The sequence below is a fragment of the Sphingomonas rustica genome, from assembly GCF_039652585.1.
Lineage (GTDB): Bacteria > Pseudomonadota > Alphaproteobacteria > Sphingomonadales > Sphingomonadaceae > Sphingomonas > Sphingomonas rustica.
Map to the genome: position 1 here is coordinate 284,482 of NZ_JBDIZK010000002.1, position 57,671 is coordinate 342,152.

The following is a 57,671-nucleotide window of genomic DNA, read 5'->3' on the forward strand; positions in this document are numbered from 1 at the left end:
CCTGGACGAACTTCACCGCCGCCGGCCAGCGCTGCTCGATCTTCTCGACCTCGTGCAGGAAATTGGCGGGAGGCAGGACGATGCGGTCGGTGTCGCGGCGCGGCGTCTCGGCGGCCTCGGAGACGGTCAGCGGCGGGTGGCGATTGTCGCGCGTGACGAAGCTGCCCGTGACGTGGCAGGCACGCACGCGCAGTTCGAGCATGACCGGCGTGTTCGACGCCTCGGACAGCTCGAAGCCCTTCTCGACCATGTCGACGATCATCGGCAGGCTGGGCCGCGGGTCGAGCAGCCACATCTGCGACTTCATCGCGAACGCGTGCGTGCGCTCCTGCATGATCGACGAGCCCTCGCCATAATCCTCGCCGAGGATGATGAGCGCGCCACCGGTCACGCCGCCCGAGGCGACGTTGGACAAAGCGTCCGAGGCGACGTTGGTGCCGACGACCGACTTCCACGCGACCGCGCCGCGCAGGGGGTAGTTGACCGAGGCGGCAAGCATCGCGGCCGCGGTCGCTTCGCTGGCCGAGCTTTCGAAATGGACGCCGAGTTCGCCCATCAGCGTGTTGGCGTCGGCGAACACGTCCATCAGGTGGCTGATCGGCGACCCCTGATAGCCGCCGACATAGGCGACGCCCGCCTGGAGCAGCGCCTTGGTGACGGCAAGGATGCCTTCGCCGTGGAAGACCTCGCCCTCGCCGAGCCGCAGCTGCTCGACTTCCGCCTTGAACGAACGCTCGGCCATGCGATCAGTCCGCGACCAGCGCGAGCACGCGCAGCGGGCTGCCCGATCCGCCCTTGATCTTGAGCGGGCTGGCCAGGATCACGATACCGGTCGCCGGCAGCTGGTCGAGATTTTCCAGGCATTGCAGGCCGTAGCGGCCGGCGGCGTGGAACAGGGTGTGCGCCGGATAGGTGGGGTCGAGCAGATGCGCCTGGCCCGCATCGGTGCCGATCGTCTCGACGCCCAGGCCGTGCGCGTCCCGCTGCTCGATCAGGAACTTGACCGCCTCGGCGGAGGGACCGGGCGTATGCGCGCCGTCCTCGCGGCGATTGGTATAGGCTTCGACGTCGCGCTTCGACCAGTCGGTGCGCAGCAGGATCCAGCTGCGCGGCGGAATCGCGCCATGCTCGGCCTCCCACGCCTCGATATCGGCGACGGTCAGCAGATAGTCGGGGTTCTCCGCGGACTTGGCGGAGATGTCGATCACCACCGCCGGCGCGATGAAGTCGGCCGGGGGGACGGTATCGACCGCGTTGTTGTCCAGATCCCGCCCGGTGATCCAGTGGACCGGCGCGTCGAAATGTGTGCCGGTATGCTCGCTGACGGTGAAGTTGTTCCAGTACCAGGCGACGCCGCGCTCGTCGTAGCGCGAAATCTCTTCCTGGCTGAAGCCGGCGCACTGGCCGAATTCAGGGGGCAGGACCAGGGTCGGCGTGTCCGGCGACAGCGTCTGGGTGAGGTCGATCGTACGGATCGCGCCCGAGGCGATTCCGGCGGCGAAATCCTGCAGCGTCTGACGGGTCATCCTTGTCCTCCCATGGGTTTTGTGGCTGGATTTAGTTGCATATGCAAGTAATTCGATGCGGCTTCAGGTTCATGCGGGCACGACATCGAAGGCGATTGTCGTGCGGTGGCGCGCATCGTCGAACGGCACGGTGCCGTGGTAGAAATAGGACGGGAACAGCACGAGCTTGCCGACCTCGGGCCGGACCATGTGCGCGATCCGCTCGCGCGTGCCGAGCCGCAGCCCGCTCTCGCCGAACTTCAGCCAGCCCTGTTCGTCCTGTGTCACCGCGTCGGGCAGGGCGACGTAATAGACGGCGCTGATCCAGCCTTCGGGATGGATGTGGTTCTCGTGAAAGCCGGCGCTGCGCAGCCGTACCGACCAGGAGCCGGAAAAGGCGAAACCGGCAGTTTTCCGGCGCAGAAACGGATGGTTACCATCCTCGGGAAGCTCGGCAATCCACGCCCGGACGCGCGCCTCGATCATCGCGCGAACCGCCGCGACCTCGGGCAGGGGGAGGGCGAACAGGTCGTCGCTGGTCTGGGTCCCGCCGCGCAGCGTCTGATCGAGCGGAGACTGCGTCGCGCGGTGCAGCGGGGTGAGCGCGGCATCGAGCCGGGCGTTGAACCCGGCCACGTCGCCATCGGCGAGTGTCAGCACGGCCTCCGAAACGAACCGCGAGACGTCGTTCAGCCAGGCCTCTTTCGGATCTTCGGTGGAGCGCCACGCGAGCCCCTGGAGCGCGAGCGCCTGCTGGTCCGCCGGATCCGCGGCGAGCAGGTCGTCGAGCAGCGGCAGGGCGTCGGTCGGGCGATCCAGGATAATTCCTATGCGGGCAGCCTCGCGCGCCGCCGGCGCGAACGGCAGTGCGGAGCGGAGGGCGGCAAGTGCGGCATCGGCCTTGCCGAGCGACCACAGCGCGCGGCCATGCTGGTAGCGAAGCTCGGCGCCTGCGCCATCGACATGCGGGGCGAGCAGCGCCGCTGCCTGATCGGCATGGCTGGCGAGGAGAAGGCTGGCGCCATAATCGGCGAGCAGACCCTGGTCGCCGGGATGGCGGGGCAGCGCGGCGCGGTAGCTGGCAAGCCAGACATGGGTCCGGCCATGCTGCCACAACAGGCGGTTGAGCGACGCGTGCGCGGCACGATCGGTCGGGCGCAGCGCGATCGTCGCGCCATAGGCGGTGACCGCATCGTCGATCCTCCCGAGATCCTGGAGGCAATGGCCGTGATTATAGGCGATCTCGGGCGTCGTCGGATCGGCGGCGCGGCAGCGTTCGAACAGCGGCAACGCCTCGGCTGCCCGCCCCGCGAGGCGCAGCGCCACGGCGAGATTGTGGCGCGTTGGGACATGATCCGGGCGCAGCGCCAGCGACTGGCGCAGGGCGCCGATCGCTTCATCGCCGTCGAGCGCCTGGCCCAGGGACGCCCAAGCACGGGCGTTGCGAGAGTCCCGATGCAGCAGCGGGCCGAGGACCGCGGCTGCGCCCGGACGATCGCCAGAGGCGATCAACGCGAGGCCGAGATTGACCGCGGCGTCGGCATAGCCCGGCTGGAGCCGCACCGCATCGCGATAGGCCGCCACCGCTTCGTCGTGGCGGCCGAGATCGGACAGGCTGTTGCCGAGATTGTTCAGCACATGCGGCTGGGCGGGGTTGGCGGCGAGCGAGCGGCGGAACAGGGCGACCGCGTCCTGCTGCCGGCCCGACTGGCGAGCGATCATGCCGAGCAGCTGCAGCGCGTCGGGCTGGCCCGGCAGGCGGTCGAGGATGCGGTTCAACAGTGCCTCGGCAGCGTCCGACCGGCCGCTGCGGGCGAGCGTCATCGCCTGTTGCAGCGCCTGACCGAGCTCGGCCGCGGCGAGGCCGGCCTGAGCGCTCGGCATGGGTCCGGAAGCTGCGTTTCGCACTGGCTGCTCCACCTGCGGCATCTTGCGGTCGCAGCCTGCTGATGGCGCGTCCTGCGACCGAAAGTTGCAAATGACCCTTGCCTCGTCAAGCGAATCACGCTCTAAATCATGTGTAATTGGAAATAATATCGGGGATCGCGAGATGAGCGAGGCGGGGACGCAGCTGCGCATGATGCAGGCGATGGCGGTGCATTCGGTGCCGGAAGCCACGGCAAATTCGCGGCGCCCGGGCGTGCGCATGACCCTTGTGTCGCTGGCTGTGCTCCTTGCCGGCACGGCCTTCGTTGCGCCCGCAGCCGCGCAGAACCAGTCGCGGCCGATCCCCGAGACGAGCGACGATGTCCGCCGGCTGCCCATCCCGCCGGTCGACCGCAGCAAGGCGCCGCTGGTCGTGCTGACCGGCGGCACGCTGATCGACGGTCGCGGCGGCGCGGCGATCCCGAATGCGGTGGTGGTGCTGCAGGGCGATCGCATCGTTGCGGCGGGCCCGGCGCGCTCGACCCCGGTTCCGGCGGGCGCGGCGCGGAAGATCGACGCCACCGGCCTGTATGTCCTGCCCGGGCTGATCGACCTGCACATCCACTTCACCCAGCAGCGCGGGCCCAATATGGGGCTGTATTCGGATAGCCCGGCGGCGGCGGCGATCCGCGGCTCCGCGCTGGCGGACCAGCTGGTCACGGCGGGCATCACTGCGGTGCGCGACGTAGGCACCAGCGACGATGTCGCGCTGCGCATCAAGGAAGCGGTCGATCGCGGCATCATCCGCGGCCCGCGCGTGTTCTGGAGCGGGCGGATCATCTCGAGCACCGGCGGCCATGGCGACGAGGTCACCTCGACCGCGACCGGCAAGCAGAAGCCGGCGCTGGGCGGCGAGACGCGCGGCTATAACGGGCCATGGGAGTGGCGCACCGCGGTGCGCAGCCAGGTGAGGGTGCTGGTGGACTGGATCAAGCTGGGCGCGCCGGCCGACCGCGAGGAACTGGTCGCGGCGATCGACGAGGCGCATTCGCTCGGCGTGCCGGTCGCGATCGACAGCTATGGCAAATATACCGACTGGGCGATCGAGGCGGGCGTCGACACGCTGGAGCATCCGCTGCTGATGAGCGACCAGGCGGTGCCGCTGATGAAGAAGCACGGCACCGCGTTCGTGCCGACGATCGGCGCGTTCGACAATCTGCTGGAAGGCGGATACCCGACCGCGGGCATTCCGACCGGCGGCTTCTACCACACCCATTCGCGCCGCTTCGTCATCGACCAGGGCGATCACCTGAAGCGCGTGACCGAAGCCCATCGTGCCGGCGTGCCGATCGGCGTGGGCACCGACATCCCGTTCGAGAATGAGTGGCGCTACCCCGACGCCTATTTCCGCGAGCTCGACTATCTGCACCAGGCGGGGATGAGCAATGCCGACGTGCTGGCGTCGGCGACGCGGGTCGGCGCGCGGATCATGAAGATGGGCGACAAGCTGGGTACGATCGAGCCGGGTAAGATCGCGGACCTGCTGGTGGTGGGCGCGAACCCGCTGGAGTCGCTGAAGAATCTGCGCGAGGTGCGCTATGTGATCGCGGACGGGAAGGTTGTCGTGGACGGGCGGGAGTAGGAGAAAAGCCCGTTCGGGCTGAGCTTGTCGAAGCCCGGATTTCTACCGCTACGTGGCGTGCGGTTGAGGGCGGGCTATTTGCTCGCACAAAGACACAAAGGCACAAAGAAGTAATTTTGCGCTGGCGCCGACCTACTCCCCTCCCGCTTGCGGGAGGGGCTGGGCGCCCGGCTTCCTGGTGCGCTGGCGATCGTGGAGATCGGGAGCCCACCCCCCGGGCCCCCTCCCGCGTGCGGGATGGGCAGTCACTTAGTGGTCGCGCAGCGCCCTTCGACGCGCTCAGGGCGAACCGGGTTGGGGGCTTGGTGCCCCCTTCTTCGTGCCTTCGTGCGAGAATTTTCTTACGACACCGCGGACACGTCCAGCGCACTCACTCGATCGGCAGCTTGCTCAAATTCGCGCTGATCTTCTGCAGGGTGCGCAGCAGGTGGGCAATGTCGCGGTCGCTGACGCCGTCCATGGCGCGGATGAACTGGCGGCCGACGATCGGGGTCAGCTTGCGCAGCGTCTGCTGGCCGGCGGGGGTCAGCGTCACCTCGGTGATGCGATTGTCCTCGGGGTTGGGCTCGGTCGTGACCAGGCCCTGTTCGACCATCCGGTCGATGATCCGGCTGATGGTCGAGCGCTTGGTCAGCGCCGCTTCGGCGATCGCGCCGATGCTGGCGGGCTGGCGTTCGCGCAGCACGGTCATCACGCGGTAGATCGGCTTGGACACGCCATGCTTGTGCAGCACGACGTCCATGTCCTCGTGATATTTGAAGTCTGCGTGCGCCATCAGGTAGAAAGGCGAATTCTCCAGGCGGAAACCGGGACTGCTGGGGTCGTAGACACTGCGGTTGTCCATCAGATCCTCTACCGTCCTTGCCGATTTCTTTGCCGCGGTTGTCGCCATGTTTCCCTCAATCGTTCCGCAGGATCAAGACCTTGCGCCGGGCCGCTCGGCTCGGGCAGGCGACTTAGCCGAAAACATATGCATTTGCACCTATCAAGTTGATCCGATGCGGTGAGTTGACGGGTTCGGGTACGGAAACGGGCGTCGGGCGATGGCTGCAGATCCGTTGAAGCTCGGCGGGATTTGCGGCCCCGTCCGCGCATTCCCGTCATTTCCTCTGGTCATTCGAGCCACGGCAGGTGGCGATATCGGCGATCGTGCGATCGGCACAATAATGCGTGATTATTGTTCCATTATGGACGTAACCCTGTCACGATCCGGTCGAGATCGGAGTCGGTCCGGAGGAAGGTCCATGTCGTCCAAGCGTCGTAGCAATCATATCCTGTGGCTCGCCCTGCTGCCGTTGATGGCGGCCGCGCTGCCTGGTCAGGCGCAGGAGGCTAAGCGGCGCTGGGACGAGATGTGCCAGATCCGCAAGGACAAGCTCGACCTGATCCTGCCCGAGGCGATGCGCGAGAACGGCATCGACATGTGGATCGTCGCGTCGCGCGAGGGACATGACGATCCCAATGCCGCGCTGCTGGGCGGCGGCTATGTCGGCGATGTCGGCTATTATTTGTTCACCGACCGCAGCGGCAGCGGGCGGATCGAGCGGGCGGCGATGGGCATTGGCGGCGCTGCGTTCGACCAGTGCCCGCTCTATGACCTGAAGCTCTCGCCGGCCGAACTGCGCAAGTTCGTCGAGGCGCGCGATCCGAAGCGGATCGGGATCAACATCGCCAGTGAGATCGGCACCGCCGACGGGCTCAGCCAGTCGCTCCATGCGCGGCTGGTCGAAACGCTCGGGCCCGATCTGGCGGCGCGACTGGTCCCCGCGGAGAAGCTGGTGTCCGATTTCCGCGCGCGCCACACCGCCACCGGCATCGCCGCCTTCGCCCGCGCCGGCGAATATTCGCGGACCATCGTCGAGCGGGCGCTGTCGAGCGAGGTGATCCGGCCCGGTCATACCACCACCGGCGAAGTGGCCTGGTGGATGATGGAGCGGCTGCACGAGCAGGGGCTGGGCAACAGCTTCGGCCTGCCGAGCATCTATATCCTGGGGCCCGGCGAGCGCGGGCAGGTGTCGGGGGATCGCATCATCCAGCCGGGCGACCTGATCACGGTCGACTGGGGCGTGAACTATCTGTTCTACTATACCGACATGAAGCGCATGGCCTATGTGCTGAAGCCGGGCGAAACCGCGCCGCCGGCCGGCGTGCAGCGGGCGTTCGACCGGGCGCTGGGCATCCGCCGGATGATCCTCGACGTGATCCGCCCGGGGGTGACCGCCGGCGACGCGCTGGCCGCGGTGAACAAGCGGGTTGCGGAGACGCCGGGGCTGGTGCTTGGTCGCTATGACGATCCCAGCAAGGACCCCAAGGTCTCCGACGTGGTCATCGGCAGCCATTCGGTCGGCGACCTGGGGCACGGATCGGGCCCGTCGATGGCCGACTTCAACCCGCTGCGCATGACCTATCGGCTGCGTCCGGGCACGATGCTGTCGATCGAGCTGTTCCTCTACACCCCGGTCCCCGAATGGGGCGGCCGCAAGATCAAGATCCCGCTGGAGGATAATGGCGTGGTGACCGATCGCGGGCTGGAATGGGCCTATCCGCCGAACAGCAGGATCCTGCTGGTGCGGTAATGTGCGAGCTTGCAGTTAGGCGTCGTGGACAAAGATTGACCTGAGACTCGCGGGTTGATTTAAGCCTGTCTTTTGGAGGCGGCGTTGGGCGAACGGATCGGGGTATCGGATGAAGAGTGGGCATTATTTTCCACCCTCGCTGAACGAAATGATGATGTTGTAAATTCCCGAATCCGTGACGAGCTCAAGATAGGAAACCGCCCCCGGCACCCGGGCGTGGTCGTCGTCGAAAGACGGCGAATTTATAAGCGGATCGAATAACCCGAACGGAATCGGCACGTCTTCGATCGCATCGCTGTCATCGGTGACCAGGAAAAGATCAACCAGGACCAGGGACTGACCGTTCTTCTTAGTCAATCGATACTGTCTGGAATAGCATTCAGCGATATGCCAATTGCTTACCCGTTGGATGGCTTCGAGATGCTGGTCGCACAGGCTGGATACGTCGATAAACTCCAAGGTGCCGTGCGCCTGCTTCTGCGTCACCGACTGCGACCGCGTTTTCGGTTCCTGGTAAGGTGCGGTCTTGCGCGGATCTGCCTCGAGCCCCGCGAGCGCCGCCCTCGCTTCGGGCAGCCCCGGAACCAGCGCGCCCGAATTGACCGGCACCGTCGATACCGAGCCGTTGCGCTGGGGCACCAACATCATTCGCGTTCCGCCGCTGTCTGCTGCGGCGGCAGTATACAGAATGCGAGCCCGCGACGGGCTCCGCGGAATGCCGTCGCCCACGTCGTATCGTAAACCGAGTTCGTACTGCGCGCGCTTGTCACCACCCTGCGCTCGGCGTGCGAGATCCTGCAGATCAGCGGCAGCCGCCCCTGGCTTCAGCGAAATAGCTGCATATTCCGCAGATACGAATCCCCCAGCCAGTACAAAACATGTGCCAAGGATCGCAGCAAGCGCCGCGCGCACAAATCGGCTGTGCAGAATAGCCTTCCCCACTACGTCCCATCCCCCGCAGCGCATCCGTCCGAACCGCGCCGGAAGGAATCATATAGGATCAGAATATTTTGGGATTTGGTTTTAGAGGATCGAGAGGCCGACGTCGAGATTTCCGACGGTCCGGCCAGGCCGATCCGCTTTGGCGATGGAAGCCCGGCTGTCTCGGCATGTATGACAGCACCGCGGCGGTCACATCGATCGGGTCGCTTGCCAGAGCGGTGCGCTGACCCGCAGGACCGGGCCGACCGCTTTCGGTGATATGCAGCCGTCCGGAAGCTGCCGTTTCCGACTTCAGGAATCTATATCTCGCCGACCAGCCAGTGGCGCAGCGCCAGGCCGACGATCAGCATGGTCGCGCCGAATGCCAGGATGGCGAAGAACCCGCTATGGTCGAGAAACGTCACGCCGGCGCCAACGCCCGCGATCAAGCCGCCTTGCTGGGCCAGGGCAATGCCGCCAGCATGCTGCGCGCGCAGGCGAAGGCGTTCTATCTCTGCGGCATCCGGTACCGGACGCGCTGTTGTTTCAGCCCAGCTTCGAAGGCGCTCCGCGAAGCCGACCGGATCGCGCCAGATGCGAGGATCGCGCCGGGCGATCAGCCAGAGGAAGGACCAGTAGACGAGAAGACCGCCCAGTGCGGTCAGGGGCGCGAGAATTGGGCGGAGCAGTTCGTGGGGCTGGCCGGTGTCGATCCCGAATAGCAGCAGGCCATAGCCCGCGGTCACGGCGAACGCGATCGGCCAGGCAGGCGCCGACGGGGGCGGGAGCTGATCGGCAAGTTGAGTGTCCGTCATCGACTCATCCGAAACGCCTCCACCGCTGATTGTCCTCGACCCGCGCCGACCCTCAATAATAACCCGCCTGGCGGCACAGCGCGAAGAGGCGCTTCACCTGGGGATGATCGCGTCCGAGTTGGCTGCGGATCGTCCACTTGCGTGCGCAGTTGCGGCGGGCCTGGGCTTCTTTCGGGCTCATCCGCGCTCGGGCGCGGTTGGTGCCGGCGCGGCGTTCGTTGGTGTAGCGGGCGGCCTCGCCGCCGGTCCATCCGACCATCGCGCCGGGGTCGAGCGCGGGGCCGACATCCTGGGCATTTGCGTGGGTCGTAAACAATGCTGCAACCAGTGCGAGGGGGATCAGATAGTTCACGACGCACCTCCAAGCACCCCCGTTCTCGACATAATAAACAATCGGATTGGATTATAGTTGACGTAGATCGAACCGTGCCATCTTCAGGTTGAACCGTTTGATCCGGCGAATATTTGGTGAAGCCGATCTATATTTGGACAATGCCAAAACAGCGCGCTGCCGTGACGACTGCCGGACCACCGATCAGCCCGCTTTGTGCTTGGATCGCGAATGAAGCCTATGGCGAGGCTTGCCCGATCCGCCATTGACGACGCGGCCTGAAAACGGGCTATGGTGCGTCGCCAAGGGGGGCGAAATGAACTCGAACAACGTGCTCGACAGTCTGTGTGCGGCGATTGCGGCGAGCGGAGACGCGCGGCTTCTGGGGCCCGCGCTCGATCAGTGTCGCGACGCATCCGACCTGGCGCGTGTGCTCGACCAGGGTCGTGACCTGGACCTGACGGTGCTGGACGATGATGAGCGATCACGGGTCGGTGCGCTGGCGCTGGAGGCTGGTGCCTGGGCGCTGGCGCTGAAGGCTGCGCAAGGTGTCGATCGCGCATTGGCCAGCGAAGTGACAGCGCTGTTTCGCCTCGATCGGGCCGGCGACGCCATGGCGCGCTATCATGCGGCGGTCGCTTCCAATCCGGCGCTGGAGCAGCCCGACCTTGTCGCCATGATCGAGCGTGAGAAGGGCGAGAGTACCAATGTGGTGACGCTGAACGCCAGGCGGCGGGAAAGCGAGTCACCCGAGGATGACGAACTGATCGAGGCGCGGCTGAGCTTCGTGCGGACCGAAAGCAGCATCGGGTTCGACGATGTCGCAGGCCACGATGACGTGAAGCGTCAAATCTCGCGGCGGATCATCGCGCCGTTTCAGAAGCCGATGTTGTTCGCGCGGTTCCGCCGGGCGGCCGGTGGCGGTGTCTTGCTGTATGGCCCGCCCGGCTGCGGAAAGACGTTGATCGCGCGGGCCACGGCGGGGGAGTGCGGCGCGCGGTTCATCAACGTGCCGGCCACCGACATCGTCGACAAATATGTCGGCGAACCCGAGCGCAAACTCGCGGCGATTTTCGAAGAGGCGCGACGCGAGACGCCGACGGTTCTGTTCTTCGACGAGATCGAGGCACTTGCGGGAAAACGCGGCAGCCAGTCGACGCGTCACGAGATGGGCCTGGTGTCGACGTTTCTTGCGGAACTCGACGGGTTCGAAAAAGCGAACAAGGGCGTGCTGATCCTGGCGGCCACCAATATGCCATGGGCGGTGGATGCTGCTTTTCGCCGATCCGGCCGGTTCGACCGGTTGCTGTTCGTGCCGCCGCCCGATCGGACTGCGAGGCGCGCCATCCTCGAGCTCCAGCTTGCCGGCCGTCCGGTGCAGGCGGGGCTGGACCTGGAAGCGGTTGCGGCGCGGGCGACCGGATTCTCCGGAGCCGACATCGAAAATCTGGTCGACACCGCGGCGGACCTGGCGATCGAGGAGTCGATCGATGCGGGCACCGAGCAGCCGATCGGGCAGCGGCATCTGATCGAGAGTTTTTCCGAGGTGAAGCCGACGACGGCCGAATGGCTGACGACTGCCCGCAATTTCGCTCGATATGGCAACAGCGGCGGCCAATATGACGAGATCGCGGAGTTCCTGAAGCGCCACGCCAAATGAGGCGGGGACATGGCGGCGCATTGCGGTATCGGATCGTGGATGAACCGAGCGATCCGATCTATTCGCGGTTCGCGCTCCCTCCGATCTGGTTTCTAATGCCGGTGACCATATTGGGCGCGTTCAGCTGGTCGATGTTCTTCTGGCTGCTGCCCGGGCTCAATGGCCTTGTCCTGGCCGGGCGCCATCGGTGGCGAGACGTCGGCCTCAGTGTCCTCGCGCTCGTCATCCATCTGGCAGGAATGATCGCTGTGTTCGCATTGCGCGAACAGGGCATGCTTACGGGAATCTGGCGCCAATATGCTTACGATCTGGTGCTGGTGCTCACGGTGACGCCCTTGGTCAAGGTGATGATGGATCAACAGGCAACGGTCGAGATGCGACGGATATTGAGAAGGTAACGTCGGTGGAGTTCATATCGGCGGCCGCGGAAGCGCGCAGACTGGAGCGGCTTGGCAATTTGCAGGCAGCGATCGAAATCTGGCGGGATGTTCTTACGGAGGATCCGGGCAGTGCCGACGCGCATGCATCGCTGTCGCGCGTGCTTTTCTGGGCGAATCGGATCCGGGGCGCCGAAGCGGAAGCGGAAGCTGCCTTGCAACTCGATCCCGAACAGAGCCAGGCATTGCTGACGCTGGCCCGGATCGAATTCATCCGCAACCGGGACAAACGCGGCTTTGCGCATCTCGATGCCGCTCTCGAAATAAATCCGCAACTGATCGATGCGCATGTGCTGAGAGCGCGCGCGCATCGGATCAATGGCAACCTGACCCGGGCCGATCACGCGATCAGCGCCGCATTGACGTTGGAACCCTCGAACGAGTGGGCGCTGCTCGAACTGGGGTCACTCTCGCGGACCCGAGGCGATCATGAGATGGCCCGTCAGATTGCGAGTACGATTCTGGCGCGCGATCCGGACGATGCCTCGGCCCTGGTGCTGGTCGGCTATGTCCTGCTCGATCAGGGAAAGCGCAGCGAGGCATTGGACGCGGCACTCTCGGCGTTGAACAGCGATCCCTCCAGCGAAGAGGCGCTGGCACTGATCGCCGCGATCAATGTGGTTCGAAATCCGTTGATCGGCGGCTATTGGCTCATCCTGCACCTGCTCGCGCGTTTGAGCGCCAATAAGCGCTGGCTCTTGTCGTGCGTCATCAGTCTCGCTTATTTGATGATATTGACCACGATGTACTGGTTTGGCGTGCCCGGCCCCGTGCGGTGGGTGTTCATGTCGCTCTATCTGGTCATGAACCTGGGTTTGATGGCAACGCGGCAGGTTATCGAGTGGCAGGTGGCGCGGGAAATGCGCAAGGTTCGGCTGCGTCCCTTCTGACGTCTCGCACGGCGCCGGACGCGGTGGCCGAAGATCGATTTCTCCCAGCAAGCCGATTTCCGGAAGGCGGCAGGCCGACCGCCTCCCGTAAGCGGGATCAGAACGCCGCGATGCCGGTGATCGCGCGGCCCAGGATCAGGGCGTGGACGTCGTGCGTGCCCTCATAGGTGTTGACCGTCTCGAGGTTCAGCGCGTGGCGCATGACCTGATAGTCGCCCGAGATGCCGTTGCCGCCGTGCATGTCGCGGGCGGTGCGGGCGATGTCGAGTGCCTTGCCGACATTGTTGCGCTTCACGATCGAGATCATCTCGGGCGCGAAGCTGCCGGCGTCGAGCAGGCGGCCCACGCGCAGCGATGCCTGGAGGCCCAGTGCGATCTCGGTTTCCATGTCGGCCAGCTTCTTCTGGAACAGCTGGGTCGCGGCGAGCGGGCGGCCGAACTGATGGCGGTCGAGACCATATTGGCGCGCGGCGTGGAAGCAGAATTCGGCGGCGCCCAGCGCGCCCCAGCTGATGCCGTAGCGGGCGCGGTTGAGGCAGGAGAAGGGACCCTTGAGACCCTGAACCTCGGGCAGCAGCGCGTCCTCGCCGACCTCGACGCCGTCCATCATGATCATGCCGGTGATCGAGGCGCGCAGCGACAGCTTGTTCTCGATCTTCGGCGCGGAGAGGCCGGGCGTGCCCTTGTCGACGACGAAGCCGCGGATCGCGCCGTCATGGGCGTCCGACTTGGCCCAGATCACGAAGACGTCGGCGATGGGCGAATTGGAGATCCAGGTCTTGGCGCCGTCGAGGCGGTAGCCGCCGTCGATTTTCGTCGCGCGGGTGCGCATGCCGCCGGGGTCGGAGCCGGCATCGGGCTCGGTCAGGCCGAAACAGCCGATCCACTCGCCGCTGGCCAGCTTGGGCAGGCAGCGCAGCTTCTGTTCCTCGGACCCGAAGGCGAGGATCGGGTACATGACCAGGCTCGACTGGACGCTCATCATCGAGCGGTAGCCGGAGTCGATCCGCTCCACCTCGCGCGCAACCAGGCCATAGGCGACATAGGAGGCACCGACGCCGCCATAGGCCTCGGGCACGGTAGGACCAAGCAGGCCGAGCGCGCCCATCTCGCGGAAGATCTCGGGATCGGTCGTCTCGTTGGCGTAGGCGTCGATCACGCGCGGGGCGAGGCGATCCTGCGCATAGTCGCGGGCGGTGTCGCGGATCATCCGCTCCTCGTCCTCGAGCTGTGAGTCGAGGAGGAAGGGGTCGGCCCAGTCGAAAGCGTGCATGGCGGGTCCTTGGGTGGGTGTTGCGGTGAGCGGCTCCCCTCCCTGAAAGGGAGGGGAATCGGTTGCGCTCGGGGTTTAAGTCGTGGGCACCACCGCGATCGTCTCGATCTCGACCTTGGCTTCGGCCTCGACCAGCGCGGCGACTTCGACGACGGCCATGGCGGGATAGTTGCGGCCGACCAGTTCGCGATAGGCTGCGCCGATCTCGGCGATCCGGGAGAGATATTCGTCGCGGCTGGTGATGTACCAGGTCATGCGGACGATGTGCTCGGGACCGGCGCCGTCCTCCGCCAGGATGGCCAGCGTGTTGAGCAGGACCTGGCGGAACTGGCCCGCCAGATCGGGGGCGGCGAAGCGTTCCTCGGCATCCCAGCCGACCACGCCGGCAGTGAACACCATGCGGCCGGTGGCGGAGATGCCGTTGGCGTAGCCGCGGGGCCGCTTCCAGCCGGGCGGGAGCAAGCTGCGATGGACGGTCATGGGCACTCCAGTTCGAGACGGTCGCGGTAATCGGCAGGCCAGGAGATGGACGTGCCGGTCTTGAGTTCGATCAGCACCTGGGTCAGGCGGACGGCGAAGCGCGGCGCGCCGGCGCAGGTGATGGTGACGGTGAGGTCGATCGAGCTTCGGCCGATGCGGGTCAGCGCGACCGCGAAGTCGAGCCGGTCGCCGAGGCGGCTGGGCGCGGTGAAGTCGGCCGACAGGCTGACGGTCGGCAGGCCCAGCCCGCGGCCGAGATGCATCGCGCTGCGATCGTCGCCGAGGATGGCGGGCGTCCAGTCCTCGACCGCGGCGTCGCACAGTTCCAGGCAGCGTGGGTAAAAGGCGATGCCCGCGGGATCGCAGTGCGCGAAGCGCAGCGGGTAGGTGACGGTGAACATCAGCCCGCGCTCTGCGCCAGATGCTGGCGGGCGATGACGATCTTCTGCACCTCCGACGCGCCTTCATAGATGCGCAGCGCGCGAACCTCGCGGTACAGCGCCTCGACCGGTGCGCCGACGGTGACGCCGAGGCCACCGAAGAGCTGGACCGCCTTGTCGATCACCTGTTGCGCACTGTCGGTCGCATGGAGCTTGGCGAGTGCTGCCTCGCGCGTGTTGCGCTGGCCCTTCACGTCGCGCAGCCAGCCGGCGCGGTAGATCAGCAAAGCCGAGGTATCGATGTCGAGCACCATCTCGGCCAGCTTCGACTGGGTCACCGGATTGTCGGCAAGCGTGCCGTCGCCCAGCCGGCGGGTGCGGGCGCGGGCGGTTGCCTCGTCGAGCGCGCGGCGGGCGAAGCCGAGCGCGGCGGCGCCGACGGTGGTGCGGAAGATGTCGAGCGTCGCCATCGCGGCGGCGAAACCGCGGCCGGACTCGCCGAGCAGCGCCGTATCGGGCAGCGCCATGGCGGTGAATTCGAGCGTCGCGAGCGGGTGCGGCGCGATCACCTCGATCCGCTCGGTCACCGCGAGTCCGGGGGCGTCGGCGTCGACGATGAAGGCGGAGACGCCCTTTGCGCCGGGGGCTTCGCCGGTGCGGGCGAACAGGACGTAATAGTCCGCGATGCCGCCGTTCGAGATATAGGTCTTGGAACCGTCGACCTGCCAGCCGGTGGCGGTGCGGGTTGCGCTGGTCTCCATCGACGCGACGTCGGAGCCCGAGCCGGGCTCGGTCAGCGCGAAGGCCGCGATCTTGTCGCCTCGGGCGACGGCGGGGAGATAATCGCGCTTCTGATCCTCGGTGCCGAACAGGCTGATCGTGCCCGAGCCCAGGCCCTGCATCGCGAAAACGAAATCGGCGAGGCCGGAGTGGCGCGCCAGCGTCTCGCGGATCAGCGCGAGCGAGCGGATGTCCAGCGTGTCGTGCACGCCGCCATAGGCAGCGGGAACGCAGTAGCGCAGCCAGCCGCCGTCACCAAGCGCGCGGACCAGGCGGCGGCACTCGGCATCGGTGTCGCTGCCGTGATGGTCGGACAGATGCTCGGCGCACCACGCCTCGAGCGCGGCGGCGAGGGTGCGGTGGCCGTCATCGAGGAACGGCCAGTCGAGAAAGCTGCGGTCGGCCATCAGTCGCCCTCGAACACGGGGGTGCGCTTGTCCGCGAACGCCTCGAACGCGCGGCGGAAGTCGTTGGTCGCCATGCAGATCGCCTGGGCCTGTGCCTCCATCTCGATCGCGGTCTCGATGCCGACGGCCCATTCGGTGTTGAGCTGGGTCTTGGTGATGCCATGCGCGAAGGTCGGGCCGGCGGCGATGCTGCGGGCGAGTGCGGTCGCTTCGTCGAGCAGCGCCTCGGCCGCAACCAGTCGGTTGTGGAAGCCCCAGCGCTCGCCTTCCTCCGCACCCATCATCCGGCCGGTGTAGAGCAGCTCCGACGCGCGGCCCTGGCCGATGATGCGCGGCAGGATGGCGCAGGCGCCCATGTCGCAGCCGGCGAGGCCGACGCGGGTGAAGAGGAACGCGGTCTTGGCCGCCGGGGTGGCGAGGCGCAGGTCGGATGCCATTGCCATGATCGCCCCGGCGCCGACGCAGATGCCGTCGATCGCGGCGACGATCGGCTGGGGGCAGGCGCGCATCGCCTTGACCAGGTCGCCGGTCATGCGGGTGAAGGCGAGCAGTTGCGGCATCGCCATCTCTGTCAGCGGGCCGATGATCTCGTGCACGTCGCCGCCCGAGGAGAAATTGCCGCCGGCGCCGGTGACGACGATCGCCTTGACCTCGGTCGCATAGACCAGCGCGCGGAAGGTATCGCGCAGCTCGGCATAGCTTTCGAAGGTCAGCGGGTTCTTGCGCTCCGGCCGGTTGAGCGTGACGGTCGCCACGCCGTCGGCGAAGTGCCAGCCGAAATGGGTCGGTGCGAAGCGGGTCGGGTCCATCGTCATTCCTTTCCGCCGTCATCGGCCGCAAGCGAATCCTTCAGCGCGCCGAGCAGGTCGTGGAGCTGGCTGCGCTGGTCGCGGTCGAGGCCGGCCAGCATCGCCTCGATCCATTCGTGATGCGCCTCGGCCAGGCCGGCAAAGCATTCGCGGCCGAGCTGGGTGAGGCGCGCGACCGAGGCGCGGCCATCGGTGGGCGAGGGCGCAAGGCTCACATAGCGGTCGCGCACCAGCACCTGCACCACGCCGGTGACGTTGCCGTTCGAGACGAGCAGCGCTTGCGACAGCTGGCCCATCGTCATCCCTTCCGGATGGCGGTCGAGCGCCGCCATCACGTCGAAGCGCGGCAGGGTAATGTCGTAGCGATCGGCGAAGCGGCGCTTGATCCGCTTCTCGATCACCGTCGTGCAGGTGAGCAGGCGCAGCCAGAGGCGGACGCTGCCGCGGTCGTCGAGTTCGCCGTCATGCTTTTCGCGGATGGAGGCGGTCTCGCTCACATGATTTCTCCACCAGCGACGGCGATCGCCTGGCCGGTAATCGACCGGCTGGCGGGCAGGCACAGCCATAGCGTGGTCGCGGCGACCTCCTCGGGCTCGATCAGGCGCTTCTGCGGATTGTGGCGGGTGAGTTCGGCGAGCGCCTCGTCCCCGCTGCGGCCGGTATGGGTCGAGATGGTCTCGATCGCGCGGGCGACGATGTCGGTATCGGTGAAGCCGGGGCAGACCGAATTGGCGGTAAGCGCGGTGCCGGCGAATTCGGCGGCGAGCGCGCGCATCAGGCCGATCGCGCCGTGCTTCGACGCGACATAGGGCGCGACATAGCCATAGCCCTTGACCCCGGCGGTCGAGGCGATGGTGACGATGCGGCCGGCCGGGGCGGCGAGCAGGTCGGGCAGCGCCGACTGGCAGCAGTGGAACAGCGCGTCGAGATTGACCGCCATCGTCTGGCTCCATGCCTCGGGGGGCAGCCTCGCGAAGGGGCCGCTGGGAGCGATGCCGGCATTGTTGATCAGGATGCCTATGGGGCCGTGCACGGCGCGCGCCTGGGCGAAGGCGGCATCGACCGAGGCGCGGTCAGCGACATCCGCGGTGACGGCAATCGCCTGCGGCAGCGTCGCAGCGACCGCTTCGAGCGGATCGCGGCGGCGGCCGATCAGCGTCAGCCGCGCGCCCTCCGTAGCCAGTGCGCGGGCGATGGCGGCGCCGATGCCCGATCCGCCGCCGGTGACGACCGCATGGATGTTCTCAAGCCGCATCGATCAGCTCCTCGGCGCCGCGTCCTGCTCGGCCGCGCGTTTCAGGTTGCGGGCGAGCTGGCTCATGCCGTTCAGGTAATTGGGCGGCACCTTGATGCCGCGATAGTCGTGCTGGGCGGCGGCGCGCAGCGTCCACATCGGGTCGATCATGTGCGGGCGGCCGATCGCGACCAGATCCGCGCGGCCGGCCGCAAGGATCGAATTGGCGTGGTCCGTCTCGAAGATGTTGCCGACCGCCATGGTCGACACGCGCGCCTCGTTGCGGATCTGGTCGGCGAAGGGGGTCTGGAACATGCGGCCATAGACCGGCGTGCAGTCGGCCCAGGTCTGGCCGGCGGACACGTCGATCAGGTCGGCACCGGCGTCGTGGAAGGCGCGGGCGATCTCGACCGCCTCGTCGGGGGTGACGCCCTGGTCGCCCATCCAGTCGGTGGCGGAGATGCGCACCGACATCGGCCGTTCGGCGGGCCACGCGGCGCGCATCGCCGCGAACACCTCGAGCGGGAAGCGCAGGCGGTTCTCCAGGCTGCCGCCATAGGCGTCGGTCCGCTTGTTCTGAAGCGGGGTGATGAAGCTGGACAGGAGATAGCCGTGCGCGGCGTGGAGCTCGACCATGTCGAAGCCCGCGTCGATCGCCATGCGGGTGGCGGCGACGAACTGGTCGCGGACCGCGTCCATGTCGTCGCGCGTCATCGGGCGGGGCACTTGGTTGCCGGCGCTCCACGGCACGTCGGATGCGGCGATCAGCGGCCAGTTGCCGCTCTCCAGCGGCTGGTCCATTCCCTCCCAGCCGATCCGGGTCGAGCCCTTGGGCCCCGAATGGCCGAGCTGGAGGCAGATGCGCGCGGGCGTGTGGGCGTGGACGAAATCGGTGATTCGGCGCCATCCCGCGACATGGTCGGGCGCGTACATGCCGGGGCAGCCGGGGGTGATCCGCGCGTCGGGCGAGACGCAGGTCATCTCGGTATAGACCAGTCCCGCGCCGCCCTGCGCCCGCGCGCCGTAATGGACCAGGTGAAAGTCGTCGGGCGTTCCGTCGGTCGCGCTGTACATCGCCATGGGCGAGACGACGATGCGGTTCTCCAGCGTCATGTCGCGCAGGCGATAGGGGGCGAAGATCGGCGGGACGGCGGCGCGCGGCTCGGCGCCGGTCGCCTGCGCCTGGAACCAGCGCTCGACGCCTTCCAGCCACTCGCGATCGCGCAGGCGCAGATTCTCGTGGCTGACCCGCTGTGACCGGGTGAGCAGCGAATAGGCGAACTGGATCGGGGCGAAGGGCAGGTAGCGGTCGAGCGTCTCGAACCATTCGGTCGAATTGCGGGCGCTGTTCTGGAGCTTGAGCACCTCGACGTTGCGCTCGGCCTGATACTCCTCCAGCGCCTGGGCACGGTCCAGGCCGGGACGGTTCAGTACTTCGGCGAGCTTGATCGCATCCTCCAGCGCCAGCTTGGTGCCCGATCCGATCGAGAAATGCGCGGTGTGCGCGGCGTCGCCGAGCAGGACGAACTTGTCGTAGGACCAGCGGCCGGTGACGATGCGGCGGAAGTTGAGCCAGGCCTGGGGGCCGGGCAGATGGGTCGCGTTGGATTTCAGCGCATGGCCGTCCAGCTGCTTCGCGAAGATCCGCTCGCACAGCGCGATCGCCTCGGGCTGGTCCATCGCGTCGAGGCCGAGGCCCGCCCAGGTGTCGGGATCCATCTCGACGATGAAGGTCGAGAGATTGTCGTCGAAGCGATAGGCATGTGCCCAGACCCAGCCCGCCTCGGTCCGTTCGAAGGCGAAGGTGAAGGCGTCGAAGACACGGGTCGTGCCGAACCAGAAGAACTTGTTGCGGCGGACCTGGATGTCGACGTCGAACTGCGCCTCGTGCGCGTTGCGGATGCGGCTGTTGGCGCCGTCGGCGGCGATGACGAGGTCGTAGTCGACCCAGTCGGACGGGTCGGCGCTCGCCTCGTGCTGGAAATGCAGGCCGACGCCGAGGTCGCGGGCGCGCTGCTGGAGGATCGCCAGCAGCCGCTTGCGGCCGATGCCGATGAAGCCGTGGCCGGACGAGCGGATCGTCTCGCCATGGATCGACACGTCGATATCGTCCCAATGGGCGAATTCGCCGCGGATCGTCTCGCCGCTGACCGGGTCGTTCGCCATCAGATTCTCGACCGTCTGGTCGGAGAAGACGACGCCCCAGCCGAACGTGTCGTCGGCGCGGTTGCGCTCGAACACGTCGACCTGGTGCCTGGGGTTCCGCACCTTCATCGAGATGGCGAAATACAGGCCCGCCGGCCCGCCGCCCACGCATGCGATCTTCACTGCCGACAACTCCGTCGCTGGCACCGGACTCGGGTGCATCATAGTTCGCACAGTAAAAAGCTTCAAACCTGAAATTTCAAGCTTGAAATATCATATATCACGCAATTATTCACGGGTATGGGAATCACCGGAGGATCTGGGATGAAGTGGCCGGCACAGCGCCTGAAGGCGGGATCGAAGAAGAGCTTCGGCATGTACGAAGCTGCATCGAAGCTCGAGGCTCAGGGCGTCGACCTGATCCATCTCGAGTTCGGGCGGCCGCATTCGGATACGCCGGCGCACATCAAGGAAGCGGCCAAGGCGGCGCTGGATGCCGGCATCGTCCATTATGGCGATTTCCGGGGGACATTGTCGTTTCGCCAGGCGCTGATCGAGAAGCTGGGCCGGTTCAACAAGCTCGATTACGGCGTCGACGAGGTGCTGGTGTGCAACGGGCTGACGCATGCGTCGTTCGCGGCGTTCATGGCGGCGATCGATCCGGACGACGAGGTGATCCTGCTCGATCCCTATTACCCGCAGCATGTCGGCAAGACCGAGCTGGCCGGCGGCAAGGTGGTGATCGCCGAGCTGGACAAGGCGAACGACTTCGCGATCTCGAAGGAAAAGATCGCGGCAAAGATCACGCCGGCCACGCGGATGATCGTGCTGGTCAATCCGGCCAACCCGACCGGCCGCGTCTACAGCCGCGAGGAACTCCAGCATGTCGCCGACCTGGCGATCGAACACGACCTGCTGGTCCTGTCGGACGAGGTGTACGAATATATCACCTATGGCCAGGCCGAGCATGTCAGCATCGCCAGCCTGCCGGGCATGCGCGAGCGGACGATCACCTGTTTCGCCTTTACCAAGGCTTATTCGATGGACGGATGGCGGATCGGCTATCTGACCGCGGATGCGGCGCTGATGCCGGCGATCCTGCGCATCACCATGACCGACGTGACGCATGTCAACGTGTTCATCCAGGAAGGCGCGCGCGCCGCGGTCGAAGGGCCGCAGGACGACATGCTGGCGATGGTCGAGGCCGATCGGCGCAAGCGCGACATCGTCGTGCAGGCGCTCAACCAGATGCCGGGCGTGACCTGCGCCTCGCCCGAGGGCACGATCTACGCCTTTCCCGACATCAGCGGCACCGGGCGCGGATCGCAGGAACTGGCGACCGCGATCCTGCACGAGGCGAATGTCGTCGTGGAATCGGGCAGCTTCTATGGCCCGGGCGGCGAGGGGCATCTGCGCGTGTGCTTCGGATCGGAGTCCGAGGCGCGGATCGTCGAGGCGATGGAGCGGCTGGGCCGGTTCTTCAACGCGCTGTGACGGCGAACGCGGCGAACGACTGACGGGAACGAGAGGGAGAATATGGCCATGACCAGGATGCTACGCCTTGCCGCCGCACTGTTGACGGGGCCGCTTCTTCCGTTCGCGTCGGCACCGGCATTCGCGCAGACGGTTGCGCCCGCACCGTCCGGCTATGACGCGCTGGTCACGCTCTACAAGGAGTTCCGCGCCTTCGTCCCGCCGGCGATGGTCAAGGGCGTGCCCGACTATTCGCCCGCGGCGATGGCGCGGCATTATGCCGAGCTGCAGCGGTTCCAGGCACGGCTGAAGGCGATCGACGACAGCGGCTGGCCGATCGCGCAGCGGGTCGATTACATGGTCGTGCTGGCCGAGATGCGCGGTGCCGAGTTCCAGCACCGGGTGATGGAACCGTGGAAACGCGACCCGGCCTTCTACAGCACGACCAATCTCGGCTTCGGGCCGAAGATGCATGGCGCGATCGCGCTGCCCAAGCTGCCGATCGGCAAGGCCGAGGCGGCGGCGCTCGCAGCCCGGCTGAATGCGGTTCCCGAAGCCCTGCGCCAGGCGCGGGTGAACCTGACCGACGCGCGCGGCGACCTTGCCCGGCTGGCGATCCAGCAGAAGCAGGTCGAGATCAACGTCTATGGCGAACTCGCGGAGCAGGCGGGCAGGCTGCAGCCGTCGCTGGTCGCGCCGGCGAAGCGCGCCCAGGCCGCCGCCGCCTCGTTCAAGGCGTGGCTGGAGAGCATCGAGGCGGCGCTTCCGGCGCATGGCGGCGTCGGCAAGGACAATTACGCCTGGTATCTGCGCAACGTGCTGCTGCTGCCCTACACGCCCGACGAGGTCGGGGTGATCGGCGAGCGCGAATATCAGCGTCAGGTCGCGTTCCTGAAGATCGAGGAGCATCGCAACCGCGGCATCGCCATGCCCGAGCCGGTGCAGACGCGCGCCGAGTTCGACGCGAAGCGCAAAGTCGAGGACGAGGACCTGCTGCGCTTCCTGCGCGACGGCGACTGGGTGACGATCCCAGATTATGTGAAGCATGATCCGGAGGAGGGGCCCTATGTTTTCCCGTTCGAGAAGGACCCGTCGAAGCCGGGGCTGTTCGATCCGCCGCTGAACCTGCACTTCTTCTTCCAGGCCGAGTTCCGCGACGGGCGTCCGCTGCGCGCGCACAACCTGCCCGGACACGCCTTCGATTCGCTCCAGGCTGCGCGCGACACGCGGCAGATCCGCGGCGGACAGCGGCTGTTCTTCGTCAACGGCCTGCGCAACGAGGGCTGGGCCTTTTATCTGGAGGAATTCCTGATCCAGGCCGGGATGCTGGAGGACAAGCCCAAGACCCGCGAGATCGACTATATCCTGGGGGCGAAGCGCGCGGCGCGGGTGCTGCCCGAGCTGAAGATGCAGGCGAACGAGTGGACCTGGGCGCAGGCGAACGCGTCGCTGATCGCGCGGACGCCGAAATGGATGAAGCCGGGCGACGCGGTCGCGCAGTTCGATATCGAGCTGTACCTGCGCCAGCCGGGCTATGGCATTGGCTATTATATGGGCAAGGTCGAGCTGGAGAAGCTGCTCGCCGATGTCGCGATGGCCGAGGGCGACCGCTTCGATATCAAGTCCTTCCACGACCGTTTTCGCGCGGCGGGATCGATCCCCATCTCGCTGATCCGCTGGGAAATGACCGGCAGGGACGACGAGATCCGCACCATGCGCAACTGACTTGCCGAGGCCTGAGGGCCGCGCTCAAGCGGCCCGGATGAACTGCGCGCGACGGGTCTAACCGCCCGCCGCGCGCTTTTTTCGATGGCGCCGGGGCCAGGCGAGCAGGGGCGGCAGCGATCGGATTTTCGTCCGACCTTTTTGTCCCGGCACCGATCCTCTTCTGGTACGTTGCGGCGCAATGAAACTCTCCATCCGATCGATGCTCGACTATTCGTTCGAGCGGCCCACCGACGTGCTGCTCCAGGTCGAGGCAGCGCAGATTCCCGAACAGTTCGTCGAGACCGCGCATATCAAGGTGCTGCCGAGCGACCATTTCGCCCGCGTGGTGGCGCAGGACGGCATCGGCGAACGGATCTGGATCCGCGCCGAGGGGCGGATGACGGTGAACTACACCGCCACGGTCGCGATCCAGCGCAAGGTCGCCGATTGCGGGCAGCTGCCGCAGATCGAATTCAGGCACCTGCCGGGCGAGACGATCCAGTATCTGATGGGATCGCGCTATTGCCCGTCGGACGAGTTCCAGACGTTCGTCGAGGCCGAGTTCGGCCAATATTATGGGGGACGCCGCATCATCGAGATGCGCGACTGGATCCAGCGCAGCTTCACCTATGTGCCTGGGGTCAGCAATTCCGAGACCACCGCGCTCGACACGTTCGTGCGGCGGCAGGGCATCTGCCGCGACTATGCGCATGTGATGATCACGCTTGCCCGCGCCTCGGGCATTCCGGCGCGGATCGCCAGCGTCTATGCGCTCGGCGTCGATCCGCCCGATTTCCACGCGGTCGCCGAGGTCTTTCTGGGCGGCGAGTGGCATCTGGTCGACGCGACGGGGATGGCGCATGAATCGGCGATGGCGAAGATCGGCGTCGGCCGCGACGCCGCCGACGTGTCGTTCATGACCTCCTATGGCTTCGCCTCGTTCAACGCGCAGTCGGTCGAGGTGACGCAGGCGGACTGACGGATCGCGCCTCGGCGCAATCGCTGCGCGCGGGCGGAACCCTTGCCTTCTCATGCCGTTAGCCCGGCTCGCATCTCCGGTCCGGAGGTGTTTCGGGAGGGCCTGAGGCTGGAAACGATAGCAGGGTGGGTCGCGCCGATCGCGACGATGATCGCCGCCATGATGACCGCAGCCAATCTCGGCGCCCGGGTAACCGGGTGGGGCTTCGTCGTCTTCACCGCGGGATCGATCTGCTGGTCGATCGTCGGGCTGACCTCGGGCCAGACCAATCTGGTCGCCAGCAACGCATTCCTGACGGTGGTGAACCTGGTGGGGATCTGGCGGTGGCTTGGGCGGCAGAGCGTCTATGAGGATGGCGGGAAGTCCGCGACCCATGCCAGCCGCCGATCCGCATCCCCGACGCTGTTCACCGCCACCGGGATTGCCGGAAAGCCGGTCGCCGACACGTCCGGCGAGGTGATCGGCAAGGGCGTCGAGTCGCTGATCGAGTGCGAGACCGGCAGCATCAGCTATGTCGTCATCGCCTCGGGCGGGATCGGGGGGATCGAGGAGCAGTTGCGCGCGGTGCCGCGCGACCGGATCGACTTCGGCTGCGACCAGCTGTCCCTGCAGATGACCAGGCGGGAGTTCGACGCGATGGCGGTGCTGGAATCAGGCGACTGGCCGGCACGGGCCGAGCAGGCGGAAGGTCGGGCAGCATGAGCGGACTTGCATGGATCGCCAGCCGCATCGCACGGCGCCTGGCGAAACGGGACATGCTCTGTCTGGCGGACGACGACCAGCATGCGCAGGCGCTCGCCGCCGCGCTCAGGGCGATGGTCCCGGACGCACAGGTCATCTTCATCCCGTCCAGCGACACCCTGCCCGGGGACGTCGCTCCGGCGTCGCCGGCCAATATCGGAACGCGGGTCGCGGCGCTCCGGACGCTGCGGCTGGCGCAGCAGAAGGGCAAGCGACCGCATCTTGCCTGTGTCATGAGCGGAGAGGCGGCGGCGCGGCGATATCCGCCGCCGTCCGCCTTCGACCTTGCGCCCCCGTTGCTGCGCGTCGGCGACGCGATCGATGTCGAGCGATTTCCCGAGCTGTTGCTGGAACTGGGCTATGTCGCCGACGACCGGGTGGACGAGCCCGGCGAAATGGCGGTGCGGGGCGAGGTGATCGACCTGTACCCCGCCGATGCCGGCATGCCGGCGCGCATCGACATCGCCGATGGCAGGATCGAGGCGATCCGCAGCTATGACCCCGTGAGCCAGCGCAGCGTCGAGGTCATCGAGTCGCTGGAAATCGGCCGCGCGTCCGAGCCGCATGTCGAGGACAGCGACTCGATCCTGGCGCACATGAAGCCGGCCGGCCTCTTTCTCTCCGAACGCGCGGACAAGCGTCGGCGGCGTTTTCTGGAGCTTGCCGACGATGCGGCGCGGGGCAAGGCGGCAGCATTCGACGCCGTTGATGAGGGGGCGTGGACCGCCGCCCTGGACGCGTGGCAGATCGTGACGATAGCGGCGCCGCAGGAGGCGGTTCCGCATTTCGCGCAGGCGCGATCGCCGATGGCGGCCATGGACCGGTTCGTCCGGCCGCTGCTGGCGAGCCGGGCCCTCGTCCTTGCGGGGCATGAGCGCGACCTGCGCTTCCTGCGAGGCCGGATCGCCAGGCGGCTGGGGATCGAGGTGAGCGACCTCGACGCGTGGCGCGATGTCGAGCGACTGGAGCCCGGTGCCGCCGGGCGGATCGAGCTTCCGGTGAGCACCGGGTTCGTCGATGACGGCATCGTCCTGATCGCGGCAGCGGACCTGCTCGGCAGCCGTGCGTCGACCGGCGATGCGCCGCCGTCGCACGCGGATGTCTGGTTGCGCGGCGGGGAGGTGCGTATCGGCGACGTCGTCGTGCATGAGGACCATGGTGTCGGCGCCATCATGGGGCTGGAGCCCGATCCCTCCAATCCCGATGGCGAGATGATTGCGCTGGAATATGCAGGCGGCGCGCGGCGCCTGGTCCCGGTCGACGAGTGCGACCGGCTGTGGCGCTACGGCGCCGACGCCGGGGCGGTCACCCTGGACAAGCTCGACGGGTCGAGCTGGACGAAGCGCCGGGCCGACATCCAGCACGCGATCGAGGAAAGCGCGGCGGGACTGGCGGCGATCGCCGCGGCGCGCGAGAAGCTGGAGGCGCCCGTGATCGCGCCTGACGCTGCAGCCTATGAGCGGTTCGCCGGTGGCTTCCCCTTCAACGAGACCGCCGATCAATCGCGCGCCATTGCCGCGGTGCGGACCGACCTGGCCAGCGGGAAGCCGATGGACCGGCTGGTGATCGGCGATGTCGGCTATGGCAAGACCGAAGTCGCGCTGCGCGCGGCGGCGCTGGTCGCGCTTGCGGGATATCAGGTGGTGATGGCAGCGCCGACGACGGTGCTGGTCCGCCAGCACCTGACCAGCTTCCAGCGACGGTTCGCGGCGTCGGGGCTGAAGGTCGCCAGCTTGTCGCGCCTGTCGAGCGCGGCGGAGAAGAAGGCGGTCAAGGCCGGCCTTGCCGATGGCAGCATCGACATCGTGATCGGTACCGGCGCGGTGATGGCGAAGGGCGTGAGCTATGCCAGGCTTGGACTGGTCGTCGTGGACGAGGAGCAGCGTTTCGGTGCGGCGGACAAGGCGAAGCTGCGCGGCGCGGGCGACATCCATCTGCTCACGCTGAGCGCGACGCCGATCCCGAGGACGCTGCAGACGGCGCTGGTGGGGCTGCAGCAGATCTCGATCATCGCCACGCCGCCGGCGCGGCGTCAGCCGATCCGTACGAGCCTGGACCGTTACGACGATACGCGCGTCCGTATCGCGCTGCTTCGCGAGAAGGGACGCAAGGGACAGAGCTTCGTCGTCGTTCCGCGGATCGAGGACATGGCCGGCATCGCCGCGCATCTGCGGCGGGCAGTGCCCGACCTGACGATCATCGAGGCGCACGGCAAGATGCCCGCCGCCGAGATCGACGCGGCGATGGTGGGCTTTGCCGAAGGCGAGGGGGATGTCCTGCTGGCCACCAACATCATCGAGGCGGGCCTGGACGTCCCGCGCGCGAACACCATGATCGTATGGCGGGCCGACCGTTTCGGCCTGGCGCAGCTGCATCAGCTGCGCGGACGGGTCGGCCGCGGGAACAGGCGGGGACAGGTCATCCTGCTGACCCGCGAGGAGGATGCAATCGCGGAGCGCACGTTGAAGCGACTGCGGACGCTGGCGGCGTTCGACCGACTGGGCGCGGGGTTCGAGATCAGCGCGCGCGACCTGGACATTCGCGGCGGCGGCGACCTGCTGGGCGATACCCAGGCGGGACATATGAAGCTGATCGGCGTGGAACTGTACCAGCATCTGCTGGGCGCGGCGCTGCGCAGGGCGCGGGGGGACACGAGCGAGCGCTGGACCCCGGAGCTGAATCTCGGCGGTGCCGGAACCCTGCCGGAGAGCTGGATTCCCGAGGCCGACATGCGGCTGACCCTGTATGCCCGTGTCGCCCGGCTGGCGAGCGAGGCGGAGATCGACGCGTTCGAGGAAGAACTGATCGACCGGTTCGGTCCCTTGCCCGAGGGCGCGGCGACGCTGATCGCGCATGTCCGCCTGCGCGTGGCGGCGCAGCATGCCAATGTCGCACGGGTCGATGCGGGTCCTTCGGCGATCGCGCTGACCCCGCGCGCGGACTTCGCCGGGGCGACCGACGCGCTCGGCCTGGTGCGCCGCAACGGGCGGTGGCTGCTGCTGGAGGCGGTCGACGAGGATCGGCAGGTGGAGACGGTGCAGCATCTGCTGGAGACGCTGGCCGCCTGATCGCCGGGGGCGCGCGGAACGGAGTGGTTCCCGGCTGGTTCGTCAGTCCGACAGGGGACAGGAATGACGATATTACAGGAACATGGACGCGAGGCGGTCACCCCCTGGGCGATCCCGCTGGCCGGTTGGAAGGACATCGCCCTGCGCGCCTGGCGCGAATCCGGGCAAGACAATCTCGGGCTGATCGCATCGGGCGTCGCGTTCTGCGCGGTGCTGGCGATGGTGCCGATGCTGGGCGCAGTGGTGCTGAGCTATGGCATCATCGCGACGCCGGTCACGGTCGTCGAGAATATGGAAGCGCTGACGTCGATGATGCCTGCCGACGCGGCGCGCCTGATCGGGGAGCAGCTGGCGAACATCGTGACGACGTCCGACGGCAAGAAGGGGCTGGGGCTGGTCATCGCGATCGCCATCGCGCTGTACGGTGCCATGAAGGGCGCCTCCGCGATTATCACCGCGCTGAACATCGCCTATGACGAGGACGAGACGCGCGGCTTCGTCAAACTGAACCTGGCGGCACTGGCGATCACGATCGGAGCCGCAGTGCTTGCCCTCATCGCGATCCTGTCGATCGCGGCGATGGCCGGCCTGCACAGGCTGTTTCCCGGCGCGCCGGCCGCGCTGATCGTGCTCGGCAAGCTGATGTCCTATGTGGCGATGGCCGGGATCGGGGCGGCGGCGGCAGCGACCCTCTATCGCTATGCGCCCGACCGCCACGAGGCCAAATGGCGGTGGCTGACCCCGGGATCGGTGATCGCATCGCTATCCTGGATGATCATGACGCTGGGGTTCGGCGCCTATGTCGCGAACTTCGGCAATTACGATGTGACCTATGGCTCGCTGGGCGCGGCGATCGTGCTGCTCACCTGGCTGTACCTGTCGGCCTATGTCCTGCTGCTCGGTGCCGAGTTCAATTGCGAGCTGGAGCGCCAGACCGTGCGCGACACGACGCGCGGCGCCGAGCAGCCGATGGGCGCGCGCGGCGCCTTCGCCGCCGATACGGTCGCGAGCGGGTCGCAGCCGGAACCCAGGCCGGGTCCGGGACCGAACGCGGCTGCGACCGATCCGCAACCGGATGACAGGGGCGAGCGGGCAATGCCGGATGTATCGCGAGCGCCCTCGCTGACGGGCAGTTACGCCGCCGGGCGGGCATCGGCGCGGATCGGGCGCATCGTCGGGATCGGGGGTCCCGGCAGGGTTCCGACGCTGCTGGCGACGAGCGGGCTCGTCATGCTGGGCAAGCCCAACCGGGCGATTGCAGGGCTGTTGCTCCTGACTGGCGCGGGCGCGCTGGCGTGGCTGGGCCGGGAGAGGCGGGCCTGATCGTCTTGCGGAAGAACCTTCGGGCGACCGGATGAGGGTCGCCCGAAGGCCGGCCGGGTTCAGGAGTGAGACCCGGCCATCCCGAGGATGCGCCTAGAAAGCGATCCGGAGCCCTCCCTTGACGGCATGGTCCTGTCCGGCGGTTCCGAGCACGCCGTCGTAGCTGACGGCGACCGAGATGTTGGGCGCCAGCCGGAAACGGGCATCGATGGTCGCGATGCCGGCGTTGCGCGACTGGGCGGCGCCCAGGATCGTGAACCGGTCGCCCCCCGCGAAGCGATGGACCCCGACCGGGTCGAGCGTGCCGAAGCCGTGTTGCCATCCGATCGAGCCTCCCATCGAGAAGGCTCCGGCCGATGCGGTCCTGAAGCGGACGCCGACGGTCGACACGGTGCTGTCCTCCCGGGCTCGCGCTGCCGACAGGGCCGCGGCGCCACCGCTTTCCGCCAGCGCCTCGGTCGTGACCCGCAACGTCGCGACGCTGGTGAAAGGTTCGACCTCACCGCCGCCGAGCGGCAGGCGATAACCGATTTCGGCAAAGCCCTGCAGCAGCGTCCCGTTGTAATCGGCGCTCGCCTTGTCGTCGAAGCCCGCGAAGGAAACGACGCGGCGGGTGTCGATATCGGCGCGGGCATAGCCGGCGCCGCCCTTGATCCGGAAGCCGCCGAAGCGGGCGCCGACATAGGCGAGGCCGTGGACGGTTTTCGCCGATCCGCTGCTGTCGCGCGCGCGGAGCGTGAGATCCGTATCGAGATATCCGCCTGCCAGACCGAGCGTGACGTTATCGCCCGCCGCGATGTCGGCCCCGATCAGGAAACCGGTCGTGTCGCGTCCGACCTCGGCAGCATTCCGGTCGCCGTCGCTGGTGCCCCAGTTGCCGAATGCCTGGCCCCATATCGCGCCGCCTGGCTTGTCATCGCTGAGCCGGGCGAGCACCGCGTTGCGCGGCAGGCGGCTGTCTTCCGACAGGACCGTCCGGACGGCGGGGTGGATTTCCCCCGAAAGCTGGTCGAACGCAGCCTGAGCTGCGGCGTCGGTCGGCAGCAACAGGAGCGCGTCCTTCACCGGATTGCCGTCGTCGAGGCTGTCTGCACCTGCGGCGGCTTGCTTCTGGTTCGGCGTCAGGCCGGCCTCCGCCAGATCGCGCAACTGAGCGAATTCGACGAAGGCGGTTGTCGCGTCATAGCCGTCGCGCAGCCCGGCAAATGCGGTGAGGAACTGGTCCGCGAAGTCGAACGTGCCGGTGAGCCCGCCCGTTGCCTCGACCACAACGTGCTTCCCATATAGCGTCAGCGGTTGCACCCGGTTGACGACGAGCAGGCTGCCTGGCTCGATCTCGAGCGATCCCGTCGTGCGGTAGCTGTCCGATCCCGTGGGCCCTCCGATATCCACCGCCAGCACCGATCCGGCCGAGAGGCTGGTGGTGGCCGAAGTCTGGATGCGGTCGCCAGTGCCGCCGTCGCGCAGGTCGATTCGGCCCAGATTGGTGAAGCGCTCGAGCCCCGACCAGCTGGTCGTCTCGGCGACCGCCCCGGAGGATCCGCCAAGGATAACGCCCGGTACGAAATTGGCGAGTTCGTCATTGGCACCCGAGAACAGACTGGTGCCGCCCGAGCCGTTCCAGGTCCCGGCATTTCCCATCAGGCTTTCGGCGCCCGATAGATCGACCGAGCCCAGCAGCGTTCCGATATTGCCGACGATGATCCTGGCGCCGCTCGCGGTGATCGCACGGAATGCCGCGCCCGAACTGTTGCGGATCGTGCCGTCGTTCACGATCCTGATGTCCCCGCCGCCGCTGGTCTCGGCGCGGATCGCCTGGATGTCACCCTGGACCAGGCCGCCGACCTGGATGAGCGTATCGCCGCCGCCGCTGTTGAAGGTCGAGATTCCGGCCGCCGCGCCACGGGCATTAGCCACCTCGATGTCGATGCCGGTGGCGGAGGGGCCGGCGAAGGCGCTGAGGCCCGTGCCTGCCGCTCCTGTCGCCTCGATCGTGCCGGTGGAAACGATCGAGACGCCGCCGGTGCCGCTGTTCGATGCAACCATTCCGGCATTGGTGCCGCGTACGTCGACCGCGACGATCCGCAGGTCGGTCCCGGTCGCTGCGTTGACGGCGTTGATGCCGACGCCGTCACCACCGATCACCGCCCCGGTCGCCTCGATCAGAGTCGCCCCGCTGCCCGAGTTCGCGGTGCGAATGCCGGTGGAACCGCCGGTGACGCCGGCGACCTGGACCGTGATGCCCTGACCCAGGGCATCGGTGCTGAGGTCGATGCCGTCTAACTCGCCCGATACCGGACCGGTCGCCAGCACACCGAGGGTGCCGGAGCCGCGATGGGTGACAGAAATGCCGTCCTCGCCGCCACTGACCGTGTTTGCCTCGATCCGCACGCTGCCGGTGCTCACTTCGGTATTCAGGTCGATGCCGTTCTCGGTTGCACCGGTCACCGCCCCTGTCGCGCGGAGGCGGATAAACCCGCTGCCGCTGTGGGCGACTTTCACGCCAGCTGTAGCGCCGGCCACGTTCACGACGTCGATCAGGATGTTATCGGCGCCGCCGCCGACGCCAATCGCGATGCCGTCATCGGCGGTACCGGTAACCATGCCCGTCGAGAGGATCTCCACCGACCCGGTGCCGAGATGGGTGCCGCTGACGCCGACCGTGCCGCTGACATCGGCCGTCCGGATCGACAGGTCGGTTGTCTCGGCATAGGCGGAGAAGTCGATCCCGATACCGCTATTGCCCGATACCGGACCCGAGGCGGAAATGCTGGTGGCGCCCGTCCCGTAGTTCGCCACCCGAATACCGCCTATGCCGCCGGTGACGGCTGCCGCGTCGACGCTGACAGATGTCGTCTGCGCGCCGCCCTCAACGATGATCCCGGTCTCTGCATCACCACTCGCAATTCCGTTCGACACGACCCGAATGAAGCCGGTGCCGTCATTGATTGCGCGAATGGCCGACACTCGGCCGTGGACGTCGGTCGACAGGATCGAGAGGTTCGTGCCCTGACTGCCAGTGCTGGCAGTAATGCCGTATCCACCGAGCCCCGATACCTGGCCTGCCGAGGTTACGATCGTCTCACCCAGACCAAGGTGGTGGGCCAGGATCCCATCTTGCCCGCCGCTGACCGTTTGCGCGCCGACGATCAAGTTCTGGGACGTCAGACCCGTGGCCGCATAGATGCCGGTACCGGTTTGGCCGGACACCGGCCCGGTTGCGTTCACGATCAGGTCGCCGCTTCCGGATTGCTCCGCGACGATCCCCGCCGTGGCGCCGCGAACTTCCGCGCTGGTCACGATCAGATCGCCTGCCGCCGCTTGCCCGTTGCGGGCGAAAATTCCCTGATCCGTGTCTCCCTCCACGAGACCGGTGGTGGTAACGCGCGTATTACCCAGACCCTCGTTGCGGACATAGATGCCATCCGCCACGCCTTGGACGGCGGCGGCGTCGACCGTCACGTCTGAACCGTCGGTGCCGTTCACGACCCGGATGCCGGAGCCATCGGTTGCGACCGCGACCGGCCCGGTGACCGACAGGCTGACGCTGCCGGTGCCGCTGCTCGAGATAGCGATTCCCTGGGTGCCGCCGATCACCGTTGCGAGATTTACGACGATGTCGGACGGACTGACGGTGAATTGACGGATGTCGACTGCCGTGCCGGCCAGCGACGCAATCGTGCCGGTTGCTGTCAGGTTCAGTGCCCCGGAGCCGGACCGGTCGATGGTGATCGCGTCCCCGATTGCAAAGACGTTCGACACTGAGAGCGATACATCGGCGCTACCGCTATCGGTAACGATAGCTACGCCATTGCCGCCGCTGTTCGTGATGGTGCCGGTCCAGACGACATTGAGCGCACCGGATCCATTGTTCTCCAGCCGCAGCGCCTGGGTGCCGGATGCGACGATGGCGCCATCGGAAAAGATGGTCAGGCCGCCGTCGCTCAGCCCGTTGTCGCCGGTCGAGACGAAGGCCACGCCCGCGCCTTTCAGCTCCGACGCCTGCAGGTCGGTATAGCTGACCATACCGTCACCGGTGACCTGCAGCGCGATCCCGTTGCCGTTGTCGGTGGTGTCCACCTGGAAACCCGGCGTGGTCACCACGACGGGATCGGGCCCGGTCAGCACCTGCGGGACGTCGGTCGAGCCGGAGCAGGTGAAGGTCTCGGGCGGCCCCTCGACGCACTGCGCCATCGCCGGGGAGGCGAGGGCAACCAGCCCGGCCGTGCCGGCGAGAAGCGCGAGGCGCATGTTCCTGCTGCGCCGTGTGCAATGCGGGGCATTCGGCGCGGCGGCGCCGTTCGATTTGATGGTCATGAAGCATCCTCCTGATTGGTGTCCGACCGCACCGCACCCGCGAAGGTCCCGCCATGTCGTGCCGGTGGATCGGACCGCCGCGCCCTAGGCCCGGAACGGCGCCGCGCTCAGGTGCAGCGGACGCCTCCGACCGGTGCACCGAAATGCAACGGGGTTGCATTTACCTTCCATCTGGTGAAGCTTTCGGATGGGAGAACAGCCATGTCGGATGACTTCGGCGAACGCCTCACGCTCGCGCTGAAAGCCCTGTCGATGAGCCGCGGCCGGCTCGCCTCCGAACTGGGCGTCGACAAGTCGCTCGTCGGCCGATGGGCGTCGGGCAGCGTCAAACCTTCTGCCCATAATCTGGAGCGGCTGACGCATTTGCTCGCGGCGAAGCGGCCGGGCCTGACCATGCTCGACTGGGAGAGCGACCCGGTCGAGTTCGCCCGCCAGTTCGGCGCATACGCGGCAAGCCTGAGCAGCGGCGAGCCGGGCCCTGGCGTGCTCTTGCCGTCGCAAGTCCTGGACGCCGTTCGGACGACAACCATGATGCGTGGCGAGGCCTATGAGGGGTTCTGGCGCGTCACCCATCCGGCAGTGATCGCGCCGGGCAAGTTCTTCCAGGAACACGGGATCATCCGCGTCGAGGCGGGAGGCTTGCTTCAGTTCCGGCTGGGCGGGCCGCAGGTCGACTATGCCGGCACGCTGCTCCCGATCGACGGGCAGGTGTTCGCGATAGCGACCGATTCGGTGCGGAACGTGCCGGCATTCCTGATCCTGAACATCGTCACAGTGCCCAAGCTGGTGGTGATGGACGGACTGCTGCTGACCGCGGGCAATGCGATGCGCAATCCATCCGCCTATCCGGTCGTTCTCGAGCGGATCGGCGACTTGTCGGGCGATCGCGACGCGGACGACGCGCGGGTCGCCGAGCTGATGGCAAGGCCCCAGTTCATCGACGACGAGTCGCTGATCTCCGAACCGATGCGCACGCATCTGCTGAGGGATTTCGGGCCGGCTGCCGCCATGGCCGGCCATGAGTTGCTGCTGACCGCCTCGCCGACGCCCAGCCTGTCGCGGATCGTGGCCTCGATCGGAGCGGGAGTATAATCCGCTTGATCGTCCTCCTCAGAAACGCTTGCGGATCGCCAGTCGAAGCGTTCGACCCAGCGGGTCGATTTCATCACGGGTGTAGCCGTCGGGCGTCTGCCCGTCGGCGAGGGTGACCCGGCGATAGCTGTTCGTCAGGTTGCGGACCTCGAGGCTGAAGCGGAGGTTCCGGAGCCAGGACGGGCCTTGCCCGGATCGCGTCGACCCGGCCGGTTCGAAGAAGCCCGCCAGGTTCAGTATCGCCGTCGAGCGGAAGCGGAACCGCGTGTTCCCGCCGCCGGCCAGCCGATTGTCGAGACGCGCGCCGGAATTCCAGTTGCCGCTGAGCGTAAGCCCGGCATTCGATCGGGCAACGGTCGCCTGAAGCGAAACCGAATGTCGCGACTGGCCCGAATCTCCGCCCAGCAGGTCGAGGACTGGCAGGCCGGGGCGGATCAGCAGTTCGTTCCTGAGGCGCCATAGATGCGTCAGCGAGACGCCGATCTGGAGCGGGGCGGAAATCGGACCGGTCGCTCCGGGCCGGTGCGGGCGGGACCCGAGACGCAGGGCGATCCCCGATGTCAGTTCGGCACGGTCGTCCCGGGCGATGTTGATCGCCCGCGCATCGACCGCGACGAGCGTGCCGCCGGCGTCGCGCGTCACCCGCTCGGGAAAGGCCGCCTCGATCGCGGGCGTCAGTTCGGGGAAGGGGGCGGTCCCGTCGGTCGCGTGGGTCGCGCGATAGCCGAAATTCACCGTCAGACGCTGGTCCGCCAAAGGGCGGATCAGCGCGGCGAGCAGCAGGCTTTGCCTGCGGCCGCGGTTCAGCGCGGGATTGCCGCCGACGGTCCAGGCGACGTCGACGGATTCCTGGCGGACAAAGTCGAACAGGCGATTGACCGTGACGATCGGCGCGCCGTCGAGTTGATCGACGGTCGGTGCAGTTTCGGTTCGATCGATGACCGCGCGAAGCTGAACGATAGGAAATGGCGTCCAGGTTAGGCCGCCGCCGGCCCGGCCCTGCGTCCCGCTTCCCGACTGAACCTGGCCACCGGCATAGAGCTCCACAGCGATATCGCCGAGCGGCGCAGGCCCGGCGGCGGTGCTGCGCGACAGGGGGAGGGCGATCGAAAGCTGGCCGTCCGCCTGGCTTCGCGCGCGACGTACGGAAGGGCCTGTGGGATCGGCGCTCAGGGACGTCCGGTTCCAGGAGGCGTTGCGTCCGGCATTTGCCGCGACCGTCACCGTCGCTGGCCCGGCGGGCAGGTCGAACATCGTCTTGCCGCCGGTCAGCCGTCCCGTCAGTCGCTCGCTGCGCGAGCTGTTCGTGCTGGAGGCGAGGAGCCGCGCGTCCCACGGGCCATAGGGATCCAAACCGGCGGGGCCGTCGCGCAGGAGCGCCTGCGCCCGAGGCGTGTCGATGCCGAGTTCGAGCAGGCTCTCACTGTCCGCCTTGGCATAGCCGATCGACGCAGCGGTCTGCCATCCCGCGATCCGACCCGTCAGTCCGAGAGTGGCCCCGATGCTGTTCGAACGATTGCGGTTCTGCAGCGCGCGGGTGCCGTCCAGTGGACGGGTCAGCAGCACATCGGCCTCGAACGGCGACCAGAGACTGCTGGCGGGGAGGGTGATCGAGGTCATCGGCAGGCCCCGCTGCCCGTCGCTGCGGCTGCTGCCAGCATTCAGGCTGAGCGACGCCGAGAAGGCGCCGATCGGTCGGGTGACGCCCGCCGCCAGCGACAGGCTTTGTCGGGCGGGGAGCAGCGTCTCGAACGCGTTGGGATCGACGGTCGATCGCCGATTGGCCGTCGCGATGAAATCGGCGAGCTGCGGACTGTCGGCTGTTGCCGCTGGAATTGCCGCAGAGGTCACGGGAAACCCGGCCGCCTCGCTCAAGGCGGGATCGAGTTCGCCGGAGCCGATGCCCGTGACGAAGCCGACGCTGTCATATGCGCCGGGCATGCGGGGAACGGCGCGCGCCTGTTTCAGCAATGCGCCGTCGCGGGCGATGCGCGCCTGCACATTCCACCGCGTCGCGCCCGCGATAGACACCCGTCCGGCCGAGAGTTCTCCGCCATATTGCCCACCCGCGGTCGCACCGTTCAGCCCGGCCTCGACCGTGATGGCGGAAAACCGCTTCTTCAGGACCAGGTTCACCACCCGCCGTCCGGAGGGGTATCCATAGCGAGATGCCGCGTCCGGTTTCAGGACGGCGACGCGACTGAGCGCTTCGGGCGGATAGGACAGGACCGAGCGATCGCCTTCCGCCGGGCGGCCGTTGATCAGCAGCACCGGTTCGTCCTCGGCCGAGCTCCCGGGGGCGATGAATGGCTTCAGCCTGTCGAGCACCTCCTGGACGGTGTCGGCGCCCTGGCCGGCAATCTCGTCCTCGGCGAACTCGCTCTCGGCCGGGGTCAGGGCCTCGCCATATCGCTGGCCCGTCACGATGATTTCGTCGGGGGCGGGAGCGGGGCTGCCGGTCGGCGCTGGCGGATCGGTTTGCGCATTGGCATGGAGACAGGGCAGCCAGGCCAGCAGGCACGAGGCGGGCACGAGCATGCGCGCGGCTGTCGCAGCACGCAGGGACCCTGCCATCATCGTCCGCGTCTCACCACAGCATCCCCGTGATCGCCCCTGCAAGTCTCGGGCACCGACGACAAGGGTGCAACGCAATGACCGCGACCGGAAGCGAAGGCGCGATCGGCCGCGCAGCGAAGGAAGCGGGCGCACCTTGCCGGTGCGCCCGCCAGTCGTGGGTCGGGAGTATCAGCTACCGTCAGTTCAGAACGCGTAGCCTTCGACGGTGCAGGGCGGGCCAGCGGTCTTCGCCGGCAGGAAGCTGCTGATCGTGAGCGTGGAGCCATCCCAGGTGCCGCTGATGTCGCCATAGCAGTCGCCGATCGTGATCGTGGTCACGTCCACATTGTGGAAGGTGAACACGCCGCCGACATAGCTGGTGGTGTAGGGCTGGCTGTTGAACTGCAGCGCGGCGCAGTTCGTGTCGCCCGGGGTCAGCGCGATCGTACCGGTATTGGTGCTCGAGTTCGCGGTGATGGTGAGGTCGCAGGTCACGGTGATGCCCTTGGTCGCCACGACCACGCCCGTCAGCGTGCCGTTCGGCGCCGTCTGCGCCATGGCGGCCGTGCCGATACAGGCCGAACCTGCAAGCGCGGACAAGGTCAATGCGACCTTCGCAAGTCTATTCATGTCCATCTCCTGATTAGTTCTTATTTTAGCGCCAGAAGTCTCTTGCGCGACTCAGTACATACTACGCATTATTCAATAATGCGAATCGTATGCATGATATTTTAATGCCATATTGGTCCTAGAATCGCTTGGTGACATTGAAGCCAATGATCCTCGGGTCGAGCGTGAAGACGTTAGTGGTGAGGCCGGTATCATCGGCATTGGTGAAGAAGTCGGTGATGGGTGCATCGTCGAGCAGGTTCTTGACGTACAGCTGGAAGGTGACGTCCGACGCGGGGCGTGTCAGCGTGACCGCCAAGTTGATATTGTCCCAGGCGCGCAGCCGGTCGTAGGCGGTGTTGAATACGCGCGCATAACTTTCCGATTGACGATAATAATCGCCACGAAACGTCAGTTCCCAATCATTCGAGTCGAGGAAGAATGTGTATTGCGCGCCGACATTCACGGTCCAGCGCGGGGCATTGGGAAGTTCGTTTCCGGTCAGGTCTGCGGAAAAACCGCGGCCGCCATTCGGCGCGCCGCTGCCGCCCTGCGCGATATTCAGTCCGACCGTATCGGGATTGTAGGGTGCGAGCGGATCATAGGTGAAGCCATAGGTGTTGTAGAGCTTGAACTTGCTTTCCACCGCCGGATTATAGGTGCCGACGCGGGTCGCACCGGGGCACAAGGCCGCCAGCGCGATCTCGTTGTTTGCCGGCAGCAGTCGTTCGACGAGCACCCGCGGCGCGATGCAGTTGGAGGGTACCTGCAGCCAGGGGCGTAACACCACCCAGTCGGAATCGCCCTGGGTCCGGTCCATGACGTCGATCGATTGCGAACCACGCTTCAACCGGGTCTTGAGCAGGCCGAAATTGGCATCGATCCGGAACGCGCGCGACGGCCGCCACGCCGCCTCGAACTCCAGGCCCATGCTGGTGGCGCCGAAATTCTCGTTGAACGCGATCCGGTCGACGATCTGCGAGATCTGATAGTCCTTGTAGTCGTAGAAGAAGCCGGTGGCGTTGAACGTCAGGCGGCCGCCGTCGAAGCTGTTCTTCATTCCGATCTCGAACGCATTGACGAACTCGGGCCGGAAGGTCTGTGGCAGGAATTGATACTGGACGATCGCGGGATTGAAATCGACGCGCGGCGGATTGGTGCCGCCGCCCTTGTAGCCGCGCGATGCCGAGGCATAGACGAGCGTGTCGTCGGTAAAGCCGAGCGTCGGCTTCCAGTCGAGCACTGCCCGGCCGGTGAATTCGCCCCAGCGCTGGCGGATATCGGGCAGCGCCGGATATCCGCTGTTCACCCGGCCGCCGGTCGTGTCGCCGGGGAATGGCGTCTCGGTCCCGCCGGCAAGCAGCAGCTGGCTCGGGATCTGGGTCGAGATCTTCTCGTCGCGCGTGTAGCGCACGCCGAGCGTCAGCTTCAGGTTGGAGGCGAATTTCCAATAGAGTTCGCCGAACCCGGCCCAGCTGCGGATGCGGATGCCGTTCTGGCTCAGAAAATAGTTATGCCCCTGGTTGTCGAGGCTGGAGAGGGGATTGCGATCGACATAGGGGCATTCCCGTGCCTCGTAACCGAGCTCGCACGGGCGTGTGGTATTCAGCGCCCCGTTTCGGCTGTAATACCAGTCGGCGATCAGGGTGAACATATTGTTGAAGACGTAATAATCGTCCTGAGACTTGAAGTTCAGGTAATTCACGCCGACGTTGAAATTGACCGGGCCGTCATAGCTCGATTGAAGCCGGAATTCCTGAGACCACTGCTCGTTGCGGGAGCGGCTGAGGTCGATCGACACCATCCGGTCGGAGCAGCCGAGCTGGGGATCGCAATATTGGCCACCGGGCGTGGGGCCGGGGTAGAGTGTCGTGTCGATCCGCTGGCCGAGGACGGTCAGCAGTTCCTGCGTGGAATCGTTGAAGATCGGGTTGCTGACGAACCGGTTATAGTCCTGGCTGGAATAATAGCGGTCGCGCGAATAGGCGCTCTGGGAGACGAACTGCAGTCCCTCGGCCGGTTCGAACTCCAGGTTGAGCTGGTACACATCGTTGCGGGCGCGGAACACCGGATCGTAGCTGGTCGAGATCTCGCGAAGATCGCGCGACTGGGTGACGCCGGCAAAGGGGTCGCCGTCACGCAATATGTTGACGCGGGGACCGCCGCGCCCGTCGGGACGATTGGGATTGCGCTGAAAGCCCAGCAGGATGTCGGCGGGTACCTTGAGATAGACCAGGCTGCGGCCATTGGGCACGCCGTACGCGGCATCGTCATAGAGCGATCCGGGCAGACAGCCCTGGCTCAGCTTGCCGCGCAGGCTGGCGTTGGGAACGGTGACGTTGCCGACCTTTTCCGGCCCCGGATCGTTAGTGCACAGCTGCTTGCCGGTGCGCGAGCGGTTGTCGTCCTCTTCGAAATGCTGCCAGATCGCGCTGGCACGGAACCGGTCGCTCGGTTCCCACAGGATGCTGGCGCGTCCCGCCCACAGGTCGCGGCCGTTCACGCGCTTCTGGGTGAAGCTGTTATAATCGAAGCCGTCGCGCTTGGTCCATGCGCCCGCGACCCGCACCGCCAGCGTGTCCCCCAGCGGCACGTTGAGCATCCCGTTGATCCGGGTGGTCGAGTAATTGCCGACTTCGCCGCGAAGCTCGCCCTCGAACTCCTGGCTGGGCAGGGCGGGGAGCATGTTGACCACGCCGGCGGTCGCGTTGCGGCCGTAGAGCGTTCCTTGCGGGCCACGCAGCACCTCGACCCGGGCGACGTCGAAGAATTCCGCCTCGAACAGCCGGTTACGCACCAGCGGCGTATTGTTGAAGCTGACCGCCACCGCGGGGTCGCTCGACGCGGAGATCGCCTTCGTCCCGATCCCGCGGATCGAGAAATTGTACATGCTGAAATTGCTTTTCGAGAAGCTGACATTGGGGATCGCCCGCAGCAGTTCCGAGCCCCCCTCGATCTTGCGTTCGTTCAGCGCCTCGCTCGAAAAGGCCGAGACGGCGATCGGTACGTCGCGGATCGACTCTTCGCGTTTCTGCGCGGTCACGACGATCTCGGTCGGCTGCTCGTCCTGCACGTCCTGGCGTTCCTGTCCGCCCGAGGTCGCATCGACGGCATAGGTGGGCGTCTGAGCCGAGGATATCCGGGTCTGTGGCGAGGGTGGCGACACGGCGCCGCCGGCCGAGGCCGGTTCCTCGGCAGGCAGGACCACATAGGTCTTGGTCCCGGTCCGCCGGGCCGACAGGCCGGTTCCGCTCAGCAATGCCTTAAGGGCATGATCGACGGTCATCTCGCCGCGCACCGCCGAAGTGCGCTTTCCCTTGGTGAACTTGCGCGCCGCGATGATCTGGATATCGCCCTGGTTGCCCAAGGCGACCACGCCCGTTTCCGCTGCCTGAGCCGAGACGTCGAAGCTGCGCATCTGCGCCATGGCCGGCATCGCAGCCATCACCGCGACGCACGCACTTCCCCCCATCAGGGCGAAGCGCCCTTTCCCGATCCCCATTATTATCCTCTCCCTTGCGAACCTTTTGGTCCGCTGTTCAAGAAGAGTCCCGGTCGGGATTTTTCCTTTTATTTTCTTTTGCGACCGACCCGAACTTCAGTCGGATCGCTGAAGTCGACGGGCACGTTCAGGCTGTCGCGCACTGCCATCGCGAACCCTTCGAGATCGTCGGTGCGCAGGATGCCGTCGAACGTCTCGCCGCCGATCGCCGGATCGGCGATCACCAGTCGCCGGTGATTATAGCGGTTGAACTCCGCCGCCGCCTCGGCGAGCGTCACGCCCGACAGGTCGATCTTGCCCTCGCGCCAGGCCAGCGCACGGTAGACGCTCGTCGCGTCGGCCGGGCTTCGCGTGATCGAGGCATCGTCCGCGATATAGGCATGTTCGCCCGCGGCGATCCGGATGTGCCTTGCCTGGCCCTCGCCGGACCACGCCTCGACGACGCCTTCGGTCACGAAGATATCCGCGCCGCGGTCGCGCCGTCGTACGGCGAATGCCGTGCCGACCGCTTGGACCCGGACCGGCCCTGCCTCGACGATGAAGGGACGGCCGGGATCCTTCGCCACCTGGAACCAGAGTTCGCCGCGGTCGATCCGGACGCTTCGCCGGTTCGGCTCCAGATCGACGGTCGCCAGGCTGCCCGTGTTGATCGCCATCGTCGATCCGTCGGCCAGCGGAACGCGGCGTATTTCCCCGATCTCGGTTTCGTATCGCGGCAGGCGGTCGACCAGCAGCAGGGTGCCGATCAGGGACGCCGCGATCGCGGCACCGCCACCGATCAGGAAGCGCCGCCGTCCCGCGGCGCGGAGGGGGACGTGATCATCAGCGGAGAGCGGGCGTACGGCGTGGCCGGCACCGGCCATGTCCCGGTCCAGCGTCGCCCATGCCGCCTGAGCCTGCAGCAATGCTCCCGAACGTCGCGGATCGCCTGCAAGCCAGCGGTCCAGCGCCGATTCCAGGGCGTCGTCCCAGCTTGCGCCGTCCATCCGCGCGACCCAGCCCGCGGCCTCATGCTCGATCTGCGATGCCGGCTCGCGAGTCACAGGCGGCCTCGCGGCAGGGCATCGTTCGCGTTGAGGCGAATGTCGATGCGGCTGTCCTGATCTCGCCACACGCGCAGGATCGCCCGGACCCCCTGATGGACATCATTCTCGACGACGCTTTCGCTCACGCCGATCCGCCGGGCGATCTCCTTTTGCGACAGGCCCTCGATCTTGCGCATCTCGACGATCCGCCGGCAGCGATCGGGCAGGCCGGCCATCACCGCCTGCAATCGCGCATAGTCGAGACGACCGGCCGCCTCGCGTTCGGGCGACGGGCTGTCGTCGATCGCATAGGACTCGATCTCAGCGATCATCTCGATCGACACGATCCGGGTCCGCTTGATGCGGCGCAGCAGCAGGTTGCGCACGATCGAGAAGAAATAGGCGTCGGGCCGGTCGATATGATCGACCCGGTCGAGCGAGGCGAGGCGGCAATAGGCTTCCTGGACGATGTCATCGATATCTTCCTGAGACACGCGCGCGCGGCCAAGCCATGACCGGACCGCGCCCTCGTGGGGGATCACGGTGTCGGCCACCCATGCCGCCAGTCGCCGGCGGCGTTCGATACTCGCCCCGCTTCCCGTGGTTCCTCTCCTATCGCGCGGCGTTTATGCCGTCAGTCATCCCAGAGACGCGGCGCGCAGATTTCCTTTTTTCCGCTGTGTCGGCAAGGCGGTTTTCCGATGGCGGAGCGCGCCCTTGCGAAGACGAAGGAACTGCCGGATCGGCCTGCTTCGACTGCCCCAGCGACTATCGCAGCGGTCAGCGATACAGCGCCTGCGCGTCGCGCTTGAAGTCGCCGCCGCTGTCGGTGCGGCTGTAGAACATGTGCCCGCCGGCATAGACGCGGAGTGCCACGCGCTCCTGCCGGCCAAAGGCGGGCATCTGGTCGATGATCAGCCGCGACGCGAAAAACGGGCAGGACAGGTCGTCCCACCCGTGGACGATCAACACGTGCATCTTGGGGTCGGCGGCGATCGCCTTGCGCAGGTCGGTGACCGGCGTGTCGGCGGGCTTGCCGCGATCCCACGCCTCGTTCACCTCATAGGACAGCGCATAATAGCGCGCGTCGGTCTTCCACCCCACTTCGCGCGTCATGAAATCGACGGCGGCACTGGTCGTGGGCGCGATGAGCGCGTCTAGCAGCGGGTCGTTCGAGCGTTGCTGCGGCGACCATGGAAAGGGGTCGAACGCGGTGACGTTCGAGTCATAGACGCTGCCGATCGTTCCGTCGTCGCGGCGAAGCTCGCGCAGGAAGGTACGGCTGTCGACCCTCCCGCCCAGACGCCTGACCAGCGCCGGGTCGAGCCCGGTGAGTTCGGTCACCCGCTGGACGATGCGGCCGGTCGCGTCGGGGTCGGATCGTCCGCGCAGCAGGTCGCGTGCGAAATCGCCTCGTGTATAGACCTCGACCTCGGCCATGGCTGCCGGCGTCAGCCGTCCCTGGCGCTCCAGATTCGCGGCCGCCATCGACGGCAGGTCGATCATCCATGGCAGCGGCGAAAGCGCGGTGGCATCGTCACCTGATGCGGGGTCGAGATAGGGCGAAACCATGACAAGTCCGTTGACGCCCACGCCGATCTGCGACTGGAGCTCGTAGGCGATGCGCGGCGCGCGATAGCCGCCATAGCTTTCGCCCATCAGATATTTGGGCGAGCGCAGCCGCCCCTCCTTCACCAGCCAGTCGAACACCACCTTCGACAGGTAACGGATGTCGGGATCATTGCCGTAGAAGGCCTTCTTGGTCTCGGCCTCGTCGACGAGGCTGCGGCTGAAACCGGTGCCGATCGGATCGATGAAGACCAGGTCGGTGAAATCGAGCCAGCTGTTGGGATTGTCGGTCGCGATCGGCGCGTCCGAGGGCGCATCGCCCTGCGCGCCGAACTGGACCCGCTTCGGCCCGACCGCACCATAGTTGAGGTATACCGACGAAGCACCCGGACCGCCGTTGAACGCGAAGGTGACGGGACGGCCGGGTCCTGCGCCCGGCACGGTATAGGCGGTGTAGACGACCTCGCCGATCACCTTGCCCTTGGGATCGCGGACGGGAACATGCCCGATGGTCGCGGTGTAGTTGATGACGCGCCCGCCGATCCGCGCCGACTGCCTGATGCTCTTGTCGTCGGGCAGCGGCGGCAGCTTGATATCGCCATCCTCCTTCTTCGCGACCGTCGTGGTGGTCTTGGAGTCCTGGGCCTGGACGACCGAGGGAAGGAGCACGACCGAAAGCGCGGCGATCAGGCGAAGGAACACGGCATCATACTCCTGGAGGCGTCCACGCCTTGTCGCAGCGCCCGGGTTTCCGCGCAATGCGCAATGATATGGTGTCTCAGGAGAGGCGGATCGGCAGATCCCTGGCGCGACCCTTGCCGGGCAGTTCGTGTACAACGCGCAAAGGTGGCGTCATCGGAGGCCCGACGGATGCTCGCCAGAAGTAATGGGCGGAATGGTGGACGCACTTGGGCTCGAACCAAGGACCCGCTGATTAAGAGTCAGCTGCTCTACCAACTGAGCTATGCGTCCATTCCGGGGCGTTGGGAGGCGCTTCTTGGTGTCGCGCCCGCCGTCGGGAGCGGCCGATTACCATCCTGTCCGGGGATTGCAAACCCTAATTTGAAAAAAGCGCAAAAAGGTCACCAGCGGCTGACCTTGCGGCTCTCGCGATCGATCGACATCAGGATGCCGAAGCAGATCATGACCGTCATCAGCGCGGTGCCGCCGAAGCTGATCATCGGCAACGGGATGCCGACGACCGGCGCCAAGCCCATCACCATGCCCATGTTGATCGCGCAGTAGAAGAAGATGGTCGAGGACAACGCAGCGGCCGTCAGGCGGGCGAAGCGGGTCTTGGCGCGCACGCCGACATTGATCCCCCAGCCGATCAGCGTCCCGAAGGCGAGGATCAGGAAGATGCCGCCCATCAGGCCCCATTCCTCCATCATCGTCGCCAGTGCGAAGTCGGTATGCCCTTCGGGAAGATAGTCGAGATGGCTCTGGGTGCCCTGCAGGAATCCCTTGCCGGTGACGCCGCCGGAGCCGATCGCGATCTTCGACTGGCTGATATGATATCCGGTTCCCAGCGGGTCCTTTTCGGGCTCCAGGAAGATCAGCACGCGGTTGCGCTGATAATCGTGGAGGACGAAGTTCACGACCAGCGGCGTGGAAATCGCCAGGATCAGTGCGCTGCCGATGAACAGTCTCAGGGGGATGCCCGCCAGGAACATGACGGTCACGCCGCCCGCGGTGATCATCAGCGCGGTGCCGAGATCGGGCTGAAGCATCACCAGCGCGGCAGGCAGCCCGATCATGATCAATCCGGGCCAGAGCGCGCCGAACTTGCGGATGTCGGATGCCGGCAGCATCTCGTAGAAGCGGGCCATCGCCAGCACGATCGCCGGCTTCATCAGCTCGGAGGGCTGGATACGGATAAAGCCCAGGTCCAGCCATCGCTGGCTGCCGCCGGCAACCGCGCCCAGCGCCTCGACGCCGACCAGCATCACGAGGATGACGACATACATGGGAAGGGCGGCCAGCGCCCAGACGCTTTCCGGAATGCGCGACAGGACGAGCGCCATCGCCAGGAAGATGAAGAAGCGGATGCCCTGCGACATCGCCCAGGGCTGCATGCTGCCGCTGGCCGCCGAATAGAGGACGACGAGGCCGAACATCCCGATCGCGATGACCAGGAGGATGATCTTCCACGGCATCTGCGCGACGGGGGAGGGGACGAATCCCGGACCGAGATCGAGCTGGCTCATTCGGGTGCTTCCCCGGACCGGCTCGCCGAGGTGTCGGCGGAGCGGGCAGTTGCATTGGAGGCTTCGGACGCGGTGGCTTCGGCAGCGCGGGCGGCGTCCTCGGGCGGGGGCGGGGGCGGGGCCGCCTGGGCGGCGCGGAATGCCTCGCCCCGGGCGTCCATGCGGGCGCGATAGTCGCCGCCCCAGCCGGCCTCGAGCTCGGTCAGCCGCTTCATCGCCAGTTCGGGGTCGAACAGATAGGTCATCATGTCGCGCGCCACCGGAGCGGCTGCGCCGGACCCGGACATGCCATGCTCGATCACGACCGAGGCGGCATAGCGCGGATTGTCGACCGGGGCGAAGCACACGAACAGGCCGTGATCGCGATATTTCCAGGGGACGTTCCGGCCACCGCGCGCGCCGCCGGCGATGCGCCGGACCTGGGCCGTGCCGGTCTTGCCGCCCATCCGGATGTCGGGGAAGGGCAGCTTGCTCCGCCCCGCCGTGCCATGCCCGTTGACGACCTCGTCCATGCCCGAGCGGACCATGGCGAGATGTTCGGGCGGAAAGTCGAGCGGGCCGCCGCCATGCGCGCGGTCGGCGAGCAATTGCGGACGGATTTCCCGGCCCGATGCGACCCGAGCGGCAAGCACCGCGAGCTGCAGCGGGGTGACGAGGAGGTCGCCCTGGCCGATCGCCATGTTGAGCGTGTTGGCGACCGCCCATTGCGTCTTGCGCCGGCGAAGCATCCAGGCGGGATCGGGCACCGTCCCGTATTTCTGCGATGGAAGCGGCAGCGGATATTCCGCGCCCAGCCCGAGCTTGCGCGCGGCGATCGCGACCGCGTCCGGGCCGACGTCCCGGCCGACGGTGTAGAAATAGGTGTTGCAGCTGCGCGCGATCGCCGTGTGCAGCGTCATCGGTCCGTGCCGGCCGAGGCAACCGAAACGGCGATTGCCCAACTGATAGCCGCCATTGCAATAGACGACGCGGTTGGGATCCACGCCGCCGCCCAGCGCCGCCAGCGCGGTGGCCGGCTTGAAGGTCGAGCCCGGCGGGTAGAGTCCCTGAAGGACCTTGTTCATCAACGGCACGCGCTCGTCCTCGCGCAGCATCGCCCATTCGGACCGGCTGATCCCGTCGGAAAAGCTGTTGGGATCATAGGCCGGCATCGAGACGAAGGCGAGGATGCCGCCGGTCAGCAGGTCGATCAGCACGGCCGAGCCCGATTCGGGGCCCAGGCGGCGCGCGGCATATTCCTGCAGGCCGATATCGACGGTCAGCTTGACGTTCTTGCCCGGCTCGTCGGGGCGGCTGGCCAGTTCCTTGACCAGGCGTCCGCGCGCGGTGACCTCGAGCCGCTTGGCGCCGGGCTTGCCGCGCAGCGCGCCCTCTTCCATCTTCTCGAGCCCGTCCTTGCCCAGCTTGAAGCCCGGGGTGATGAGCAGTTTGTCCTGGAGCTTGCGATAGTCGTCGGCCGATGCCGCGCCGACATAGCCGAGCAGATGCGCCGAGCCGGCGCCGAGCGGATAATAGCGGGCATAGCCCTGGCTGGGCTGCACGCCCGGAAGCTCGGGCAGGCGGACGCTGACGGCCGCATAGCGCTCCCAGTCGAGATTCTCGACCACCTGGACCGGCTGGAACCCCGCGGCGCGCTTCAGGTCGGTCTCGACCCGCGCCTCTTCCTCGGGCGTGAGCTTGAGGATGTCGGCCAGCTGGGCGACGATCTTCACCTTGTCCTCGACCCGGTCGGGAATCAGGTCGACGCGGAACGAAGTGCGGTTCAGCGCCAGCGGCTTGTTGTTGCGATCGACGATCCAGCCGCGCCGCGGCGGGGTCAGCGTCATGCTGATCCGGTTGCTGTCGGCGAGCAGGCTGTACTTGCTGTTCTCGTACACCGCGAGATAGGTCATGCGCCCCGCGAGCACGACGCCGACGGCCGCCTGCAGCCCCCCGAGCAGTACCGCTCGGCGGGAAAAACTATAGGTCTGTGCAGCTTCGGTGATCCGCATCGCGGGTCAGCTTCTCCGGAAATCGCGGTCGAGCCAAGCGCAGAAGCGCGTCGCGACCGGGAAAAGCGCGGTCGAAACGAGGATCTGCACCAGCAGGGTGGTTTCGACATGGGCGCCGATATCGGTCGCGATCAGCCGCCCGGCGATCAGGCAGAAGGCGATGCCGCCCGCCGCGATCAGCCAGTCGTGCCAGAAATCGCGCCATACCAGCCGCGTGTCGATCACGTCGATCATGATGAAGCACAAGGTCCACAGCATCATGGCGTTGCCCATGGGCTGGCCGCTGAACATGTCGTCGAACAGGCCGAGCGGGACCGCCGCCCACACTTTCAGCGTGTCGGCCCGGTGCAGTCGCCAGGCCAGCAGCATGATCAGCCCGAAAGGCGGCAACCAGGCGAAGGTCGCGACGAACGGCAGGATCGTCACCATCGAGCCGACCATCACCGACAGTGGCGCGAGCCAGCGGGCCCGATACTGACCGTCGCGGGCGCCCATTGGAATGAAGGGCGCGGGACGCCTCACTTCGCCGCGCCTCCCGGCGTGGGCGTGGGGCTGGGCGCGGGCGGCGGCAGATAGATCTGCTGAACCATCGCGAAATCGAGCGAGTTGGGATTGGCCGCGGGCTCGGCGACCGCTGAATCGCGCTGGTTGGTGATCACCTTGGCCACGGGGATGTTCGGCGGGAAGACGCCGCCGGTGCCCGAGGTGACGAAGATGTCGCCGGGACGGAAGGTCATGTTCGACAGGCCCGCGGCGCGGACGTCGAGCAGCCCGTCGCCGCGCCCCTTGGCGATTGCCGGCATGCCGTCGCGGGTGCGCCGGACGGGCACGTTGCTGTCGGGGTCGATGATCAGCAGCACGCGAGCGGTATTGGGGCTGGTCTCGATCACCTGGCCGATCAGGCCGGCCGCCTCGCGCACCGCCTGGCCGCGCTCCACCTTCTGCCACGACCCCGCGTTGAGCGTGGCGTAGCGCCGGGTTGACGAGGCCGAACTGTTCACCAGCCGCGCGGTGATCACCGCGTCGGTGGTGACGTCGCGGACCTGGAGCAGGGCGCGCAGCCGCCGGTTCTCCTGGTGAAGCGTGCGGGCCCGCGCGACCAGCGTCTCGTCTTCGGCGATCTGCTTTCGCAGGCGCTCATTCTCGGCGCGGACGTTGAAATGCTGCGACACCCCGTCGGGCGCGCCGGCGACGCCGCTGGTCGCCCAGGCGATCCCGGACGAGATCGGCGTCGTGATCTCGGCGAAGAACCCGCGCACGACGGCATAGGCCGGCGGGTTGAACGTCGACAGCAGCAGCAGGACAGCGCCGATCAGCACCCCGCCGATCGCGACCACATATCCGAGGAAGAGCCCGTATTGCGCCCGTCTGGAAAAGCCGGGGCGCCGGTTGCGTGGCGGCGCCATGTCCCCCGATGTCCCTTGTCAGACCGCGAGCAGCACGCCGCGGAACACCGGATCCTCCAGCGCGCGACCGGTGCCGAGCGCGACGCAGGTCAGCGGGTCTTCCGCAATCGTCACCGGCAGACCGGTTTCGTCGCGCAGGACTTCGTCGATGCCTTCCAGCAGCGCGCCGCCGCCGGTGAGCACGATTCCCTGGTCGACGATGTCCGCCGCCAGTTCCGGCGCCGTGTTCTCGAGCGCGATGCGCACGCCCTCGACGATCGTCCCGACGGGCTCGCTCAGCGCTTCGGCGATCTGGCCCTGGTTGATCTGGATTTCCTTCGGCACGCCGTTGACCAGGTCGCGGCCCTTGATGTGGATCGTCAGGCCGATTCCGTCCGCGGGCGGCTTGGCCACGCCGACTTCCTGCTTGATCCGCTCGGCGGTGGCTTCGCCGATCAGCAGGTTGTGATTGCGGCGGACATAGGAGACGATCGCCTCGTCCATCTTGTCGCCGCCGACGCGGACCGACGTGGAATAGGCCAGGCCGCGCAGCGACAGGACCGCGACCTCGGTGGTGCCGCCGCCGATGTCGACGACCATCGACCCGATCGGCTCGGTGACAGGCATGTCGGCGCCGATCGCGGCAGCCATCGGCTCCTCGATCAGGAAGACCTGGCTGGCGCCGGCGTTCGACGCGGCATCGCGGATCGCGCGGCGCTCGACCGAGGTCGAGCCCGACGGCACGCAGATCACGATCTGCGGCCAGCGCATGAAGCGGCGCTGCCCGTGCACCTTCTGGATGAAGTGCTTGATCATCTGTTCGGCGACGTCGATGTCCGCGATCACGCCGTCGCGCAGCGGACGAATCGCCTCGATCGTGCCGGGGGTCTTGCCCATCATCAGCTTGGCGTCGTCGCCGACCGCCTTGACCTTGCGGACGCCGTTCAGCGTCTCGACCGCGACGACGGACGGTTCATTGAGGACGACACCGCGCCCGCGCAGGTACACCACCGTGTTCGCGGTACCCAGATCGATCGCCATGTCGTGCGACATGAATTTGAAAAAGCGCGAGAAAACCATCAACCGTCCCGTCCTGCGGCGCCCGCCCGAGCGGCACCACTGTTCGCACATAGAATATTCCCGACCCGACCGGGTGGATCGACTCCAGCCTCGGTTTTCTGGCGGATGCGGGTCGCGGAATGCCGCCGCTTGGGCTAGAGCGTCGGTCGTGTCAATACGCCGTCTCCCTGAGCATCTTGTCAACCGGATTGCCGCCGGTGAAGTGGTCGAACGCCCTGCCAGTGCGCTGAAAGAACTGGTGGAAAATGCGATCGACGCTGGTTCTACACGGATTGCCGTGCGCCTCGCCTCGGGCGGGACCGATCTGATCGAGGTGACCGATGACGGTTGCGGGATGAGCCCGCCCGAAATGGCCCTTGCGCTGGAGCGCCACGCCACCTCGAAGCTGCCGGACGACGAGATCGATCAGGTCACGACGTTGGGTTTTCGCGGTGAAGCGCTGCCCTCGATCGCCAGCGTGGCGATGCTGAGCCTGGAGAGTCGCGTCCGCGGCGCCGAAGGCTGGTCGCTGAGCGTCGATAACGGACAGAAACTGAACGAGGGGCCTGCAGCGCTGCCGCCCGGGACGCGGGTCCGGGTCGAGCAGCTGTTCGGCCGGGTCCCGGCGCGCCGCAAGTTCCTGCGATCGTCGCGCGCCGAATACGCCGCCAGCCTGGACGTCGTGAAGCGCCTCGCGATGGCGCGGCCCGACATCGCCTTCTCGGTCGAGCATGACGGTCGGCGCGTGCTGGGGGTGCAGGGCGGCGAGACCCGGCCCGAGCGGGTCGCCGGCCTGACCGACCGGGTGCTGGCCGAGAACAGCGTGGCGATCGATTTCGAGCGCGAGGGCGTGGTCCTGGGCGGAGTGGCCGGAATCCCGACCTTCAATCGCGGCGTCGCCGATCACCAATATCTGTTCGTCAACGGGCGGCCGGTGAAGGACCGGCTGCTGGTGGGTGCGGTGCGCGGTGCCTATGCCGAGATGCTGGCGCGCGACCGGCATCCGGTGGTGGCGCTCTTCCTCGACGTGCCCGTCGACCAGGTCGATGTGAACGTCCACCCCGCCAAGACCGAGGTGCGGTTCCGCGACCCCTCGCTGGTGCGCGGCCTCATCGTCAGCGGCCTGCGCCGCGCGCTGGACGCGGCAGGCCATCGCAGCGTCCAGCGGCCAAGCGAGGCGGCGCTGGGCATGTGGCAGCCGGGATCGCTGCCGCCGGTGGCCGACAGCGGGCAGGGGTCGATCTGGTCCCCGCCGCCCGCACCGTCCTTCGCTTTCGGCGAGGCAGCGGGTGCACCCTATACGCCGGTCGATCATCTCGCCCAGTCTCGCGTCGCGGAAGCACGCGGCAGCTACACCCCGCCACCCCAGGCACGGGCCGAGGCCGCTTATAGCCCGGTTCCCGAAACCAACCGCTTCCCGATGGGCGTCGCCCGCGGCCAGGTGGCGCGGACCTATATCGTCGCCGAGGCCGAGGACGGTCTGGTCCTGGTCGATCAGCATGCCGCGCATGAGCGGCTGGTGCTGGAGCGGATGCGACGCGCGGTAGCCTCTGGCGGCGTCGCCTCGCAGCAGTTGCTGCTGCCGGAGGTGGTCGAGCTGGACGAGCCTGCCTGCGACCGCCTGGAAGCGCGATTAGCGGAGCTGGCCGAGTTCGGCCTCGATCTGGAACGCTTTGGACCGAGAGCGATGCTGGTCCGCGCGACCCCAGCGCTGCTGGGGCAGGGCGACGTCCACGGCCTCGTCACCGACCTGGCCGACGAACTGGCAAGCTTCGACGAGGCGCTGAGCCTGAAGGAAAAGCTCGATCATGTCGCCGCGACCATGGCCTGCCACGGATCGGTCCGTGCCGGCCGGGTGCTGTCGGTGGCGGAGATGAACGCACTGCTCCGCGAGATGGAGGTCACGCCCCATTCGGGCCAGTGCAACCACGGCCGCCCGACCTGGGTGAAGCTGGCGCATGGCGACATCGAGAAGCTGTTCGGGCGGAAGTGAGGCAGAGATTAGGGGTAAGCTGACATTTTCCTGGAATGAATTTCCGCTCGAGGCCGGTCGTGCCTCTGTCCCTATTTGCGCTTGGGCGTCTGCGGGGCCTGATGATGTCAGCCCTCTGGCCTGTCTCTTGATGGATGACGGGGGCTTGGGGCTCAAGCCCACGATTGAGTGGTCGGATGAGGGAGTCTCCAGACTAGATGCAGTGCTCGCTGGTGACATTATGAGCGACGATTGGGATCGGGAGGACTGGGGGTGCCAATTCACTCGCGAAATCACGACGATATATTCGATGCATGTCGAAACCTGCTCGCAACGGATCGAAACAGCTTCCTTTCGGAACGTCTTGTTTAAATGGCGGCAGTTCATCGTGATTGGGCCGAAAGCGGGTGGCGTGCTGGATGTCGACGTCTGAGCAGCCCAATTGTAACTTCAGCTTCGCGTGGCTGACGGATCGCGATGTCTATAAGCTGTTCTAGCGGTAATATCGATGGGGCAGCGCGGATCGACGTCAGATGTCTGCCAGCCACTCGCAATGCAGGGCAACTTCGCCAACAAAATCTGCCAATCTCAATTGCTCGCACGTCTCTGTAATTATTACAGAGAGGTGTTCAGGAGTGATTTTGGTACTTAACAGGTTTTCAGGCCCAAAAATCGCAACTTCTTTTCCTACGAAAAGTAACCGCTTGATCTTGCGGTCGTGGCCCAAAAATATGCCCCAATAGCTCTTCAGCCCCACTCGCCGCGCCGCGATCTGGCGAGCGTCGCGCTTACTCTCGATTAACTCGAATTCGTCTGGCGTAACGTCGTAACGGACCCCGAAATAGATAATGCAGGTATCAGCGCTCATCCCGGCAGGATAGTAACGCGCGATACAGCGCGCCAGTGGGTGGCGCGAAAGTTTGGCGCTGAAAATCTTAAAGGCGGCATGTGGTATCAGGCTTTCAATCCGGCGATTGTCGCCGTCACTCCACCGTGCCCGGCACCCATTGCAGCTTGCCGTCTACCATCCGACGGCGTGGCGAGAGGGCGCCTGCGGAACCGTGCGCTGTCTTCGCAAAGTCGATAACGCACATATGGCCGTAGCGCCGGTGCACGCCGCAGCCGACACCCGCGAAGCGGAAGCCGCGGTCATAAACGAGCCGGCGATGACCCCGGCCCGGCACGCCGTCATCGACGATCAACTGGCGCACCACTTGTGCGGCATCGTCGAAGCCGTAGGAAATGCCCTCGCCGACATAGATGCCGCCGCCGCGACGCTTGACCCGCTGGCCGGGCGAGGCGCCGTCGGCTGAACCATGGCCGACCGTTCCGACCGGCCCCTGGGCGTCGGCATGGTCGCGAGCGGCCAGCGTCAGCACCTGGTCGAGCGTGAGCGGCGGCAGCGGGTCCTGGCGCTCGAGAAAGGCGATCGCCTCGTCCACCGCATCGGTGCCTTCATTGGTCGCGATCGCGACGCCCTGACCGGGCAGATAAAGGAGATCGCCGTCGAAGTTGCGACGATAGTCGCGCAGCGCAGCGGCATAGTCGTGCGGATGCTGTCGCGCCCAGTTGAGCTGCGACAGGACCTGCTGTTCCAGCGGAATGCGTGCGGCGGGATCGGACATGCCGCCGATCATCGTCCAACACGCGCCGAGCGCCGCGACGGCAACCACCAAAGCCTTCACACCAGATCCCCCTCGAAACCGGGCTGCCGCACGGAAGCCGCCGGTGGAAATCAGAAGGCCGGACCTAGCGCGTCAGGGCAGGGTCAGGACAGTTGGTAATTCCACGATCCGCCAAACCGCCGGCGCTCATCTGCCATCCGGCGTGCGACCCAGCACCATGACGCACATGGTGCGATAGCGCCGGTGCGGGCCGCAGGCGACGCCGACATGGCGGAGCTCGGCGGCATAGACGATGCGGCGATGGCCGCGGCCTGGGACGTCGTCGTCAACGATCAACTGGCGCACCACTTCGACCGCGCTGGGCGGGCCATAGGTGATGTTCTCCGCGACATAAGTGCCGCCGCCGCGCCGGGCGACACGCTGGGCAGCGCGGTTGCCATTGGCGGAGGTGTGGCCGGTTGCGCCGCGCGGTCCCTGTTCGGCGACATGGTCGGCGGCGGCGCGGGCGAGCAGCGGGGCGGCGGTCAGCGACGGGGCGGGCTGCTGGCGGCCGAGCACCCGGATCGCCTCGTCGACCGCGGCGGTTCCCTCGGCGGTGATCAGCCCGTCGCGATTGCCGGGATAATAGACGATCTTGCCGCGGAAATAGGTGCGATAGCGGCGCAGCCGTTCGGCATAGCCGCGCGGGTTGGCGCGGGCGACGTTGAGCTCGACCAGGATCGCCTGTTCCAGCGCGCGCTGCTGCCGGACAGGCGCGGGCGGCGGGACTGTAGCCGATGCGAGAAGCACCGCGGTGAGTGCCGCACCAGCGGCGCGCAACCTTGGGGCGGTCCGCACGTTCATCCGATCAAGTCAACAAGGCGACAGGTAAGAACATGAAACAGGTGCTGCCCGTGATGCTTGCACTGATCCCGCTCGCGGCGGTGATCGGAGCCTGCGTGACCTGTCCTTAACACGACATTTCACCGTCACCCGAGAGAAGGGGCGTCGTCATCTTTCCGAGGCGCCCCTTTTTCGTGCCTGGCGCAGTTGAGGTCCCGGATCAGTTCTGGGCATTGCAGCGGGTCAGGGCATCGAACATGGGCGTCGCGCCCTGGGGAAAGCCGATCTGGGTATCGAGCCCCAGCGCCGGGATGCGCACCGCGAAGTGGCCGCTGCCCAGCACGCCCGGCCGGAAGCCGACGGGCATCGCGGCACCCAGCACCGATCGGCCCGACGGCGTCTGGTCCGCCGAAAAGCTGAGCGGCACGGTCGTCTGCCACCCGTCCCAGGACAGGGTCGCGGGGAATGCCTGTCCCTTGCTCAGCCGCCAGCGGTCGTTGAGCAGGACCAGGCGCGGCGCTTCCTTCTCGAACTCGATATAGCTGACGAAGGTCGCCTGGTCGCCCATCTGGCTGGTGGCCTGGCAGGCGGTCACGCTCATCGGCAGGATGAGCCATGCGCCGACCCAGTCGCGATCGGGCGCCGGCGTCGGCGCCTGGGTGTCGGCCGGGCGCGGTTCGCGCGGCGCCATGTCCTGGGGGCGGGGGGCGGTCTGGGCAGGGGCCTGCTGGGCCCATGCGGCGGACGCGCAGGTCAGGGCGAACAATGCAGCACTCGTCCTCATCATGCCCATCGTTCCCATCGTCCCTGTCTCCGCGGCGTATGGTGCCCTTATGCGACTGGATGCAAAAGAAAAAGGCCGCCCCGGACGGTCCGGAGCGGCCTGATTTTCCGATCGTCGAGCGGCTCAGCCCTCGGCGTTCTCGCCTTCGTCGGCCGCTTCGGGCTGAACTTCGGCGGTCGCGCCCGGCTCGGCGTTCGGATCGTAATCCTCGACGAAGCCCGCATTGTCACGGCCTTCCTCGAACATCGCGGCCATCACGTCGACGCCCTGCGCCTGCATGTCGGCTTCTTCCGGCGAGCGGGCGACGTTCACCTTGACGGTGACGGCGACTTCCGGGTGCAGCGCGACCTTGACGTTGTACACGCCGATCGACTTGATCGGCTTGTCCAGGACGATCTGGCCCTTGTGGACCTTGTGGCCATCGGCGACCAGCGCGTCGACCAGATCTCGAACCGCGACCGAGCCGTAGAGCTGACCGGCGTTCGATGCCTGGCGGATCAGGGTGACCGAAACGCCCTCGAGCGTCTTGGATTCCTTTTCGGCCTCGCCGCGACGGGCGGCGTTCTCGGCCACCAGACGATCGCGATTGGCTTCGAAGACCTTCTTGTTGGCTTCATTGGCGCGAAGCGCCTTCTTGCGCGGCAGGAGGAAGTTGCGGGCGAACCCGTCCTTCACCTTCACCACGTCGCCGATGGCGCCGAGCTTCTCGACGCGCTCAAGCAGAATGACGTCCATGTCGGGCGCTCCTTACTTAACGATGTAGGGCAGCAGGCCCAGGTGACGGGCGCGCTTGATGGCCTGGGCCAGCTCGCGCTGCTTCTTCGCGCTCACCGATGTGATGCGCGACGGGACGATCTTGCCACGCTCGGACACGAAGCCCTGCAGCAGACGGACGTCCTTGTAATCGATCCGGGGAGCGTCCTTCGCGGAGAAGGGGCAGCTCTTGCGGCGACGGAAAAAGGGTCGTGCCATGTGTCTCTACTCCCTTATTCGCCGCTGAAGCCGGTGTTGCCGCCGGCATCGTCGCGATCGCGACGGCCACGACGCTCACGGTCCTGACCCTTGCGCATCATCACGGTCGGACCTTCTTCCAGCGCATCGACCTTGACGGTCATGTAGCGGATGACGTCCTCGTTGATCTGCGTCTGGCGCTCCAGCTCTGCGACGACGCCTGCGGGCGCGTCGATCTCGAGCATGACATAATGCGCCTTGCGGTTCTTCGCGATGCGATAGGCGATGCTGCGAAGACCCCAGGTCTCGGTCTTGACGACCTTGCCGTTATTGTCCTCGACGATCTTGGTGGCGGCTTCCGCCAGTGCGTCCACTTGCGCCTGTGCCAGGTCCTGGCGCGCAAGGAACACATGCTCGTACAGAGCCATGCGTCTTTCTCACTGTTGGCCGATCGCTGACGCCACCCCATGTGGCGCCCCTCCGGCTGTCGTTCATTCAAGTTATCGCGCAGATAGGAGCGGACTCCCGAAGAGCGAAGCGCGCCAGTAGCCGAGACCGGTTCGCAATGCAAGCGAAGCCGCCGGCTTCGTCAGCGCAGCTTCTCGGCGAGGTAATCGATAAAGACCCTTACCCGCGCCGGCAGCGTCGCGCCACCGGCGAACAGGGCGTGGATGCTCTCGATATCGTGCGGATTATAGTCTTCCAGCAGCGCGACGAGCCGGCCCGCGGCGATATCCTCCGCAACATGAAAGGTGCCGACCCG

48 protein-coding genes and 1 tRNA gene (2 of these 49 only partly in view) are annotated in these 57,671 nt (G+C 66.7%); 13 read left to right on the forward strand and 36 right to left on the reverse strand.

What is annotated here, in order from left to right; genetic code table 11:
* The 3 genes from TPR58_RS04290 to TPR58_RS04300 form a co-directional block, all read right to left on the reverse strand.
* Positions 1-742, reverse strand: partial view of a thiamine pyrophosphate-dependent enzyme gene (locus TPR58_RS04290; RefSeq protein ID WP_346245381.1) — the beginning only. Its footprint begins 1,382 nt before the window's first position; only the first 742 of its 2,124 coding nucleotides appear in the window; it begins with the start codon at positions 740-742; the stop codon falls past the left edge of the window.
* Between the two features lie 4 nt (positions 743-746).
* Positions 747-1,526 carry a cyclase family protein gene (locus tag TPR58_RS04295; RefSeq protein WP_346245382.1) on the reverse strand — a complete coding sequence of 260 codons (780 nt, stop codon included), beginning with the start codon at positions 1,524-1,526 and terminating at the stop codon, positions 747-749.
* A 69-nt stretch (positions 1,527-1,595) separates the two neighbouring features.
* Complete coding sequence (locus tag TPR58_RS04300; RefSeq protein WP_346245383.1) at positions 1,596-3,389, reverse strand: 2OG-Fe(II) oxygenase family protein; 1,794 nt, start codon at positions 3,387-3,389, stop codon at positions 1,596-1,598.
* 166 nt (positions 3,390-3,555) lie between these two features.
* Here TPR58_RS04300 and TPR58_RS04305 point away from each other — a divergent pair, with 166 nt between their 5' ends.
* Complete coding sequence (locus TPR58_RS04305) at positions 3,556-5,013, forward strand: amidohydrolase family protein (RefSeq protein WP_346245384.1); 1,458 nt, start codon at positions 3,556-3,558, stop codon at positions 5,011-5,013.
* A gap of 370 nt (positions 5,014-5,383) precedes the next feature.
* Here the strand turns inward: TPR58_RS04305 and TPR58_RS04310 are convergent, their stop codons facing one another.
* Positions 5,384-5,857, reverse strand: coding sequence for a MarR family transcriptional regulator (locus tag TPR58_RS04310; protein ID WP_181401901.1), 474 nt, complete (start codon positions 5,855-5,857; stop codon positions 5,384-5,386).
* A gap of 400 nt (positions 5,858-6,257) precedes the next feature.
* Between TPR58_RS04310 and TPR58_RS04315 the strand changes: the two genes are divergently transcribed.
* Positions 6,258-7,589, forward strand: a complete 1,332-nt coding sequence (locus TPR58_RS04315; RefSeq protein WP_346245385.1) for a M24 family metallopeptidase — start codon at positions 6,258-6,260, stop codon at positions 7,587-7,589.
* Positions 7,590-7,712: 123 nt separating this feature from the next.
* Here the strand turns inward: TPR58_RS04315 and TPR58_RS04320 are convergent, their stop codons facing one another.
* The 3 genes from TPR58_RS04320 to TPR58_RS04330 form a co-directional block, all read right to left on the reverse strand.
* The gene (locus TPR58_RS04320) at positions 7,713-8,531 is read right to left on the reverse strand and encodes an SEL1-like repeat protein (RefSeq protein WP_346245386.1); all 819 of its coding nucleotides are present in this window, start codon (positions 8,529-8,531) and stop codon (positions 7,713-7,715) included.
* A gap of 299 nt (positions 8,532-8,830) precedes the next feature.
* A complete protein-coding gene (locus TPR58_RS04325; RefSeq protein WP_346245387.1) occupies positions 8,831-9,325 on the reverse strand; it encodes a hypothetical protein in 495 nt (164 codons plus the stop codon).
* Positions 9,326-9,377: 52 nt separating this feature from the next.
* Positions 9,378-9,677 carry a hypothetical protein gene (locus TPR58_RS04330; RefSeq protein WP_346245388.1) on the reverse strand — a complete coding sequence of 100 codons (300 nt, stop codon included), beginning with the start codon at positions 9,675-9,677 and terminating at the stop codon, positions 9,378-9,380.
* A gap of 295 nt (positions 9,678-9,972) precedes the next feature.
* On the opposite strand from TPR58_RS04330, the gene TPR58_RS04335 reads away from it, so the two are divergent.
* The 3 genes from TPR58_RS04335 to TPR58_RS04345 are packed head-to-tail and all read left to right on the forward strand — an operon-like array spanning position 9,973 to position 12,643.
* A complete protein-coding gene (locus TPR58_RS04335; RefSeq protein WP_346245389.1) occupies positions 9,973-11,316 on the forward strand; it encodes an ATP-binding protein in 1,344 nt (447 codons plus the stop codon).
* Between the two features lie 20 nt (positions 11,317-11,336).
* Entirely contained in the window at positions 11,337-11,714 is a 378-nt protein-coding gene (locus tag TPR58_RS04340) for a hypothetical protein (RefSeq protein ID WP_346245390.1), read from the forward strand.
* A gap of 5 nt (positions 11,715-11,719) precedes the next feature.
* A complete protein-coding gene (locus TPR58_RS04345) occupies positions 11,720-12,643 on the forward strand; it encodes a tetratricopeptide repeat protein (RefSeq protein WP_346245391.1) in 924 nt (307 codons plus the stop codon).
* 97 nt (positions 12,644-12,740) lie between these two features.
* Here TPR58_RS04345 and TPR58_RS04350 read toward each other — a convergent pair whose 3' ends face one another.
* The 8 genes from TPR58_RS04350 to TPR58_RS04385 all read right to left on the reverse strand — a co-directional run bounded on the left by TPR58_RS04350 (position 12,741) and on the right by TPR58_RS04385 (position 20,334).
* Entirely contained in the window at positions 12,741-13,916 is a 1,176-nt protein-coding gene (locus TPR58_RS04350; RefSeq protein WP_346245392.1) for an acyl-CoA dehydrogenase, read from the reverse strand.
* 75 nt (positions 13,917-13,991) lie between these two features.
* Positions 13,992-14,396, reverse strand: a complete 405-nt coding sequence (locus TPR58_RS04355) for a RidA family protein (protein WP_346245393.1) — start codon at positions 14,394-14,396, stop codon at positions 13,992-13,994.
* Positions 14,393-14,797 carry an acyl-CoA thioesterase gene (locus tag TPR58_RS04360; protein WP_346245394.1) on the reverse strand — a complete coding sequence of 135 codons (405 nt, stop codon included), beginning with the start codon at positions 14,795-14,797 and terminating at the stop codon, positions 14,393-14,395. The genes TPR58_RS04355 and TPR58_RS04360 overlap by 4 nt, the downstream gene beginning before the upstream one ends.
* Positions 14,797-15,963 (reverse strand): acyl-CoA dehydrogenase family protein, encoded by a 1,167-nt coding sequence (locus TPR58_RS04365; RefSeq protein ID WP_346245395.1) that lies wholly within the window; start codon positions 15,961-15,963, stop codon positions 14,797-14,799. Before TPR58_RS04365 ends, TPR58_RS04360 begins: the two co-directional genes overlap by 1 nt.
* Entirely contained in the window at positions 15,963-16,772 is an 810-nt protein-coding gene (locus TPR58_RS04370; protein WP_346245396.1) for an enoyl-CoA hydratase family protein, read from the reverse strand. The genes TPR58_RS04365 and TPR58_RS04370 overlap by 1 nt, the downstream gene beginning before the upstream one ends.
* 2 nt (positions 16,773-16,774) lie before the next feature.
* Positions 16,775-17,269, reverse strand: a complete 495-nt coding sequence (locus TPR58_RS04375) for a MarR family winged helix-turn-helix transcriptional regulator (protein WP_346245397.1) — start codon at positions 17,267-17,269, stop codon at positions 16,775-16,777.
* Positions 17,266-18,027 (reverse strand): SDR family NAD(P)-dependent oxidoreductase, encoded by a 762-nt coding sequence (locus TPR58_RS04380; RefSeq protein ID WP_346245398.1) that lies wholly within the window; start codon positions 18,025-18,027, stop codon positions 17,266-17,268. Before TPR58_RS04380 ends, TPR58_RS04375 begins: the two co-directional genes overlap by 4 nt.
* 3 nt (positions 18,028-18,030) lie before the next feature.
* Positions 18,031-20,334 carry a bifunctional salicylyl-CoA 5-hydroxylase/oxidoreductase gene (locus TPR58_RS04385; protein ID WP_346245399.1) on the reverse strand — a complete coding sequence of 768 codons (2,304 nt, stop codon included), beginning with the start codon at positions 20,332-20,334 and terminating at the stop codon, positions 18,031-18,033.
* A 141-nt stretch (positions 20,335-20,475) separates the two neighbouring features.
* Between TPR58_RS04385 and TPR58_RS04390 the strand changes: the two genes are divergently transcribed.
* From TPR58_RS04390 to TPR58_RS04415, 6 genes are all read left to right on the forward strand, one after another.
* Positions 20,476-21,645: a pyridoxal phosphate-dependent aminotransferase gene (locus tag TPR58_RS04390; protein ID WP_346245400.1), complete on the forward strand. Its 1,170-nt coding sequence runs from the start codon at positions 20,476-20,478 to the stop codon at positions 21,643-21,645.
* Between the two features lie 48 nt (positions 21,646-21,693).
* Positions 21,694-23,349 carry a DUF885 family protein gene (locus TPR58_RS04395; protein ID WP_346245401.1) on the forward strand — a complete coding sequence of 552 codons (1,656 nt, stop codon included), beginning with the start codon at positions 21,694-21,696 and terminating at the stop codon, positions 23,347-23,349.
* Positions 23,350-23,530: 181 nt separating this feature from the next.
* A complete protein-coding gene (locus TPR58_RS04400; protein WP_346245402.1) occupies positions 23,531-24,310 on the forward strand; it encodes a transglutaminase-like domain-containing protein in 780 nt (259 codons plus the stop codon).
* A 147-nt stretch (positions 24,311-24,457) separates the two neighbouring features.
* The gene (locus TPR58_RS04405) at positions 24,458-25,012 is read left to right on the forward strand and encodes a PRC-barrel domain-containing protein (protein WP_346245403.1); all 555 of its coding nucleotides are present in this window, start codon (positions 24,458-24,460) and stop codon (positions 25,010-25,012) included.
* Positions 25,009-28,119 (forward strand): TRCF domain-containing protein, encoded by a 3,111-nt coding sequence (locus TPR58_RS04410; protein ID WP_346245404.1) that lies wholly within the window; start codon positions 25,009-25,011, stop codon positions 28,117-28,119. The genes TPR58_RS04405 and TPR58_RS04410 overlap by 4 nt, the downstream gene beginning before the upstream one ends.
* 63 nt (positions 28,120-28,182) lie before the next feature.
* Positions 28,183-29,442 carry a YihY/virulence factor BrkB family protein gene (locus TPR58_RS04415; RefSeq protein ID WP_346245405.1) on the forward strand — a complete coding sequence of 420 codons (1,260 nt, stop codon included), beginning with the start codon at positions 28,183-28,185 and terminating at the stop codon, positions 29,440-29,442.
* A 93-nt stretch (positions 29,443-29,535) separates the two neighbouring features.
* On the opposite strand, the gene TPR58_RS04420 is transcribed toward TPR58_RS04415, so the two are convergent.
* The gene (locus TPR58_RS04420) at positions 29,536-33,759 is read right to left on the reverse strand and encodes an autotransporter domain-containing protein (RefSeq protein ID WP_346245406.1); all 4,224 of its coding nucleotides are present in this window, start codon (positions 33,757-33,759) and stop codon (positions 29,536-29,538) included.
* A 201-nt stretch (positions 33,760-33,960) separates the two neighbouring features.
* Here TPR58_RS04420 and TPR58_RS04425 point away from each other — a divergent pair, with 201 nt between their 5' ends.
* Positions 33,961-34,851: a helix-turn-helix domain-containing protein gene (locus TPR58_RS04425; protein ID WP_346245407.1), complete on the forward strand. Its 891-nt coding sequence runs from the start codon at positions 33,961-33,963 to the stop codon at positions 34,849-34,851.
* Between the two features lie 18 nt (positions 34,852-34,869).
* Here TPR58_RS04425 and TPR58_RS04430 read toward each other — a convergent pair whose 3' ends face one another.
* The 12 genes from TPR58_RS04430 to TPR58_RS04485 all read right to left on the reverse strand — a co-directional run bounded on the left by TPR58_RS04430 (position 34,870) and on the right by TPR58_RS04485 (position 50,775).
* Entirely contained in the window at positions 34,870-37,389 is a 2,520-nt protein-coding gene (locus TPR58_RS04430; protein WP_346245408.1) for a porin family protein, read from the reverse strand.
* Between the two features lie 222 nt (positions 37,390-37,611).
* The gene (locus tag TPR58_RS04435; RefSeq protein ID WP_346245409.1) at positions 37,612-38,037 is read right to left on the reverse strand and encodes a hypothetical protein; all 426 of its coding nucleotides are present in this window, start codon (positions 38,035-38,037) and stop codon (positions 37,612-37,614) included.
* Between the two features lie 118 nt (positions 38,038-38,155).
* Positions 38,156-41,518, reverse strand: a complete 3,363-nt coding sequence (locus TPR58_RS04440) for a TonB-dependent receptor (RefSeq protein ID WP_346245410.1) — start codon at positions 41,516-41,518, stop codon at positions 38,156-38,158.
* A gap of 68 nt (positions 41,519-41,586) precedes the next feature.
* Positions 41,587-42,561: a FecR family protein gene (locus tag TPR58_RS04445; protein ID WP_346245411.1), complete on the reverse strand. Its 975-nt coding sequence runs from the start codon at positions 42,559-42,561 to the stop codon at positions 41,587-41,589.
* Positions 42,558-43,097, reverse strand: a complete 540-nt coding sequence (locus tag TPR58_RS04450; protein WP_346245412.1) for an RNA polymerase sigma factor — start codon at positions 43,095-43,097, stop codon at positions 42,558-42,560. Before TPR58_RS04450 ends, TPR58_RS04445 begins: the two co-directional genes overlap by 4 nt.
* Positions 43,098-43,323: 226 nt before the next feature.
* Complete coding sequence (locus TPR58_RS04455; protein ID WP_346245413.1) at positions 43,324-44,814, reverse strand: S10 family peptidase; 1,491 nt, start codon at positions 44,812-44,814, stop codon at positions 43,324-43,326.
* Positions 44,815-45,008: 194 nt separating this feature from the next.
* Positions 45,009-45,084, reverse strand: a tRNA-Lys gene (locus TPR58_RS04460).
* 110 nt (positions 45,085-45,194) lie between these two features.
* A complete protein-coding gene (gene rodA, locus TPR58_RS04465; RefSeq protein ID WP_346245414.1) occupies positions 45,195-46,319 on the reverse strand; it encodes a rod shape-determining protein RodA in 1,125 nt (374 codons plus the stop codon).
* The gene (gene mrdA, locus TPR58_RS04470) at positions 46,316-48,310 is read right to left on the reverse strand and encodes a penicillin-binding protein 2 (protein ID WP_346245415.1); all 1,995 of its coding nucleotides are present in this window, start codon (positions 48,308-48,310) and stop codon (positions 46,316-46,318) included. The genes rodA and mrdA overlap by 4 nt, the downstream gene beginning before the upstream one ends.
* A 6-nt stretch (positions 48,311-48,316) precedes the next feature.
* Entirely contained in the window at positions 48,317-48,832 is a 516-nt protein-coding gene (mreD, locus tag TPR58_RS04475) for a rod shape-determining protein MreD (protein WP_346245416.1), read from the reverse strand.
* The gene (gene mreC / locus TPR58_RS04480) at positions 48,829-49,716 is read right to left on the reverse strand and encodes a rod shape-determining protein MreC (protein WP_346245417.1); all 888 of its coding nucleotides are present in this window, start codon (positions 49,714-49,716) and stop codon (positions 48,829-48,831) included. Before mreC ends, mreD begins: the two co-directional genes overlap by 4 nt.
* Positions 49,717-49,734: 18 nt before the next feature.
* A complete protein-coding gene (locus TPR58_RS04485; protein WP_346245418.1) occupies positions 49,735-50,775 on the reverse strand; it encodes a rod shape-determining protein in 1,041 nt (346 codons plus the stop codon).
* Between the two features lie 148 nt (positions 50,776-50,923).
* Here TPR58_RS04485 and mutL point away from each other — a divergent pair, with 148 nt between their 5' ends.
* Complete coding sequence (mutL, locus tag TPR58_RS04490; RefSeq protein ID WP_346245419.1) at positions 50,924-52,747, forward strand: DNA mismatch repair endonuclease MutL; 1,824 nt, start codon at positions 50,924-50,926, stop codon at positions 52,745-52,747.
* A gap of 508 nt (positions 52,748-53,255) precedes the next feature.
* Here the strand turns inward: mutL and TPR58_RS04495 are convergent.
* The 8 genes from TPR58_RS04495 to TPR58_RS04530 all read right to left on the reverse strand — a co-directional run.
* The gene (locus tag TPR58_RS04495; RefSeq protein ID WP_346245420.1) at positions 53,256-53,594 is read right to left on the reverse strand and encodes a hypothetical protein; all 339 of its coding nucleotides are present in this window, start codon (positions 53,592-53,594) and stop codon (positions 53,256-53,258) included.
* Positions 53,595-53,709: 115 nt separating this feature from the next.
* Positions 53,710-54,351, reverse strand: coding sequence for a CAP domain-containing protein (locus TPR58_RS04500; RefSeq protein WP_346245421.1), 642 nt, complete (start codon positions 54,349-54,351; stop codon positions 53,710-53,712).
* A gap of 186 nt (positions 54,352-54,537) precedes the next feature.
* Complete coding sequence (locus TPR58_RS04505; protein ID WP_346245422.1) at positions 54,538-55,194, reverse strand: CAP domain-containing protein; 657 nt, start codon at positions 55,192-55,194, stop codon at positions 54,538-54,540.
* 199 nt (positions 55,195-55,393) lie between these two features.
* Positions 55,394-55,960, reverse strand: a complete 567-nt coding sequence (locus tag TPR58_RS04510) for a hypothetical protein (RefSeq protein ID WP_346245423.1) — start codon at positions 55,958-55,960, stop codon at positions 55,394-55,396.
* Positions 55,961-56,080: 120 nt separating this feature from the next.
* The gene (rplI, locus tag TPR58_RS04515; RefSeq protein ID WP_346245424.1) at positions 56,081-56,692 is read right to left on the reverse strand and encodes a 50S ribosomal protein L9; all 612 of its coding nucleotides are present in this window, start codon (positions 56,690-56,692) and stop codon (positions 56,081-56,083) included.
* A 12-nt stretch (positions 56,693-56,704) separates the two neighbouring features.
* Complete coding sequence (gene rpsR / locus TPR58_RS04520) at positions 56,705-56,929, reverse strand: 30S ribosomal protein S18 (RefSeq protein ID WP_010543816.1); 225 nt, start codon at positions 56,927-56,929, stop codon at positions 56,705-56,707.
* A 14-nt stretch (positions 56,930-56,943) separates the two neighbouring features.
* The gene (rpsF, locus tag TPR58_RS04525) at positions 56,944-57,336 is read right to left on the reverse strand and encodes a 30S ribosomal protein S6 (RefSeq protein ID WP_346245425.1); all 393 of its coding nucleotides are present in this window, start codon (positions 57,334-57,336) and stop codon (positions 56,944-56,946) included.
* Between the two features lie 161 nt (positions 57,337-57,497).
* Positions 57,498-57,671, reverse strand: the final stretch of a protein-coding gene (locus TPR58_RS04530; RefSeq protein WP_346245426.1) for a LysR family transcriptional regulator. Its footprint extends 723 nt past the window's final position; 174 of the gene's 897 nt are visible here — the last part of the coding sequence; its start codon lies beyond the right edge, outside the window; the stop codon is at positions 57,498-57,500.

Bases quoted from the DNA above. Each gene is read 5' to 3' on its own strand.
- TPR58_RS04295 (WP_346245382.1), bottom strand. From the start codon at position 1,526: ATGACCCGTCAGACGCTGCAGGATTTCGCCGCCGGAATCGCCTCGGGC.
- TPR58_RS04300 (WP_346245383.1), bottom strand. From the start codon at position 3,389: ATGCCGAGCGCTCAGGCCGGCCTCGCCGCGGCCGAGCTCGGTCAGGCG.
- TPR58_RS04305 (WP_346245384.1), top strand. From the start codon at position 3,556: ATGAGCGAGGCGGGGACGCAGCTGCGCATGATGCAGGCGATGGCGGTG.
- TPR58_RS04310 (WP_181401901.1), bottom strand. From the start codon at position 5,857: ATGGACAACCGCAGTGTCTACGACCCCAGCAGTCCCGGTTTCCGCCTG.
- TPR58_RS04315 (WP_346245385.1), top strand. From the start codon at position 6,258: ATGTCGTCCAAGCGTCGTAGCAATCATATCCTGTGGCTCGCCCTGCTG.
- TPR58_RS04325 (WP_346245387.1), bottom strand. From the start codon at position 9,325: ATGACGGACACTCAACTTGCCGATCAGCTCCCGCCCCCGTCGGCGCCT.
- TPR58_RS04335 (WP_346245389.1), top strand. From the start codon at position 9,973: ATGAACTCGAACAACGTGCTCGACAGTCTGTGTGCGGCGATTGCGGCG.
- TPR58_RS04350 (WP_346245392.1), bottom strand. From the start codon at position 13,916: ATGCACGCTTTCGACTGGGCCGACCCCTTCCTCCTCGACTCACAGCTC.
- TPR58_RS04355 (WP_346245393.1), bottom strand. From the start codon at position 14,396: ATGACCGTCCATCGCAGCTTGCTCCCGCCCGGCTGGAAGCGGCCCCGC.
- TPR58_RS04360 (WP_346245394.1), bottom strand. From the start codon at position 14,797: ATGTTCACCGTCACCTACCCGCTGCGCTTCGCGCACTGCGATCCCGCG.
- TPR58_RS04365 (WP_346245395.1), bottom strand. From the start codon at position 15,963: ATGGCCGACCGCAGCTTTCTCGACTGGCCGTTCCTCGATGACGGCCAC.
- TPR58_RS04370 (WP_346245396.1), bottom strand. From the start codon at position 16,772: ATGGACCCGACCCGCTTCGCACCGACCCATTTCGGCTGGCACTTCGCC.
- TPR58_RS04380 (WP_346245398.1), bottom strand. From the start codon at position 18,027: ATGCGGCTTGAGAACATCCATGCGGTCGTCACCGGCGGCGGATCGGGC.
- TPR58_RS04390 (WP_346245400.1), top strand. From the start codon at position 20,476: ATGAAGTGGCCGGCACAGCGCCTGAAGGCGGGATCGAAGAAGAGCTTC.
- TPR58_RS04395 (WP_346245401.1), top strand. From the start codon at position 21,694: ATGACCAGGATGCTACGCCTTGCCGCCGCACTGTTGACGGGGCCGCTT.
- TPR58_RS04400 (WP_346245402.1), top strand. From the start codon at position 23,531: ATGAAACTCTCCATCCGATCGATGCTCGACTATTCGTTCGAGCGGCCC.
- TPR58_RS04405 (WP_346245403.1), top strand. From the start codon at position 24,458: ATGATCGCCGCCATGATGACCGCAGCCAATCTCGGCGCCCGGGTAACC.
- TPR58_RS04410 (WP_346245404.1), top strand. From the start codon at position 25,009: ATGAGCGGACTTGCATGGATCGCCAGCCGCATCGCACGGCGCCTGGCG.
- TPR58_RS04415 (WP_346245405.1), top strand. From the start codon at position 28,183: ATGACGATATTACAGGAACATGGACGCGAGGCGGTCACCCCCTGGGCG.
- TPR58_RS04420 (WP_346245406.1), bottom strand. From the start codon at position 33,759: ATGACCATCAAATCGAACGGCGCCGCCGCGCCGAATGCCCCGCATTGC.
- TPR58_RS04425 (WP_346245407.1), top strand. From the start codon at position 33,961: ATGTCGGATGACTTCGGCGAACGCCTCACGCTCGCGCTGAAAGCCCTG.
- TPR58_RS04430 (WP_346245408.1), bottom strand. From the start codon at position 37,389: ATGCTCGTGCCCGCCTCGTGCCTGCTGGCCTGGCTGCCCTGTCTCCAT.
- TPR58_RS04435 (WP_346245409.1), bottom strand. From the start codon at position 38,037: ATGAATAGACTTGCGAAGGTCGCATTGACCTTGTCCGCGCTTGCAGGT.
- TPR58_RS04440 (WP_346245410.1), bottom strand. From the start codon at position 41,518: ATGGGGATCGGGAAAGGGCGCTTCGCCCTGATGGGGGGAAGTGCGTGC.
- rodA (WP_346245414.1), bottom strand. From the start codon at position 46,319: ATGAGCCAGCTCGATCTCGGTCCGGGATTCGTCCCCTCCCCCGTCGCG.
- mrdA (WP_346245415.1), bottom strand. From the start codon at position 48,310: ATGCGGATCACCGAAGCTGCACAGACCTATAGTTTTTCCCGCCGAGCG.
- mreC (WP_346245417.1), bottom strand. From the start codon at position 49,716: ATGGCGCCGCCACGCAACCGGCGCCCCGGCTTTTCCAGACGGGCGCAA.
- TPR58_RS04485 (WP_346245418.1), bottom strand. From the start codon at position 50,775: ATGGTTTTCTCGCGCTTTTTCAAATTCATGTCGCACGACATGGCGATC.
- TPR58_RS04495 (WP_346245420.1), bottom strand. From the start codon at position 53,594: ATGAGCGCTGATACCTGCATTATCTATTTCGGGGTCCGTTACGACGTT.
- TPR58_RS04500 (WP_346245421.1), bottom strand. From the start codon at position 54,351: ATGTCCGATCCCGCCGCACGCATTCCGCTGGAACAGCAGGTCCTGTCG.
- TPR58_RS04505 (WP_346245422.1), bottom strand. From the start codon at position 55,194: ATGAACGTGCGGACCGCCCCAAGGTTGCGCGCCGCTGGTGCGGCACTC.
- TPR58_RS04510 (WP_346245423.1), bottom strand. From the start codon at position 55,960: ATGATGAGGACGAGTGCTGCATTGTTCGCCCTGACCTGCGCGTCCGCC.
- rplI (WP_346245424.1), bottom strand. From the start codon at position 56,692: ATGGACGTCATTCTGCTTGAGCGCGTCGAGAAGCTCGGCGCCATCGGC.
- rpsR (WP_010543816.1), bottom strand. From the start codon at position 56,929: ATGGCACGACCCTTTTTCCGTCGCCGCAAGAGCTGCCCCTTCTCCGCG.
- rpsF (WP_346245425.1), bottom strand. From the start codon at position 57,336: ATGGCTCTGTACGAGCATGTGTTCCTTGCGCGCCAGGACCTGGCACAG.